The organism is Rhizobium sp. 10PS4 (assembly GCF_032464805.1).
Lineage (GTDB): Bacteria > Pseudomonadota > Alphaproteobacteria > Rhizobiales > Rhizobiaceae > Rhizobium > Rhizobium laguerreae.
Genome location: NZ_JAWDIW010000011.1, coordinates 225,662 through 282,194, shown reverse-complemented (window position 1 = coordinate 282,194; position 56,533 = coordinate 225,662). Strand labels below are relative to the sequence as shown.

The window sequence follows — 56,533 nt, the reverse complement described above, 5'->3', positions numbered from 1 at the left end:
ATGCCTCAAGATACCGGTTGGAGTTCTCGATGAACAGCGCTTTCACCAAGGCGCTGACGATGCGCGGCACGCCGTATTTGAGACCGGTGACGCCATTGCTGATCGGGCCAAGGCTCGCTAGCGCTCCGGCATTGAACATATGGATGCGCGAGACCCAGCCGGCTTCGGCATATCTGGGCGTGAGTTCGAAACCGGGCCCGAGATAGGGATAGTCGGCAAGCATGGCGTTCTCCTCCCCCTGCGGCGGCTCGAAACGGTCCTTCCAAAACGCTGCGGCGTCGACGAGGCCGGCAAGCTCGGGCCTGAGCGCGAAATTAATCTCGTAACCGGTGCCGAGCAGGAGATGATCGGCATAGTGGTTACCATTTGCGGTCGCCAGCCTGATCCTGCCGCCGTCCATCGAGAGTTGGCGGACGCCACAGCCGAGCTGCATGGTGAAACCGGGGTGGCGGCGAGCCCGGTCATATTGCTCCTGGGTCGGCGGCACCTTGAAATTGAAGTAGAGGTGGGCGAACCGCCAGCGCTCCAGATCCGGCAGGTCGGCGAAATGGCCGAGAAAGCCGGGGAAATTTGTCCAGGCGAGAACCTCGGTGCGCGGCATATCGGTGCTTCGCGCAAACATCGTCACCTCTCGGGCGCCGGTTTCGAGCGCTGCCACCGCCCAGTCGAAGCTCGACGTGCCGCCGCCAAGGATCGCGACATCCCTGCCCTTGAGGAAATCGATCGGTATCGGCTCATTGCTGTGCGTCCAGGTGGATTTCGGCAGCGCCTTGACCATTGTAGGTATGCGCGGGCCGCCGCAGCCGTCGATGCCGGTCGCCATCACCAGCTGGCGGCAGGTGACCGTGCGGCTGGTGCCGTCACCCTTTGACAGCGTGAGAGCAAGTCCGCCTTCCGCCTGATTGATCGAGGAAAGCGTCGTGTCGTTTTCGACGTCGATGCCGACGGTCCTTCGAAACCAGATGAGATAGGCCATCCAGTCCTCGCGGCCGATCTTGTCGAGCGCTTCCCAGGCGTCGGCGCCATTCAGCGCCTCGTACCAGGAACGCAGCGTCAAGCTAGGGATGCCGAGATCCGGGCCTGAGAGATATTTCGGCGAACGCAGGGTCTGCATGCGGGCGCAGGTGATCCAGGGGCCTTCGCGGCCCTCCTCGCTCTGATCGATCACATGAACGGACCTGATACCGCGCCGCTTCAAGGCGAAGGCGATCGACAGGCCGGAGAGGCCAGCGCCGCAGATCATAACGGAATGCAGGTCGTTGCGGTCTTCATCGCCAAGCGTCGGCCAGCCGGCACAGAGCGCCTCAATGCGCGCCATTTCATCATGGGCGCGGCGTTCCAACTCTCTCAGGCGCTCATCCGGTGTGGTCTTCATGAATGTGCAGCTCGCCGCGTTGGACAGGACAGTATAGACGCGCAGGGAATGATCAACTTCCTGCTATTTTTTATGCAACGCGCACAAAATATGGACATTTATGCGCGAATATGTTCTAATTTGTGATTTTTAATGTTTGTGCTTTTTTGTCAAGTGCGCTTGAGTGCGATTTTGTTTGATGTATAGTGCCTCGAGCCAATCAAAAAGGGGAGCAAACATGAAATCGCTCAACAGTCTCACACGGAAATTGGCGATCGCGGGCCTCGTCTCGGTCGCATTTGTGGGCTCCGCCATCGGCGCCGACAAGAAATATGAGGGCATCACGCTCACGCTTGCCTCGCAGAATGACCAGTTCGCCGCTGTTCTGGCTGCCATCGCCCCTAAGTTCACCGAGGAGACGGGCGCCAACGTCAAGGTCGACATTCTCGATTACGGCTCGCTACTGACCAAGACCACGACCGATTTCGTCGGCGGCACCGGCGGCTACGACCTGGTGACGATGGATATCGTCTGGGCCGGCCAATATGCCGAAAATAAATACACCGTCGATCTCACCGAGTGGATGCAGCGCGACGCCGCCGAACTGAAGCTCGACGACATCTATCCGACGCTTCTCAACGCGCTTGGCCACTGGGGAGACAAGCAGGTCGCCTTTCCCTTTGCGGGTTATGCAAACGTGCTTGCCTATCGCAAGGATCTCTTCGACGCCGCCGGCCTGAAGGCGCCGACGACGATGGAGGAAATGGTCGAGGCCGCCTACAAACTGACCGACCCCAGCAAGAAGATCTACGGCTTCGTCGCCAACGGCCAGAAGGGCCCTGCGGTCGCCCAGGATTGGATGCAGTACAATACCGAGATGGGCGGTTCGATCCTCGGCTCCGACGGCAAGCCGGCGCTGAATTCCGAAGCCAATATCAAGAGCCTGATCGTCTATAAGGACCTCTTCATGAAAGCGGCACCTCCCGGCGCCGTCAATTATGACTGGGGCGGACGCGAGGAAAGCTTCCGCCAGGGCATTGCCGCGACCATGCAAACATGGTCGGTCGGCGCGCCCGGCTATTATGATCCGTCGATTTCCAAGATCGTCGACAAGGTGGCGATCACGACGGCGCCCCGCGGCGCCGGTCTGCCGAAGGTCTATGGGATTGGCGGCTGGGGCATGGCGATCAACGCCGGCATCAAGGACACGCAGAAGGAAGCCGCCTGGGCCTTCATCAAGTGGCTGGTCAGTCCGCCGGTGCACAAGGAATTCAACATGATGGGCGCCGGCAGCTTCTTGCGCAAGAGCGAGATGAGCGATCCCGATCTGCTGAAGAAGTTCCCCTTCCTGCCCGTCATCGCCGAAACCTTCGAGCATGGCGATGGCGAATATCGTCCGCGCATCCCGCAATATCCAGAGATTCAAGACCTGCTCGGCACCGCCGTCAACGACGTGCTGGTCGGCAATGCCGATCCTAAGGAGGCGCTCGACGCCGCTCAGGAAGCCGCTGCAAAGCTCTTCTAGGAACAAAACGGTTCTCCCCGGGGCCGCGGCCTATGTCGCGGCCCTGTCATTTCGAGACCATTGATCCGATGCGCCTCGGGCTTCATGATCGAGTGAGCCCCGGGCTCGATCCCCGGGACGCGCATCGAACCAGGAACCCGATGGACATGACGTGACCCTATCCCTCACTTCCGCGCTGAAGCCCTCCCCGGCCTTGAGCGTTTCCTATCTGGAGCGCAGGCGGCTGTTCTTCATCCTGATGACACTGCCGGCCGTCATCTACGTACTCGTCATCGGCGTCTGGCCGCTGGCGCAGGGCATCTGGTTCAGCCTTTACGAATATAATTTGCTGAAGCCTGCACGCACGCATTTCGTCGGCCTCGGCAACTATATCGACCTTCTCTCCGACCCGGTGACGCGCGGGGCCTTCGTCAATACCGTCATCTTCACGGTCGGCGCTGTGACTGTCGAACTGCTGCTCGGCTTTGCCATTGCGCTGGCGCTCTGGCGCGATGACCGCTTTAACCGGATCTGCCTGGCGCTGATCCTGATACCGGTGACGATCACACCGCTGGTGGTCGGACTGATCTTCCGGGCGCTGCTGCTCGCCGATTACGGGCTCATCGGCTATTACCTCGCCGAGTTCGGGCTTTCCGATCCGCGTGGGCTTTTTGCCAATCCGAGTTCGGCTCTGGCGACCCTTATTTTCGTGGACATATGGGAATGGACGCCGCTGGTGGCGCTAATCCTGCTTGCCGGCCTGAAAGCGCTGCCGGGTGATATTCTCGAGGCATCGGAAGTGGATGGGGCAACGGCGCTGCAGCGGCTGAGAATCATCGTCATTCCGCTGATGTTGCCTTCGATCCTGCTGGCGCTGACGCTGCGCACCATCGATGCTTTCCGCATCTTCGACAGCGTTTATGTGACGACGGGCGGCGGGCCGGGCAACGCGACCAACACGCTGATGCTGCATGCGGTGAAGCAGGGTCTGGAATTCTTCAATATCGGCCGCGCCTCGGCGATCTCCAACCTGACACTGATCTGCATCGCCGTAATCGCGGCAGGCTTCATCCTGTTGATCCGCAAGGCGGACAGAAAGGCGAACGGGCGATGAGCACACGCACCTTGAGCCGCATCGGCGAGCGCGCCTTCATCCTTGTCATGCTCGGCTTTTTCCTGCTGCCCTTCCTGTGGCTGGCATCGACCGCCTACAAGCCGTCGCGCGACATCTTCTCGATCCCACCAAAACTGACTTTTACACCGACCCTCGAGCAGTTCGCGACGGTCTTCCGCCTGTTCGACGTCTGGAGCCTCGTATCGTCAAGCCTGCTGATCGCCGGCGGTTCGGTGATCCTGTCGCTGCTTCTCGGCGTGCCGGCAGGCTATGCGCTGGCACGCTCGACCAGCCGCTATGCCATTGCCGTTGCCTATTTCTTCATGGCGATCCGCATGGTGCCGGCGGTGGCGGCGCTGATCCCCTTCTATCTGATGATGCGCGATATCGGGCTGCTTGGCAGTTGGGTCTCCGTCGTGCTCATCAACGCGATGCTGAATTCGGCCTTCGTCACCTGGATGATGTTTTCCTATTTCCGCAGCCTGCCGAAGGAGCTGGAAGAGGCGGCACTAACGGATGGCTGCACGCTGTTCGGCTCCTTCTGGCGCGTGGCGCTGCCGGCGGTGCGCTCAGGGGTCGTCGCCTCCACACTGTTCTGCCTTATGTTTTCCTGGAACGACTTCCTTTATCCGATGTTCCTCACCCGGCTCGATTCCAAGCCGATCTCAGTGGCGCTGCTTTCAGCTTATGGCACGAAGGACATCACCTGGGGCACGCTCGGCGCACTGGCGCATTTTTCGACGATCCCGATCGTGTTGATCGTGCTTTTCCTCAACCGTTATTTCGTGCAGGGCCTGACAAAAGGCATTCACTAAAGAGACGATGCGCTCAAGCGCCGATCGCCGCTTCGGTCGCGGCATCGAAGACGTGGACGCGGGCGGGGTCGGCGGCAAGCGACAGGCGCTCGCCGATCTTGACGCGGCGGGTAGCGTCAATGATGACGCGCAGGCGCGGGGCGGACAGCGTCACATCGTCCTCTTCGGCCGAGAGCGACTTCAACCGGTCGGCAGCTTCGACATCGACGTGGACGAGCAGGTTGGCGCCGAGATCCTCGACGAAGGCAACGGTTCCAGTGAGACCGCCTGCATCGACCGGCTGGAATGCTTCCGGTCGGATGCCGAGCACAACGGCACGCCCGGCGGCGGCGGCGATGCGCGGCCGCTCGGCGAGCACCTCGCCCGAGAAAAGGATGGAGGCCTGGCCGAAGCGGGCCTCTGGGCCGTTCTCCGTCGCGAAGAGATCGGCCGCCAGCAGGTTCATCGCCGGCGAGCCCATGAAGCTCGCGACGAACAGATTGGCCGGCTGATCATAGAGGCTGCGCGGCGTGCCGAGCTGCTGCAGGACGCCGCTTTTCATGACGGCGACGCGATCGCCCATGGTCATGGCTTCGACCTGATCGTGGGTGACATAGACCGTGGTAATGCCCGACATCTTCTGCATGCGGGCGATTTCGGCACGCATCTGGCCGCGCAGGCGAGCATCGAGGTTGGAAAGCGGCTCGTCCATCAGGAAGGCCTGAGGGCTGCGGGCGAGCGCCCGGCCCATGGCGACGCGCTGGCGCTGGCCGCCGGAGAGTTGGGCGGGCTTGCGGGCGAGATAGTCCTCGAGCTCCAGGAGCTTTGCCGTCTCCTGCACCTTGCGGGCGATGTCGGCCTTGTCGAGGCCGCGGACGCGAAGGCCGAAGCCGATATTCTCGGCCACCGTCAGATGCGGGTAAAGCGCGTAGGACTGGAAGACCATGGCAATATCGCGATCGCGCGGGGCAAGGTCGTTGACGATGGCGCCGTTGATCGTCAGGCGGCCATCGGTGATCTCCTCGAGGCCGGCGATCATACGCAACGCCGTCGACTTGCCGCAGCCGGAGGGGCCGACGAGAACCAGGAATTCGCCGTCGCGGATGGTCATGTCGAGGTTGCGGATCGCCGCATAGCCATCGCCATAGCTCTTGCTGATCTGGTCGAAGACGATTTCAGCCATGCTCTTTCCTTGCTGAACGGGAGACCTGTTGCAGGTCCTGGACGGGTCAGGTCGTGTAGACGCCGCCGGTGACGTTGACGCCCTGCCCGGTCATGAAGCGGGCCGAATTCGAGCAGAGGAAAACGACGACATCGGCCACGTCTTCAGGCGTTTCCAGCCGGCCGAGCGGCGTCTGGGCGATATAATCCGCAACGACGCGTTCGGGCGTGACGCCGCGCAGGCTCGCCTCCCAGGCGATCTCGCGCTCCTGCATGCCGGTCTTGACGAAACCGGGGCAGACGGCGTTGACGCGAATGCCTGAAGCAGCGAGCTCGCGGGCGAGCGCCTGCGTCCAGCCGAGCACGGCAAACTTGCTGGCGGAATAATGAGCCAGCAACGGTGCGCCGATCTTTGCGGCAAGCGAGGCGGTGTTGACGATGACGCCGGTACCGGTGCTCGTGAAATGGCGAGCAGCAATCTGGTTGCTCAGGAAGATGCCGCGAATGTTGACGTCGAAATTATAGTCCCACTCCTCGTCGGTCAGTTCCAGCGCATGCTGCATCGTGGAGACACCAGCATTGGCGCAGAGGATCTCGTAACCGCCCGTCCTCTCGACCACCTCGGAAAAGGTCGCCTCGACGGAGGTGCGCTTGCGAACGTCGATCGCATAGGCAGTGGCGCCGTTGCCGATCTCGGCCGCCGTCTGTTCGGCGGCCGCCAGGTTGATGTCGCAGATCGCCACCTGCATCGACTGGCGGGAGAGCGCGGTCGCGATCGCACGCCCTATCCCAGTCGCTCCGCCCGTTACGATCGCACGCTTGCCGGATAGTTCTGGAAAGCTCGGAGACTGCATGTTCGCCCTCATCGACTGGAAACATCACCGATCATATAACAACAAAATCATACACAACAAGAAAAATTTATGTTTGAATTTGTTCGAGTCATTCGATACATAGGGAGCAACAATCAGACAATCGTAGCCACGAGTTGCGACGGCGGGAGGATGAGAACGGTATCATGGACGCGGAACAGCAGATGGTCGCCGCAGCGGAAAAACCGAAGGTTCTGGCGCAGGTGCGGCATGCGCGCATCCTGGAGACGCTGGCCCGCAAAGGCGCGGTCTCCGTCAGCGATGTCGCCTCCCAGCTTGCCGTTTCCGAAATGACCGTCCGCCGCGACCTGATCGAACTCGAAAAGGATGGCAGGCTGGTGCGCACCCATGGCGGCGCGGTGCGCAGCGGCAAGGCCTTCGAGCCGATCGCCAACGAGGCTGTCGAGCGCGAGGAGCCGACTTTCGAATCCCGGCTGACGCGCAATGCCGCCGCCAAGCGGACCATCGCGATGGCGGCGGCAGGCGTTGCCGCCGGAGCACGCACCCTGGCACTCGACGTCGGCACCACGACCTATCTGCTGTCCGGCCTGCTGCTCAACCAGCCGCATACGAAGATCTTCACCAACGGCGTGCGCAACGCCATGCAACTCGGCACCGGCTTTGGCGAGGTCTACCTGCCTGGCGGGCGCATGCGTGGCGAGGAAATGGCGATTAGCAGCCAATCGGCCGTTTCGCAATTCGAGGAACTCTGGTTCGACATCGCCTTCGTCGGCGTGTCCGGGATTACGGCGCAGGGAATTTACGACTATTCCTTCGAGGACACCGACATGAAGCGGGTCTATCTGCGCCGCGCCACGCAGAAGGTGGTGCTTTGCGATTCCACCAAGTTCAAGCGTATGTCGCTGGTGCATATCGCGCCGCTGCAGCAATTCGACATGCTGATCACCGATGCCATGCCGCCGGCCGATCTTGCCGATGCGCTCGCCGCCGCTGGGGTCGATGTGCGCATCGCGCCCGAGGAGCAGCCGCTGCTTTGATTTGCCCGTTCCCGCATCCGTCCCCCGGCGGATGACTGTTCCACTCGATTTCGCTTCAGGGAGTTCCCGCATGGTCTTCGACTTTTTTGGCGTCAAGAAGAAGGCGGTCATCGCGATGGCGCATATCGGAGCCCTGCCCGGCTCGCCCGCCTATGACGCCGCCACCGGTGTGAACAAGCTCGTCGACGACGTGCTTTCCGACATCGAGAAGCTGCAGGCGGGCGGCGTCGACGCCATCATGTTCGGCAATGAGAACGACCGGCCTTACGTCTTCCAGGCGCCGCCGGAAGGGCTGGCGGCGATGACCGCGATCGTCGAGCGGGTGAAACCGCAATTGACCGTGCCGTTCGGCGTCAACTATCTCTGGGATCCCTCGGCAAGCGTTGCGATCGGCGCAGTGACGGGCGCGAGCTTCGTTCGCGAGATCTTCACCGGCGTCTTCGCTTCCGACATGGGCATCTGGCAGCCGGATTGCGCCAAGGCGGCACGGCTGCGACATAGCCTCGGCCGCGACGAGATGAAGATGCTCTTCAACATCAACGCGGAATTTGCCCATTCGCTGGACCAGCGATCGATTGAACTCAGGGCGAAAAGCGCCGTGTTCTCGTCGCTCGCCGATGCCATCCTGGTGTCGGGACCGCTGACCGGACAGGCGGTCGATCAATCGGACCTCAGGCGTGTCTGCGAGACGGTCAGGGATGTCCCTGTCTTTGCCAATACCGGCGTCAACAAGGACAATGTGCGCGACATATTGAGCGTTGCCAGCGGCGTCATCATCGGTACGCATTTCAAGGTGGACGGTAATACCTGGAACCCGGTCGACGGCGACCGGGTAAAGCGCTTCATGGAGATCGTCGAGGCGCTGCGCTGAACGAGAGGAATTGCCATGTCCATCACGCTCGGCCTCGATATCGGCACCACCTCCACCATCGGCATCTTGATCGAGCTGCCGAACCGCGTGCTCGGCCTCACTTCACGACCATCGACGCTTCATTCGCCGCAGCATAGCTGGGCCGAGGAAGACCCGGCGGAATGGTGGGCGAATGTCTGTGAGATCACCAGGGAACTGATTGCAACGACCGGGATCGAGCCCGGGCAAATCTCGGCCGTCGGTGTAACCGGCATGCTGCCGACCGTCGTGTTGCTCGATGACGCCGGCTACGTGCTGAGGCCGAGCATCCAGCAGAGCGACGGGCGTTGTGGTGAGGAGGTCGAGGAACTTAGGGCCGAGTGGAATGAGGCGGATTTTCTCACGAAGGCGGGAAACGGCATCAACCAGCAGCTGGTGACGGCGAAGCTGCGCTGGATCGCCCGGCATGAGCCTACTGTTTTCGAGCGCATTGCCACGGTCATGGGGTCCTATGATTTCATAAACTGGAAGCTGACCGGCGAAAAGGCCATCGAGCAGAACTGGGCGCTGGAAGCTGGCTTCGTCGATATCAATACCGACAGGCTCGACGACGAACTGATCGGGCTTGCCAGAGTGCGCCGGGACGCCATTCCGAGGAAGGCCGCTTCGCATGAGGTGCTTGGCCATCTGACCAACGAGGCGGCCAAGACGACGGGGCTCGCACCCGGAACGCCTGTTATCGGCGGGGCGGCCGACATGATCGCCTCGGCCTTCGGTGCAGGGATCAACAAGGCGGGCGACGTGCTGCTGAAATTCGGGGGTGCCGTCGACATCCTGACGGCAACAGATGTCGTGCGGCCCGATCCGCGCATGTTTCTCGATTATCATCTGGTTCCGGGGCTTTACATGCCGAACGGCTGCATGTCGACCGGCGGCTCGGGGCTCAACTGGTTCATCAGTACCTTCGCCGGACGCGAGCAGATCGCGGCAAAGGCGGAGGGAATATCCGTGCACCACTATCTCGATCGGCTGGCGGCGGCATGCGCGCCCGGCGCGGACGGGCTGACGATCCTGCCTTACTTCCTCGGCGAGAAGACGCCGATCCATGATGCCGGTGCGCGCGGCCTGATTGACGGGCTGACTCTGTCGCATCATATCGGCCATCTCTGGCGGGCGATGCTGGAAGCCTACGCCTATGCGCTGCGCCATCATATCGACGTGCTGAACGACATCGGCCATCCGACGACGCGTTTCATCGTTTCCGACGGGGGTTCGCAGAGCCGTATCTGGATGCAGATCGTTTCCGACGTGCTGCAGCAGCCACTGCAGGGTCTCACCGGCCATCCCGGCTCCTGCCTCGGTGTCGCCTGGGCCGCGGCGATCGGTGCGGGCTTGACCAAGGATTGGTCCGGTGTGACCGCCTTTGTCGGCCAAGGTGACAGAATCGCCCCCGATCCCGACAATGCAGCGGTTTATGATCGGGGTTATCGGACCTATCGCGCGCTTTACAGACCATAGATCCAGCGAGATTTGAGCGTGACGACACCGACAGAACGGGATTCCACGAGACAGGCAGCCGGGCGCGGCGGCATGATAACAAGCCCGCATGCGCTGGCGAGCGAGGCAGGCGCGGCGATCCTGCGAGCCGGCGGCAATGCGCTGGAAGCTGCGATCGCCATCGGCAGCACCATTGCCGTCGTCTACCCGCATTTCTGCGGTCTTGGCGGCGATTCCGTCTGGATCGTTGCTGATCGCAGCGGGCGGAAAACATGTTTTCTTGGCATCGGCCAGGCGGCGCGGAAATTGCCGGATTTCGGCGGCAGCATTCCGTTGCGCGGGCCGCTTTCGGCGCTGACCTCGGCCTGCGCCGTCGATGCGTGGCGGCACGCGCATGACTATTCCGCGCGGCACTGGGGCGGAAAGATCGATTTTTCCGTCTTGCTGGCCAATGCGATCCGCCATGCCGAAGAGGGCTTTCCTGTTACACGCTCGCAGAGCTTCTGGCTTGCCTTCCGGCAGGCGGAGGCAGCCGGCTGGCCGGGTTTTGCCGCACTCTTCATGCGGGATGGCGCGGCGCCGGAAACGGGCAGTCTGTTTCGACAGGAGAATTTGGCGCTGTCGCTTTCGCTGATTGCCCGTGATGGGCCGCGTTCATTCTACGAGGGCGCGCTCGGCACGAGGATTGCGGCGGGCCTGCAGGCGGCGGGTTCTCCGCTGACTGCCGACGATCTCAAGGCAACCCGGACGCGCGAAGTGGCACCCGTCAGTCTCTCGTATCGCGGCTTCGAGCTGCTTGCGCCGCCGCCGCCGACACAGGGTCTGTCGACGCTGGCGATCATGGGCATTCTCGCCCATTTCAATCTTGCCGCCCAAAAGGCCGGCAGCGCCGATCATCTCCATCTCTGCGTCGAAGCCGTCAAACGCGCTTTCCTAGACCGCGGCGACATTGCCGATCCTGATGTCGTGCCGCAGCCGGTGGAGGAATGGCTGAGCGCGCAGCATCTTGCACAGGCGGCAGCCTCCATCGATCCCGCGCGGGCACTCGAATGGCCGGCGCCCTTTCGCAGCGGCGACACCGTGTTCTTTGCCGCAACCGACGCAGAGGGCGGCAGCGTCAGCGTCTTGCAGAGCACGTATTTCGACTGGGGCAGCGGCGTGGTGATCGGCGATACGGGTATTCTCTGGCAGAACCGTGGGGCGGCCTTTTCGTCCGATCCCAAGCATGTCAATGCCATCGCACCCGGCAAACGGCCTTTCTATACTCTGAATCCCGGCCTCGGCCTGCGCAACGGCAAGCCCGCCCTGCTCTACGGCACGCAGGGCGCCGACGGCCAGCCGCAGACGCTGGCAATGCTGCTGACCCGATTGATCGACTTCGACGAGGAACCGGCAGCCGCGCTGGCCGGTCCACGCTTTCTTCTCGGCAAGACCTTTTCCGACAGCCGTGACAGCCTCAAGCTGGAAAGCGATGCCGGCGAAGCGGTGTTTGCCGAACTGGCCGCACGAGGCCACGCACTGTCACCGATCGAGGCGCAGAGCCCGCTTGCAGGGCAGGCAGGTGTGATCGTTATCGACGAGGACGGCATGGCGACCGGCGCGCATGATCCACGTGGCGACGGATTGGCGATCGGGTCTCCTCCGGCGGCATGAGTTATGGGGTTATGCGTCGGCGAGACGCGTTCAAACGCAAGGAAGCGGGAAAAAGCTAATAATTGATCAGACGGACCGCTGATGACAGTTCCCGAGCATCGTGCTCCCAGCAGATCGGCGACGTTCTCCGCACTGGGTATCATTCCGCTATGGATTCGAAAGTCGCCGAGGATTCCAGTGGGAGGCCTTAGCGCTTCAGGGGGAATGGACCGGGGGATATCCGGGTACTTGCGGGCGATCTTCGCGAGAGACGCCGGTGGTCACTGGATATAGACAGTCCGAACTGTCGGCCACCGCCGTTGTGATCTCGGCACTATCGACCTCGCTCATCCCCGAAGCAAGCCCCAACCGCGGGCCTGTGCTACTACAACTGCAAACGTTCCAGGCACGTAAGGGCGGCCGTGAGCCCGGCTCTGCGAACGAGCATGAAGTGGCGCGAACGTTTCAGTGTGCGACGCCTGGTTCCTCGTGTGCCCTCACGATGGCGTCCGCTTCCTTGCCGTATAGCTCCTCGAAGTGATCGAAAGTCTTGGAAAAGTAACCAATGCCCTGCGTCGCCGAGCGCAGCGCCCGCGCCAGATCGTCAAGTGCGCCGCCCGGAATAAGTGCGCGGAAGATGTCCCATCCCTTAGCGGTTTCATCCCGGTCGAAGCCGAGAACCTGACCCTTGAGAACGGAGACGATCTGGACGAGGCTGCCGGAATAGATCGACGGAATGTGAATTTCGCTGCGGAAGACCGGTTGCATTAAAACGGCCGACCCTTCGGAAAGCGCCTGTCGCACTCCCATTTTCGACGCAGTCCTGAAGGCGTGTTCCGAACTGTCGACGGCATGGTACTGACCATCGAACAGCGTTACGCCGACATCGATGACCTGGAAGCCGAGCGGCCCTTTCTCCATCGCTTCGCGCGCGCCTGCTTCGACGGCAGGGATGTAGTTGCGCGGAACGACGCCACCCTTGACGGTTTCGCTAAAGGTGAAGCCCCGGCCGCGCTCGTTGGGGCGAATGCTCAGCTTCACATCCGCGAATTGCCCGGCACCGCCGGTCTGTTTGCGATGCCGGTAGTGAACCTCGGACGGCTTCGCGATTGTCTCGCGGTAGATCGGGCTGGGCATTCGATCGGTTACGTCGATGTGGAAGACGTCGGACAGGGTTCGGCAGAGATCGCGCAGATGTACCGGGCCCTGGGCGCGGATGAGCTGGGCGCCCGTGCCTTCCTCCTGCAAAACGACAAGACCGCGATCCGCCTCGGAAAGTTTTGCCAGCGTTTCGGAGAGCTTGTTTTCATCGCGTTCGCTGCCCGGGACCAGGATCCTTTCAAGCATCGGCGTAGGTGGCTCGGTCCATTCGGGCGAGGCGACCGGCGCGTGTGATGTCAACAGCGACGGGACGGGCAAGTGGTCGGACTTGACTGTCGCGAAGACATCCCCCGGTGCAGGCACGATCGCCGAGCTGGACCGTCCGTTTGCGGGATCCTGCACGGCGCCGAGGCTGGAGCCGCCCAGTAATGCGCCTTGCCGCAGTCCCTCACCAAACGCACGCACCAGCACCGTCTTGCCGATATTCTGACGATGATAGGCATGGAAGCTCACGGCGGTCAGCTTGTTTTCATCGACATTGCCCGCACGAGCCAGGCGCTGTCGAAGAACCCCTACCGGCGGCGCCTCGTGGCGCAGCGCCTTCATCAGCCTCATCATGCCGTTGCCGTGACTTGCGGCACCGATCAGGACCGGAATAATCCTGTTTTCCCTGAGAACCCGCGATGAAATGGCATAGAGGGCGTCGCTGGGCGGCTCGCGATCTTCGACCAGTTCCTCGAGAAGCCAGTCATCGAATTCGGACAGGTGTTCCAGGAGCTCGCTGCGCGCTTCGTGCTCGCGCTCGGCGGCGCTTTCGGGGATTGCGATCAGCGCCGAAGTCTGGCCTTCCCGGTAGCGCCACGCCCGTTCCGAAATCAGATCGCAACTGCCTATGATCCGGTCTCCCTCGCGGATCGGGATCTGGCGAAGCAAAAGCGTGTGGTTGGCGTAGTCTTGAAGCGCGGCGATCACGTCCCTCAGCCGCCCTCTCGGTTCGTCCATTCGGTTGACGAAGAGGATGCACGGCGTCCCCGAGGCTTCGACTATCCGCAGATAGGGCGCGGCGAGCACAGCCTCCTCGGGTGCCGATGAAACGCACAGTATGCAGGCGTCGCTGGCAAGAAGCGCGTGCTGTGCATGCACCAACGCTTCGTTGGGTCCTGGCGCATCCAGCGCACACCACGCCTCGTTTCCAAAGGTGAATTCTGTGAGGTTCAATCCATAAGGTGACCTGGATTTTCTCGGCGCTCCCTCCAGGGAGCCGAGCTTTTCCACGACGGTTGATTTTCCGGTCTGCGAGGGTCCAAGCACGGTAAAGCAGCGCATCGGCATTCCTCCAACTGCCATAAACATAATTTTCAGCCATCATAAGATGCCCTGAACCGCTGCAAGGCGCCAGAGGTGTTCCGTGTCACAGCGCTTGACCTGGACTTGCATTTGAGGCTGATCCATTCAGGGGCTGAGAACGCATTGCGATATCGACGTCAATGCGCGACGAACCACTGCCATTGTTTTGCAGCCGCGGCCGAACGGGCGATCGCCAAGCAGCAGGAGCCGGAGGTCGCACTTCGGCAGATGACGGACGGGCATAACCTCATCGAGGACTATAGCCATACCGGGCTGACATTGCGGCAGCATCCGATCGCCTTCCTGGGCAAGGATTTGTCAGTGCGCAACATCACCACCTGCGCCGAGGCCATGAATTCGAGGGACGGGCGATGGTGAACCGCCCCCAAACGTTGGACCAGCGGAGCAAGAGTTTTCCGGCTTTTCTAAGTGACAGGTCATTAAAAGTTGATCCGAATCGTGCGACTTGAGCGCCTTGATGGGACTCGAACCGCAGACCGGTGAATTAGTTGGTTTTCAAACTGCTGCGGGAAGAGGATCGGTGCCTTCACTAAGGATCGCGAGATACCGTCTATAGCTGAAAACGCGACCACGCTTGCGGCCGGTCACCTCCTCAACTATGCCGAACCGCTCCAGGTCGGTGAGTGCCGCATTGACGGTAGGGGCCGATAGGCCCGTCTTTTGAACAAGCTGATTTGCCGTCAGGAACGGATTTTGCTGAAAAAGATCATGGATGCGAAGCGCTGAACCGGCTCGGTCGCTTTCAGTTGTGATGCGCTCGCGGTCTTCCTTGAACACCTCGACGATCCGAGTGGCGGCGTCAAACGCCTGGTTAGCGGTGTCGGCGACGCCAGTGAGGAAGAAGTCGAGCCAACCTTCCCAACTGCCGTGTTCGCGGACCTCCTGGAGCAGTCGATAGTATTCCGTCCGATGGGTCTTCAGGTAAAGACTTAGATACAGTAGCGGCTTACGCAGAACCCCATTCATGCAAAGGTAGAGCGTGACTAGCAGGCGGCCGATACGACCGTTGCCATCCAGGAATGGATGGATCGTTTCGAACTGAACGTGCAGAAGGCCGGCCTTGATGAGTGCAGGCAGCCGCGACTGATCTTCATGCATGAAACGTTCGAGCGCATCCAAGCAGGTGCCCATCTCCGTGACAGGCGGCGGCACGAAGAGTGCATTGCCAGGTCGCGTCCCCCCGATCCAATTCTGCGAGCGCCGGAATTCGCCGGGGTTGTTAGTACCGCCGCGCCCACTTTGCAGCAATCGTGAATGCATTTCACGGATCAGGCGCAGGGACATTGGCAGAGCTTCCAGTCGCTCCAGACCATACATCATAGCGTCGACGTAGTTCGAAACTTCGCGGATATCATCGATAGGTTGCCCCGCCTGCGCTTCCGTCTCAAAACGCAGAAGATCGGAGAGCGTCGACTGTGTTCCTTCAATCTGTGAAGAAAGAACAGCTTCCTTCCTTACGTACATGTAAAGAAAGAGCTCCTGACGAGGGAGAAGCACGTGATACCATCTAGCCGTCCGAGAGCTCGCTCCGCCAAGCTAAGACGCTCCAGAAGTGAAAGCACATCAATGGCAGGCATGGCGGCAATGGCGGAGGTACGAATGCCCGCACGGTTTCGGCAGCAACTGCTGTTTCGACAAAGCGGCCGAACCGCTGATTTAGTTCGGAACCAGACATGGGCTGATTATGATTTTCAGCGGCTATTTAAGCAAGCGGGCCTTCGCTTAAATAACGAAGCAGCTAAGGTAAGCGCTCTTAAACAAGCGTAGGTACGCCCCAGTCGAGCGCCTTGAAAGAAAACGACCCGCAGACCTGATCCTCGGCTTCCAGTTGGATAACCGTTATTTATGGAACTTTCCGGCAGAGCGGGCCGCACCAACGGCCGTCCTGGCTGACAAGCGCAGGTCAGTTTTAAATTCAGGCAGTCTTTGCCAAAGAATACGACCGGCGAAACATCTCGCCGATATGCTGTGCCGCTGTGCAGGTCTCAAACTGGCGCGGAGTTTCCGGAGTGACGCATGTTGAAATTCGGTGATATGGTGATCAATGCCGACATCATCGAGTTGACCCAGACCCCGTACTCACTTCTTCCTGGCCGGCAGCGTTTCGATTGTTCCGGTAAACAGATCGTCTGCCCGAAATGCGCCGCCGTCTTGGCAGACATGGCCCGCAGCCTCTGGCCCTCATCCTGCCGTGTCCATGGCATCGAACAAGGGTTGGTTGCGGCGCACGCCTGACAAGCCCCGCGGAGGCGCTGGCCTTTCGCTCGATGGGCGCAGATGTGATCAACCATTCGATAGCGCCCGAAGCGACGATTTCGCGCGAGATCGGCGCGTGCTTCGTGCCGTGCGCATTCGTCACAGCCGGATTTAATGACTATATGGATCGGCGCCGCGGCACCTTGCTCCAGGAAGGCGTGCTGCCTAGCTTGTCCATGCTAGCCTCGCGGGTCGCCCTGGAAACGGCAGCACGGCTGCCTCAGACTCGTCCTGCGGCTGCCAAGCGCTGAATCGCCCCAGCCTGAAGAACGTTACGTTCGCTTCTGAACGATGCCTACAGCGGGACTGTCACGATGGGTAGCAACACTTTTCAAGCGTCGTCCTCCATGGGGACAGCACGCCGCTAGGCTGTCCCGTCTCAAGCCCGTTAGTGAACGTGCATCATTCCGCAGCAGCCGCAAGCTTGCACGGACAACCTATGACCGGGGCTGAGCTTGTGGGCAAGCCTGCTCAACGTCCGGTTTTGCTCAAGCGGTAGCTGCTCGGGGGGACGCCAAATCTCTCTTTGAAGCGGCTGCTGAAGTGCGACAGGTCTTGGAAACCGAGCCTGAAGGCGATGTCCGATACGGAATTGTGCGACCAGGCGGGCGAGCCTAGCGCTTCCGCGGCGCGATCGAGCCGCTCGGCGATTATGAAGGTGCGAAACGTGGTTCCGGCCCGAGCAAGAACGTAGTGCAGGGACCGTTCCGAGATGCCGATCTGGTTGGCTACCATGCCTGGAGCAAGTTCGGTATCCTCGATATGGGCAGTCAGAAAGCCGAACACCCGGGACCGCAGCTGTTGGTCCCGAACCGAGCCGGGGTCCTGACTGGGCCGGACTCCGACCAACTCTGAGATGATGTGACCCAGAGCGAGCTCTTCGTTGGTGCCGATCTCCGTTTCGGTCGTGGAGAGCTCCATCAGCAGATGCGACAGTATGCGGGTGGCGATTTTTTCGCCCGGCAAATGAAGTGCCACCCCTGGGGATAGCCACGGGCATGACTTTTCCAGGGCGCTGCGGGGAACCAGCGCGATGATCCGTTCCACAGGGTCAGAGAATTGAAGGCTCATCGGTCGGGCGGCGCTGACTATGCCCACGTCCCCCGGCCGTAGCTGGAACCTATGATCGCCCTGGGTCACGCTCGCCACGCCCGAGACCTGATAGCTGACGAGATATCGTTCATCCGGCTTGGCATGCAGAAGCTTGTGGGACCGCTCGATGGTATGTCCCTGCGACTTGAACCTGACAAAGTTACCCGCGAGGTGGCTCTTCAGGCTCAACTCGGCTGAAAAGCGCGACACGTCGGCCGCCGCATGTGCATCGACATGCAGCAATGTATCGCAAACGATGTCTTTCCAGTAGTCGAACCGTTCTGCGGATCCGGCCGACATGGTCGACCATGTGCCCAGGTGCACCTAAGAAATTCCTTTCCAAAAAGCTGCTCAATCAGGGGCTTCAAACGGACTTGCGCTTCCAGAAAGGGATCGTGCGGGCGCAGCCAAGCTTTGTCAACCGCGCTTAGGCGCAATACTTCAGGTTTAAAGTAGTTCGCACTATTCGCTCGGTTCGGCGCGATCGCGATCCGGAGGGTGGTTGGGACCAAGAGAACGGGGACGATTGTGGCTCTCGTTGCCGAGACTCCTTCGGCGATAGCTTCCAGGCTGCGTTCCCTGTCCGGCCGTTACGACCAAGCTGCCCGCGCAGCCGCACCCTTTGAAATCATCAATAAAGCTGATTTTGCAAAATTATTACAAACTTCAAATTTCTCTCTTGCAAGCTGAACTTTGCGGTGCAATTCTGGATGAAAGGCACAAAGCCACGAGATAAAAAATGGGAACCGAGAATGCTGGGACCGACAGGCCATCAAGATACGTTTGCGCGCGACAATCTACCGCCGGCTGACCAATGGCCGGAATTTAAGCTCGAAGGCTTCGATTATCCGGAGTGGTTGAACGCTGGCGTTGAATTGACCGACCGTATGGTCGAGCGTGGCTTTGGAGACAATACCGCCTTGATCGGCAATGGCCGGCGCCGGACCTATAAGGAATTGACCGACTGGACCAACCGGATCGCCCTGGCACTGACCGAGGATTACGGTCTGAAGCCAGGCAATCGCGTGCTGATCCGCTCGGCCAACAATCCGGCCATGGTCGCCTGCTGGCTCGCGGCGACGAAAGCCGGGCTGATCGTCGTCAACACCATGCCGATGCTGCGCGCCGGAGAGCTGATCAAGACCATAGAAAAGGCCGAGATCCAGCTGTGCCTCTGCGACACCCGCCTGATGGACGAGATGGTCGCGGCCGCCAAGGACAGCAAATATCCGACGCTCGTCGTCGGCTTCGATGGCACCGCCAACCATGATGCCGAACTCGATCGCGCCGCCCTCAGCAAGCCGGTACGCTATGAAGCGGTCAAGACCGGTCGCGACGACGTGGCGCTGCTGGGATTCACGTCGGGCTCTACTGGCGTGCCGAAGGCTACGATGCATTTCCATCGCGATCTGCTGATCATTGCCGATGCATTCGCCAAGGAAGTGCTGGATGTCACGCCGGACGACGTGTTCGTCGGCTCTCCGCCGCTCGCTTTCACCTTCGGCCTTGGCGGCCTTGCTATTTTCCCGCTGCGTTTCGGCGCGGCTGCGACGCTTCTTGAGGCGGCGACCCCGCCGAAGATGATCGAGATCATCGAGACCTACAAGGCGACGATCAGCTTCACCGCGCCCACGGCTTACCGGGCCATGCTGGCGGCGATGGATGCCGGCGCCGACCTGTCGTCATTACGCGTTGCGGTTTCCGCCGGCGAGACACTGCCCGGCCCTGTGTTCGAGGAATGGGTCCGCAAGACCGGCAAGCCGATCATCGACGGCATCGGCGCCACCGAAATGCTACATATCTTCATCTCTAACCGCATCGGCGACAGCAAGCCTGCCTGCACCGGAAAGCCGCTAACCGGCTACGAGGCGATTGTCGTCGATCAGGACATGAACGAAGTGCCGCGAGGCACGGCGGGTCGATTGGCTGTCAGGGGCCCGATCGGCTGCCGCTACCTCGCCGACGATCGCCAGAAGGAATATGTCCGCAACGGCTGGAACCTGACAGGCGACAGCTTTACCCAGGATGAAGACGGCTATTTCCACTTTGCCGCGCGTTCTGACGACATGATCGTCTCGGCTGGTTACAATATAGCAGGCCCGGAGGTGGAAGCAGCGCTGCTCAAGCACGACGCCGTGCTCGAATGCGCCGTGATCGGCGTATCCGATGAAGCACGCGGAACGATCGTCGAGGCGCATGTGGTGCTTACCAAAGGTTCGGAGCCTAGCGAACTGATGGTCAAGATCCTGCAGGATCACGTCAAGACAGTGATCGCCCCTTACAAATATCCGCGCTCGATCGTCTTCACGGAGGGCCTTCCGAAGACGGAATCCGGCAAGATCCAGCGCTTCAGGCTGAAGCAGAATTTGCCAGCGTAACCATACTGCACAACGGGCGGAATTAGGCGTGCCTGTGCGATGGAAACTTCCACGCAAATGTGGAAGGCAATAAATCCTCCGGTGGAAATCTCGTCCGCCGCCGGAATCTGGGAACGACACAACAACAAACGGGAGTCCGTCACATGAAGAAAATGCTTGCTGCAGCCACCATGGCGCTGAGCATCGGCACATCCGGCCTGGCTTTTGCCGAGCCGCTCAAGATCGGCCTGATCACCACGCTTTCGGGTGGCGGCGCCGGTCTCGGCATCGATACCCGCGACGGCTTCATGCTGGCGATCAAGAATTCCGGCAAGAAGGACATCACCGTCGTCACCGAGGACGATGCGCAGAAACCTGAACTGGCTGTCCAGATTGCCGACAAGATGATCCAGAGCGACAATGTCGACGTGCTGACCGGAATCGTCTGGTCGAACCTTCTGATGGCCGTCGTTCCGGGCGCAGTCGCGCAAGGCAAGTTCTACGTTTCGACCAACGCGGCCCCGGCCGCACTTGCCGGCAAGAACTGCAATGCGCTCTATTTCAACGCTGCCTACCAGAATGACAACCTTCATGAAGCCATGGGCGAATACGCCAACAAGGGCTACAAGAAGATGTTCATCCTGGCGCCGAACTATCCGGCCGGCAAGGATTCACTGACCGGCTTCAAGCGTTATTACAAGGGCGAACTGGCAGCCGAAGTCTACACTCAGATCGGCCAGACTGACTATGCGGCTGAAATCGCCCAGATGCGCGCATCCGGCGCCGATGGCATCTTCACCTTCCTGCCGGGCGGCATGGGCATCGCGTTCATGAAGCAGTTCGCCCAGTCGGGCGTCAAGATACCGGTCATGGGCCCGGGCTTCTCCTTCAGTCAGGACGTCCTGCCGGCAATCGGCGATGCCGCTCTCGGCGCAAGGGCGTCCGGCCAATGGGTCCAGGATCTGGACAACCCGGCCAACAGGAAGTTCGTGGCCGACTTCAAGAAGGAATATAACCGCCTTCCGTCGCTCTATGCCGTCGGGGGCTATGATGCGGCCCAGCTCATCCTGTCGGCTGCCTCCAAGGCAAGCGTCAAGGATGCCAAGGCATTCGGTGCCGAACTCAAGAAGGCCGACATCCAGTCGCCGCGCGGAAAGTTCAAGTTCAACACCAATCAGCATCCGATCCAGGACATCTACCTGACGGAAGTGGTCAAGCTTGATGGCGTTCTGACCAACGAGACGGTCGAGAAGATCTTCACCGATCATGGCGATGCCTACGCCAAAGACTGCAAGATCTAAGGGCAGCGCATGACCCTCGCACTTGCTCTCGAGCAGTTGCTCAATGGCCTCCAGCTCGGCGTCATGTTGTTTCTCATGGCTGCCGGGCTGACGCTGATCTTCGGCGTCATGGGGTTGATCAACCTTGCTCACGGCTCGCTCTACATGGTTGGCGCATTCGCATGCGCCACCGTTGCGGCGTGGACCGGTTCATTCTGGATCGGCCTGGTCGCCAGCCTTATCTGCGCCGCTGCTGCGGGCGCAATCGTCGAGCTAGTGGTGATCCGCAGGCTGTATGACAGCGATCATCTCGATCAGGTGCTGGCCACATTCGCGCTGATCCTGATATTTTCCGAAGGCACGCGCTGGCTGTTCGGCTCCTTCCCGCTCTATCTCGATATCCCGCCGCTTCTGCAGGGCGCCGTCAGCCTGCCGGGGGGTGCGCAATATCCGCTCTATCGCCTTGCGATCGTCGCAGCCGGTGCGGCTGTCGCCTTCGGTCTCTATATGCTGATCTCAAAGACCCGTCTTGGCATGCGCATCCGCGCCGGAGAGAGCGATCGTGAGATGATCGGCGCGCTCGGCGTCGATATCCGCACGCTCTACACGGTCGTCTTCGCTCTTGGTGCAGCGCTTGCGGGCCTGGCCGGTGCCATGGTTGGCGCTCTACAATCGGTGCAGGTCGGAATGGGCGAACCGGTCCTGATCCTCGCCTTCGTTGTCATCGTCATCGGCGGTATCGGTTCGATCAAAGGTGCGCTCTTGGGTGCTCTATTGGTCGGCGTGGTCGATACAATGGGCCGTTTCCTGCTGCCCAAGCTGATGGCGTTGTTCGTAGCACCTGCCCAGGCAGGCATGATCGGCGCCGCAGCCGCCTCGATGCTGATCTACGTGGTGATGGCGATCATCCTTGCCGTGAAGCCGCGCGGCCTCTTTCCGGCGGCGCATGCGTGATATGATGATCTTGAACCGCGAAAACCTAATAAACCTCATTCTGACCGCCATATTGCTCGCCGTTCCGATTGCGGCAAATGCCTTTGGTCAACCCTTTTTCATCACGCTCGCCACCCGCATCGCAATCCTCGCGCTGGCAGCGACGGGCCTTAATCTGGCGCTCGGCGTCGGGGGCTTGATCTCCTTCGGTCACGCCGCTTTCTTCGGCATCGGCGGTTATGCCGCCGGCATCTTGGCGAGCCACAACTTCTCCGGCGATCCGCTGCTGTTCGGCCTTTCCGGTACCAACCAGATGTGGATCATCTGGATTGTCGCAGTAGCCGTTGCCGGTCTGGTTGGCCTTGCGATCGGTGCTATCAGCCTGCGCACGTCCGGCGTCTATTTCATCATGATCACGCTCGCGTTTGCGCAAATGGTCTACTACTTTGCTATATCCTGGCCTGCCTATGGCGGCGAGGATGGGCTTTCGATCGTTGTACGCAATCAATTTCCCGGCATCATGACGATGCGGCCGCTGAATTATTTCCTGATCTGCTACGTGATACTGCTGGTCGTGATCGGGCTGTTCGCGCTGATCCGCGCCTCGCGCTTCGGCGCAGCCCTGCAATCGGCGCGGCAGAACGAAGTGCGTGTCGCAACGGTCGGCATCAATCCCTACCGTATCCGTCTGACGGGTTTTGCAATCTCCGCAATGATCACCGGGCTGGCCGGCGCGTTGTTTGCCGATCTCAACCGCTTCGTCAGCCCGTCCATGTTGTCCTGGCATATGTCCGGGGAACTGATCGTGCTGATCATTCTCGGCGGTACGGGGCGGTTGTTCGGTCCGCTTGCGGGTGCCGCACTTTACGTCATCTTCGAATATGCGCTGGGCGGCCTCACAGAACGCTGGCAGTTCTTCCTCGGGCTGATCCTGCTCGGCGTCGTGCTGTTTGCCCGTGGGGGCCTGCTCGGGCTTCTTGCCGGAAAGGCCAGACATGGTTGAGCCGGTCCTCGAAATTTCGAACCTCGTCAAGAATTTCGGCGCGCTGAAAGCGACTGATGGTGTCACGATAGATCTCCGCCCCGGCGAGATTCACGCGCTGATCGGCCCGAATGGAGCGGGGAAATCGACACTGATTCACCAGATCTGCGGCACGCTCAGGCAGGACAGCGGCTCTATCCGCTTCGCCGGTCATGATATCAGCGGCCTCGGCGTGGCAGAACGTGCCCGCATTGGGCTCGGGCGTACCTTTCAGGTCTCGTCGCTTGCTCCAGAGTTTTCGGCCCTGCGCAATGTCATGCTGGCGGTCCAGGCCAGGCAGGGTTCCAGCTTCCGCTTCTTCAAGCCGGTAATGGCGGACAAGGCGTTGATAGATGCGGCCATGGCCATGCTGGAGCGTGTCGGACTGACAGCACGTGCGCGCATTCCGTCCGCGGAACTCTCACATGGCGAACGTCGACAGCTGGAAATCGCCATGGCGCTTGCGCTGGGCTCGAAGGCTTTCCTACTGGACGAGCCGATGGCGGGCATGGGGCCTGAAGGCTCGAAATCGCTGACCAGTTTCCTCGATACGCTGCGCCAGGAAGCCCCGATCCTGCTCGTCGAGCATGACATGGATGCTGTCTTCGCGCTCGCTGACCGTATCTCGGTGCTGGTCTATGGCCGGGTCATCGCTACCGGCACGGTGGAAGAGATCCGGCGCGATCCGACCGTGCGCACCGCCTATCTTGGAGATCACGCCTGATGCTGCTGGATGTTCAGGATATCACCACCTACTACGGTAGCAGTCAGGCGCTGTTCGGCGTCGAGTTCCGGATGGTCGAGGGTGAGGTCGTCGCTCTGATGGGCCGGAATGGAATGGGAAAATCGACGACGATCAAGTCGATCTGCAACCTCATGCCGCCTAAGACCGGCCGTGTCTTTTTCGATAATAAATCGACCGACCGTCTGCCATCGCATCGTGTGGCCAAGCTCGGCATTGGCCTCGTGCCGGAAGGCCGCCGCTGTTTTCCGAACCTGACGGTCTACGAAAATCTTGTCGCTGCTGCCCGTCCCGGCAAATGGACACTGGAACGTGTCAACGGGCTCTTCCCTCGGCTGCAGGAACGCCACGCCCAGATGGCCAAATCATTGTCCGGCGGAGAGCAGCAGATGCTGGCAATCGGTCGCGCGCTAATGACCAACCCGCGCCTGCTTATTCTCGACGAGGCGACCGAAGGACTGGCACCTGTCATCCGCCAGGACATCTGGAAGGCGATCAAGCTGCTGAAAGCTGATGGATTGTCTATCCTAGTGGTGGACAAGACGTTATCGGAGCTTTTGCCGGTTGCGGATCGCTGCGTCATTCTGGAAAATGGCCGCAGTGCATGGTCTGGGGTGCCGGGCGAACTGACGCCGGACCTGCAGGATCGATATCTCGGGGTATAGGCAATGGAAGCAGAAGCGGTAGCAAGCGCCGATCTGGAAATGATCGTCCACGACCCGCATGGTCGCAACAAGCCGGAAACCCGTCTATGGCTGCGCATGCTTTCCACCACCAAGCTGATTACCACCGAAATCCGCCGCCGCCTTCGCTCGGAGTTCGGCGCCACGCTGCCGCAATTCGACGTGATGGCACAGCTGTATCGGGAGAAGGATGGCTTGCGGTTGGGTGAGCTCTCCAAACGCACCATGGTCACCAATGGCAATGTCACCGGTCTGGTGGAGCGGCTCGAGACTGATGGTTTCGTGCAGCGGGTTACGCCGGATGGCGATCGGCGCGTGACTGTCGCCAAGCTGACACCGGCCGGAACTGATCTTTTTATTGCCATGGCCGCTGCCCACGAAGGCTGGCTGCGCGATATTATGGCCGATGTCGATGAAGCGATGATCTCTTCCTTATGGTTGGAGATCGGCGCCGTGAAGGCGTCCGCCAGTAATCATCTTTCCGGCAGCGCCTTCGAGTAGTAAGGCACGACTCCGTTCTGAAGAACTCGGGGGAACAGATGGCAGATCTGCAGGCGATCCATTGCGTTCTCCAGCTTGCCGTCTGTTTCGTGCTGGGAATTGATCTGGATCTCGAGCCGAAGGATTAAACTCCATAATATTCCTGCGTGGTCGGCTCACGCAAATTCAGCCCTGACGTTTTACCGGTTGACAAATCCATCGACCTAAATATTTTAATCTTAAAATAAATTCGTTGTGGCGGCTATGCCCCTAGCGAGAAGGGAACGACAATGCGTATCGTTTGTGTTGGCGGAGGTCCTGCGGGGCTGTATTTTGCCCTGTTGATGAAGAAACTGCATCCTGAGCATCACGTCACGGTGGTCGAGCGCAACCGCCCTTATGATACCTTCGGTTGGGGCGTTGTCTTTTCAGACCAGACGATGGCGTCCATGCAGGTCTGGGACAAGGAAAGTGCGGACGAGATTCAGCAGGCGTTCAACCATTGGGACGATATCGAGGTCCTGTTCAAAAGCACACGCCAGCGCACGACAGGCCACGGCTTCGTCGGCATCGGTCGCAAGAAACTGCTCAATATTTTGCAGGCGCGTTGCGAAGCGCTGGGCGTTGAACTGGCTTTTGAAACCGAGGTTCAAAGCGATCTGGAATACCCTGACGCTGATCTGTTGATCGTATCTGACGGTTTGAACTCAAAAATCCGCAACAAATATGCGGAGATTTTCGAGCCTGATCTGGTGGTTCGGCCAAACCGTTATATCTGGCTTGGCACCAATAAGCTCTTCGACGCCTTTACCTTCGATTTCCGCAAGACCGACCACGGCTGGTTTCAGGCGCATATTTATAAATTCGACGAGAATACCTCGACCTTCATCATCGAGACGACCGAAGCCGCCTATCAGGCGCACGGGCTTGGCCAGATGGACCAGCAGCAATCCATCGATTTCTGCCAGGACGTGTTTGCCGAGACGTTGGAGGGCGCGAAACTGATGACCAATGCCCGCCACATGCGTGGCAGTGCATGGCTCAACTTTACCCGGCTGATCTGCGGCAAATGGAGCCATTTCAATGGCAGTTCCCATGTCGTGCTGATGGGCGACGCCGCTCACACCGCCCATTTTGCCATCGGCTCCGGCACCAAGCTTGCCATTGACGATGCAATCGAGCTTGCCAACCAGTTCAACATGGCCGGTCACGGCAAGGAGAGCGTTCCGGACGTTCTCAAGACCTATGAGGACATCCGCCGCGTCGATGTCGCCCGCATCCAGAATGCTGCGCGCAACGCCATGGAATGGTTCGAGGTCGTCGGTGAGCGCTATGCGGACACGCTGCCGCCGAAACAGTTCATGTATTCCATGCTGACCCGCTCGCAGCGCATCAGCCACGAAAATCTGCGTCTGCGCGACAAGGACTGGCTTGAAGGTTACGAGCACTGGTTTGCCCGACAATCCGGCCTTCAGGTCACGGAAAACGAGCGCTGCCTGCCGCCGATGTTCACGCCCTATTCTTTGCGCGGCACAACGCTCGCCAACCGCATCGTCGTGTCGCCAATGGCGATGTATTCGGCAACCGGCGGGTTGTTGGATGATTTCCACATGGTGCATCTTGGCGCACGCGCCATGGGTGGCGCTGGTCTGGTCTTTGGCGAAATGACCTGCGTATCACCTGACGCCCGCATCACACCCGGCTGCCTTGGGCTGTGGAACGACGAGCAGATTGCCGGCTGGAAACGGTTCGTGGATTTCGCCCATGCCAACAGCGCCGCCAAAGTCGGCATCCAGCTTGGCCATGCGGGGCGCAAGGGGGCAACGAAGTTAGCCTGGGAAGGTATCGACCAGCCGCTTGAAGAAGGAGCATGGCCGCTGCTTTCAGCGTCTACCCTGCCATATCTCAAGCACAGCGTCGTACCCAAGGCGATGGACCGTGCCGATATGGATCGAGTCAAGGCCGATTTCGCAGCGGCCACGAAGCGTGCGGCTGAAACCGGTGCCGATTGGCTGGAACTCCACTGCGCTCACGGCTATCTGCTCTCAAGCTTCCTGTCGCCACTCACCAACCTGCGTGAAGACGAATATGGTGGCAGTCATGAGAATATGGCGCGCTATCCGCTGGAGGTGTTTGCTGCCGTTCGTGAGGTCTGGCCTGAGGACAAGCCGATCTCAGTTCGTCTTTCCTGCCACGACTGGACGGAAGGCGGCAATACGCCGGAAGACGCAGCCATTTTCGCCCGAATGTTCAAGGACGCTGGCGCCGACCTCATAGACTGCTCATCGGGCCAGGTATCCAAGGCAGAAAAGCCGGTTTACGGTCGCCTGTTCCAGACCCCCTTCTCGGACAAAATCCGCAACGAAGTCGGCATCCCGACCATTGCAGTCGGCGCAATTTCGGAGGCAGATCACGCCAACTCCATCATCTCGGCGGGGCGTGCTGACCTGTGCGCGGTTGCTCGACCGCATCTCGCCGATCCTTCCTGGGCTTTGCATGAAGCCGCCAAGATCGGCCTGAAATTCATGGCCTGGCCAAAGCAATATATGTCTGCGAAAGCGCAGTACGAAGCCAATCTAGACCGCGCAGCGGCGGCAAAGTGAGGCTGGTGTGGTAATGCAGATCCTCAAAGGCCACCATGCGCTGGTAACCGGTGCCGGAAGCGGCATCGGTGCGGCGATTGCCATGACGCTGGGCAAGGCCGGTGCAAAGGTCACGCTGGCCGGTCGTCGTCGCCAGCCGTTGGAGGATGTCGCCGCTGCCATTGGTGGCAACTGCTATGTGCGTGACGGTTTCGATGTTACTCAGCCCGAAGCGATAGCAAAGGGCCTGGAAATAGCGAGAGAAACGTTCGGGCCGATCTCCATTCTGGTAAACAATGCTGGGGAGGCACCAAGTGCTTCTTTCGAGAAGACGTCGCTAGACATGTGGAGTCACGTGCTTTCCATCGATCTCACCGGCGTCTTCAACGTGACGCAGGCAGCTCTTGCCGATCTGAAGGCGCATGGTGCAGGTGCTCGTATCATAAACATCGCCTCCACAGCAGGTCTGACGGGTTACGCCTATGTGTCCGCCTACTGCGCTGCCAAGCATGGCGTCATCGGCATGACGCGGGCATTGGCCCTGGAACTGGCCAAGAAGGGTGTAACGGTCAACGCCGTCTGTCCTGGTTTCACCGACACTCCGATTATCCAGCACTCGCTGGAAACGATCATGGAAAAAACGGGGCGCAGCCGCGATGAGGCTTTGGCAGAATTTACCAAGTCCAACCCGCAAGCCCGGCTGATCCAGCCGCAGGAAGTGGCCGATACCGTGCTGTGGCTCGCCTCGCCCGGCGCAGGCTCGATTACCGGGCAGGCCATCGCGGTTGCCGGCGGCGAAATCATGGTTGGTTGAGCGAGAAAAAAGCGATAAGACACATGCCCTTCACCCTATCAAAGCCGATGCGTTTTGGCGATTGCGACCTGACCGGGATCGCCTACCATCCGGCCTATCTGTCTATGCTGGTCGATGTCAACGAGGCGATGTTCGCGTCCTTTGACGTGACGTGGAAAGAAATCATGTTCGAGCGCAAGCTGGGCTTGCCGACCGTGACCATGAACCTGGAATTCAAGAAGCCTGCCGTCTATGGCGATGTGCTGGATTTTGCCGTGCATGTGCGCTCCATCGGTCGCGCCTCGCTCGATTTGGAAACCATCGTCACGGTGCGCGGCGATATCATCTGGACGGTGCGCCAGCGCATCGTGATGACCTCACTGACAGACCATAAATCTCATCCCTGGCCAGACGACATTCGCGCGGGCCTGACACGTTATCTGGAGTCAAGACATGATGCATGAAATCATCCAACCGAACGGATGGGCAAAGCCCATCGGCTATTCGAACGGTATCAGCGCCCGTGGACGAATCGTTCAGGTCGGTGGCCAGATCGGCTGGGATGCACATTGCCAGTTCCATTCCGATGACTTTGTGGATCAGGTGCGTCAAACGCTGCTCAACATCGTCAGCGTGCTGGAAGCTGCCAATGCCAAGCCTGAGCATCTCATCCAGATGACATGGTACTTCACCGATCGTGAAGCCTACAAATCCCGCATGCGGGAAATCGGCGCGGTCTATCGCGAGATCATCGGCCGCCATTTCCCGCCCATGGCGGCCGTTCAGGTCGTGGCGCTGATGGAAGACCGGGCCAAGATCGAGATCCAGTCGCTCGCCGTCGTGCCGGACTGATTTTAGGTTCAAAGAGGAGGAGAAATCGATGACCAGCAAAGTCATGCCCGTGATTACCCGTAGGGGAGAGGAAGACACAGGAACCGGCCAATCCGGCGGTTGCGTGCGCATATCCGGCGTCAGCCCACAGCATACGCCCGCCACCAAAATCTGGTTCGGGAAGGTCTCCAACGACCCCGGCTACCGTTCCTATCCGCACCACCATGGAGAGGCCGAAACCGGCGGTTACGTGCTGAAGGGCAAAGCCCGCATCTATTTTGGCGAGAACTGGCAGGAATTTCTCGACATGGAAGAAGGCGATTTCATCTTTGTGCCGCCCAACTGGCCGCATATCGAAGTCAACATGTCCACCACTGAAGAACTGATCTGGCTGACGACCCGCACTCCCGACAACATCGTGGTCAATCTGCCGGATGTTGACGATTCCGTTCTCGTTGGCTTCAGGAGAGCAAAATGAAACTCTTGAGACACGGCCCGATCGGCGTTGAAAAGCCAGCACTTCTAACTGACGATGGCACGCTGCGCGATCTCTCCGGTATCGTCCCTGACATTGCAGGCGAAACGCTGGGCGATGAGGTGCTGAACCGCGTCCGCAGCGTTGATCCGGCAAGTCTGCCAGTGGTTTCGGCTGACCGCGTGGGTGCCTGCGTTGGCAATGTCGGTAAGTTCATCTGCGTCGGTTTGAACTATGCTGACCATGCCAAGGAAACAGGCAAAGCGCCTCCCGAGGAGCCGATCTTGTTCATGAAAGCAACGACAGCCATCGTCGGCCCGAACGATGATGTTGAAATTCCTCGCACCTCTGGCAAGACCGACTGGGAGGTCGAGCTTGGTGTTGTGATTGGCAAACGCGCTAAATACGTGACCGAGACAGACGCACTTTCCTATGTCGCCGGTTATTGCGTGGTCAACGATGTGTCCGAGCGCGCTTTTCAGTCGGAGCGCGGCGGGCAATGGACCAAAGGAAAGAGCCACGACACCTTCGGACCGATCGGCCCATGGCTTGTCACCCGTGACGAGATCGCGGATCCGCAGAACCTATCGCTTTGGCTGGATGTCGATGGTCGGCGCCGCCAGACCGGCAGCACGTCCACGATGATCTTTGGCGTGGCGCATCTCGTCAGTTACATCAGCCAGTTCATGACGCTGATGCCAGGCGACGTCATCGCCACCGGGACACCGCCCGGCGTCGGCATGGGTATCAAGCCAACGCCCGTCTTCCTTCAGCCCGGCCAGGTCATGACGCTTGGCATCGAAGGTCTGGGCGAGCAGCGTCAAACAACCATAGCCGCGCGGAATTGATCATGAGCGATCTGAAAGGCCGACTGGCCATCGTCACAGGCGGCGCACGCGGACAGGGCGAAGCCGAAGCGCGGCTGTTCGCCTCCAGCGGCGCTGCCGTCATCATCGCTGATGTTCTGGCCGAGGAAGGCCGCGCCTTGGCGCGGGCCCTGCAGGATGACGGTTTCGAAGCACGCTTTGTCCATTTGGACGTAACCGATCCCGCAAGCTGGGCTGGCGTGGTGTCACTTGCCACCGAGTGGAAAGGCCGAATTGATATTCTCGTCAACAATGCGGGGATCATCAATCGCTCAACAGTTGCCACGACAGGTCTAGAAGCGTGGGAACGCGTGCTGAAGGTCAATCTTACGGGCGCATTCCTGGGCATACAGGCCGTGACTGACCGCATGGCGGAAAGCGGTGGCGGCTCCATCATCAACATCTCTTCCAATAGCGGCTTTTGCGGCCATTATGATCCGGCCTACACTGCCAGCAAGTGGGGCCTGCGCGGCTTGACCCGCAGTGCAGCCATGGAGCTTGTTGCCAAAAACATCCGCGTCAATGCAGTCTGCCCGGGCCTCGTCGTCACCGGTCTCAATGCCAGCAGCCCGCATCTCAAGCCCATGATCGAGATGACACCGATGAAGCGCAGCGGAAAACCCGAGGAGATTGCCGAACTGGTACTATTCCTTGCCTCCGACGCATCAAGTTTCATCACCGGCGAAGATTTCGTCATCGATGGCGGGTTTACCGCAGGCGCCGCCTATCGCCGGGTAGCGACCGAGACCGGAATTTTTGAAACCTGATGGGGACAATGCAATGCGATACAAAGTGACGGATTGGACCTGGGTTTACGACAACGGGGCCAACATACCGAAGTCAGAGAACTGGCCAGGCGTGTGGGTCGAGCCGGCGCGGCAGGCACGTGATCAGTTGGCGACAGCAGGCCGAGCCCATTTCGATCTCGCCTATGGTGAAGCCGAGCGAGAGCGCTTCGATCTGTTTCTCCCCAACGCAAAACCGCAGGGGCTCGTCGTTTTCGTGCACGGAGGTTTCTGGATGAGCCTTGATAAGAGTTTCTGGTCTCATCTGTCGGCCGGTCCTCTCGCATATAACTACGCTTTTGCCGTGCCGAGCTATACGTTAGCGCCCCAGGTACGGATTGCCGACATCACCCGAGCCATCGGCAAAGCCGTTTCAGCCGCAGCCGAGCGCGTTGAGGGACCGATCCGTCTTATCGGCCACTCGGCCGGCGGACATCTGGTCACAAGGATGATTAGCGCCACGACCCCTTTGTCGCCTGTCGTTTCTGACCGCATAGAAAAGACCGTGTCGATCTCTGGTATCCATGACCTGAGACCCATGATCTGGACGAAGCGCAACACGACGCTTGCCGTCGATGCGGCAGAGGCTGCCAGCGAGAGTCCTGCGCTTCTCGAGCCTTTGGCCGATACACGCCTTGTTTGCTGGGCAGGGGAGCGGGAAACGTCCGAATTCCTGCGGCAAAACGCGCTTCTGGCCAATATTTGGCTCGGACTTGGGGCGGAAACTGAAGTGGTGGTGGAGCCGGATCGGCATCATTTTAACATCATTAATGGACTCACCAATCCCGACCATCCGCTGACTCACGCGCTCGTTGGTTGAATCGAGCCTGGTTCAGCAGCAATGAGCGGTGCTCCGCAGTATAACACAGTGTCCATTGGGACAAAGCGAACATGGCCCGCCTGCAGGGTTATGTTTCAGTTCCTGCTGAATCAGCTGGCGGGTATACTTAGCCAGCACTTTCCGCGCGGGTACTGAGACAGTATCCATCTCGCCCTCACCCCTGCGCCCTGCGTGCAGCGGATGAAGGCGTAGCTTCAGCACGTAAATAATACCGCTGACAACACGCCGGTCATCAACGCGAGGGATGCCGTGCGCCAGCGGGAAGTACGGCCTGTTCCGACCAAGCTGCGATGGCGTCAACCAAAACAAATCACTCATGGCAAACCCTCCTGCCATGAGTGAATCAAGACCATCGTGATTCGGAAAGCCCGTTAATCAATAGGGCGGCATGACCTTAAGGAGTGAGGCGCCCACCGTTCAGGTGCAGCACCTGGCCGGTCATGTAGCGGCTGCCCTGCCCGGCCAGAAAAAGCATCGGGCCGACCACATCCTGCTCGTTGGCCACCCGACCGAGCGGGATGCTGGCGACGTACTTCGCGCTGATGTCGTCGAACCAGGAGCGGGCGCCCTTGTCCTCGACGCGCCCCGTACCACCGGACAGGAAGTCGGTATCGACCGCTCCCGGCGCTACGGAATTGGCGCGGACGGTGGGTGCCAGTTCTGCCGCGAATGCCTTCGTCAGGGAGATAAGCCCGCCCTTGGAGGCAGCGTAGGCCGACATGCCGGGCATTACCTGGTAGGCGAGGCTCGAGGCCACTGTGACGATCGCAGGGTCACGCCCCCGCTTTAGAAGCGGTGATAGCCCGTTCACAAGCAGGTATGCCGAGGTCAAATTTACCGACATCAGCTCGTTCCACTTGTCTATCGGCACTTCGCTCAGCGGACGTCGCGGGATAATGGGAAACCCACTCAGGAAAAAGAGGCATTCCAGGCCGTCGTGCCGAGCGGCCACGGCATTGACGGCCCGCTCTATGCTCTCCGGGTCACGACCGTCGAACGCGACATAGGAAACGCCTTCGATCGCTTCGGCACTCTCGATCGCCGACGGTGTGTCGAGCACCGTAACGTCCATGCGATGATCGACGCATACCTTCACCAGAATCTTGCCAATGCCGCCGCAGCCCCCAGCGACCACCACGCGCGATCCTGCCTCAGGCAGCATGGTCAAATTCAAACCGCTCATTGCCGTCTCCGTTCTTACTCGCCGATGCCGTAGCGACCGGGGGCTATGATGCCCTTGGGATCGAATACGTTCTTGATCCCGGAGCATGCGTCCCGGAAGCTGTCGGTGGTTTGGTCCATGTGGAACTTTTGGTAGTCGATCGGCGCGCGACCGACGAAGACGCCGCGCCGCACCAACTCTTCCGACAATTCGCGGTAGCACGCGTCGGCGCGCCGGCACTCGTCCTCGTCTTCGCGGTTGAAGGTGATCACGTGCAGGCCGCGCATGAAGCGAGCCGCACAAACATTCATCACCATGTAGTCCATGCCGTGCTTCTCGTAGATTGCGCGACCGACCTTTTGGAACTCGTTGGCAACTTGACCGTCGGTCGGAGTGCCTGGAAGGAACCAGGTATTGCCGCCGCCCGGGCGCCACCGGAGCAGACCCAGTTCGCTGGCGCTCGGGACGCCCGAGAACGCGTTGATCGCCACCTTGAGCGGATTGATGTACTCGGCATCTTCGTGGGAGATGTACCGGGCCTTCCCCGACCTGCCGAACAGGTCACCCACACGCTGGATCTGCGGTTCCATCGCCTCCATGCTTGGGCCGTAGAATGCTCCAGACACGGTCCATGAGCCGAGACCAAACTGCTGCCGCAACCTCTTGCGGCCAGCATCGGAAATCGACTTCTGACCGCCGCTTTGGGTGAATTCCTCGCTGACCACTTCGGCGCCACAGGTATAGAGGTCATTGGCCACACGGAAGAGCGTCGGGACGTAATTAGACATCTTCAGCATGCGGCAGATGTCGGTGATTTCCTCGAGAGCGTCGTCATCCTCATAGGTAAAATGAAACGACCGGATAGCGGGCGGGCGCGGCATCAGCCACATTCCCATGCGAGCGACGATGCCGTAATTCGACTGTGCAAAAAGACCGTCGATGATCGGGCCGTAGGAATACTTCGACGTGTGCCAATTCAGCAGGTTACCCGTCGCGAGTGCCCCGTCGCCGGTGCGAAGGATCTCGCCGTTGCCGAGCACCACCTCCATGCCGCACGACATACCGAAATGGTCGAAATAGGGAGCGTAGCCTGCACCCTTGTCCAAGGCGTTGCCCATGACGCCGCCCTGGGGCGGGCCGGAGGTCACGTCGATCATGTACTTGTCGCCCTGGCGAACCAACTCGTCATACATTGCCTGGTAGCTGACGCCTGGCTCGACGACCGCATAGCCCAGCTTGTCGTTGACCTCGATGATCCGGTTCATATGCCGGCCGAGATCGACGACTACCTGACCCGCATGGACAGGGGATCGGCTGCCCAAGCCGATATTGTTACCCGTCGAGACGGGATAGAGCGCTACGTCGAATTCGTTGGCGGCGCGGACGATGATCTGAACTTCATCGGTCGATCGCGGGTAGACGACGCCGAGTGGCGGGCGGGAGCCGCCCGGCATGGTGTTCTCGCTGTAACGGTTGATGGTCTCCTCGGTGCGGTTTACCGCGTCCCCTCCGAGCTTCGCCGCGATATTGCCGAAGAATTCCTCGACCTTCCTCATGTCTCCTGCCATCTTTTTTCCTTGCAACATTGTTGATCACCAGAATCCGTCTGAGATGGGCGCGGGGGTTGCCGCTTGCTGCGGAACGTCCTTGGGGATTTTGACAAGCGATGCCGGATCGGGCAGATCGACGCCGACCACAGCGGGCGGCATGGGACCGCCGGTCGCCCAGTCCAACAATTCCACAGAGTGAACCACCGGCTTGCCCAGGTACTTCTGGATTTGCGTCATGCACCCGATGTTTCCTGTAGCGACCAAATGGTGCGTGGTACTCGCGATGTGGTCGGCTTTGCGCTGGCCTAATTTGGCCGCCATCTCGGGCTGCAGCATGTTGTAGGTGCCGGCGGAACCGCAACAGAAATGGCCCTCGGGCACGTCCTGAACCGTGAAGCCGGCCTTCCGCAGCATTTGACGAGGCTGCGACTTCACCTTTTGCCCGTGCTGCATGGAACAAGGGTCGTGGTAGGCCACGACATAGGGCAACGGACTCTCGGGTACGTTGAGGCCGATCTTGCAAAGGAATTCGGTGATGTCGCACGCCTTGGCTGCGACCTCCCTCGCCTCGGAGGCATTGCTGTCGCGCTGGAACAGGTGCCCGTAATCCTTGATCGTGGTACCGCAGCCGGAACTGTTCACGATGATGGCATCGAGACCGCCCACTGCCAGTTCCTGCTGCCATGCCGTGACGTTGCGCGTGGCGCTCGCCTTGGCCTGTTCGTCCCGGCCCATATGGAGTGCGAGCGAACCGCAGCAACCCGCGCCTTTGGCGACGACCACGTCGCAACCGTGGCGCTGCAGGATGCGGATTGTCGCAGCATTGATGTTTCCGTTGAGGACCTGCTGAGCGCACCCGGCAAGAATTGCCACCCGGTAGCGCCGTTCCCCTTCCGCCTTGAACAGTTGGGGCGCGAGTATGTCTTCGGCTAGTGCGTCGGGAACGAGGTCCAGCAATGGCCTGAGCTGCTTGGGCGCCAGTTTCCCGAACCGGCGACCGATCCTGCCCAGCTTCAAGGCGGCCGAGAAGCGCTTCGGGTACGGGATCGTCGCGGCCAGCGCGGAACGCAGCAGGCGATCGATGATCGGACGGTCGTAGTGTTCCTCGACGTGAACGCGTGCCTTGTGGATAAGGTGCACATAGTCGACGTCTGCCGCGCAGGTGGTCATGCAGGACAGGCATGAGAGGCAGCTGTCGATGTGCTGGACGGTGCTGGATTTGGGGGCGCCGCCGTCTTCCAGCATTTCGCGGATGAGGTCGATGCGGCCGCGCGGGGACTCATTCTCATCGCGGGTGAACACGTATGTCGGGCAAGTGTTGGTGCAAAAGCCGTAATGCACGCAAGTCTTGAGGATTTCGTTGGCCTCGGCGAGCTCCGGATCCTTGAGCTGCTCGGCAGTGAAGTTCGTTTTCATGCTGAGGGTCCGCCAGCGCGGGCCAGCACGGTTTTGAATTCCTCCGCATCGAACGCGCGCATGGTCTGGATGCGGCCAAAACCTTTCTCATTGAACCATAGAGAAAAGGCGCTGACGGTTTCCGGATCGAGGGCGTCGATCACGGTGACGAAGTCGTATTGCCCTTGCGTAAAAGCGTTGAACTCTACCTTCAGGCCAAGCTCGCTGCACTTTTCCATGGAGCTCAGACGCCGCTCTTCCGCCTTGGAAAGCACCCACTCGGAGCCGTGATTGCCGATAAGCACGAAACGCATGTCTTCCTCCTTAGGACAGTCCCATCTGATTGCGGACCATCCTGCTGAATGGGTGCTCGGGATTGGCCATCGAATGGAGGACCGAATAATAATGGTGCCCCTGAACCTCGACGATGCTGCATGAGTGGTCGCCGACGTGACCGGCGAAAAGCCGGTTCTGCCGCTTGAAACTCGTCGCTCTCCAGGCCACCGACAGCGGCGCTAATGAGAGGCAGCCGCGCGGGCAGTGGCAAATTGACGGGACTATTGAGCGTTGCGGACTCCGCGGTTAGGCGCAGGTCTTGATTCAGGCTGGTCAGTCGGATCGGCTCCAGATCGAACAGGCCACTGATCGCCGTTACGCCCTTGATCGGGAAACCTGAACTGGATCGGAGAGAGGACCAGTCATGCGCCAGGAGCATCCCCGAAATATGACCAGCGGCCGAATGACCGGAAACGAACACCCTGGACTCATCGCCGCCGAATGAAGCCACGTTCCGCCATAGCCACTCGAAGGATCGAGTGCACTGCTCAACCAAGGCGTCCATACCGACGCTCGGACACAGGCTGTAGTTCGGCAAAACCACGACCGCCCCGCGCTTGACGAACGGACGGGCGATGAAGCGGAACCAGGCCTTGTCGGCGGAGCGCCAGTAACCACCGTGATAGAAAACCAGCACTGGTGCCGGCGTTCCGTGGGCGGCATGGAAGATGTCCAGCGTTTCGTCTTTCCCTTCGCCGAACGGCACGTCCAGCGCACGGGAACAGGCGTCGACCAAAGCAGCGCTGTCGCTCTGCCATCGCTTTACGAATTCCACGAAAGCCGGAACCCCGAACCGGGCTAGATACTGTCCGTCCAGTTGAGCCGCATCGTAGACCCTGTGCGCATCACGGCCAAAAGCTGCACCATGAGGCGCAGATTTTGACGAGGGCGTCGGTGTGTCGGGAGAAAGGCTCATTTCAGGCAACTTCTGTCGTAAACAACTCTATGTTTGAGATATCCTAGCAGCGAGATGAACCTTGGGGTTAGGCTGAGGCTGCACGTTCTCTTTGTCGCCAGCGCAAATCGGCGCCGACCAAACGGAGCGTTGCGTCGAACGCTTGCTGGATGAGTTACCGGCCCCTGATCGTCGCTTGGTGGAGGGGTTGGATGCTCAGAGAACACACGGTAATAGGCGGCGATCGGCGTTGGTGCATCGGTCGCTATAAGTCGATCATCGGGCACCGACTGAGGGCACGCTCATTCGCCTGCGCAACACCAGTCTATTGCTTGGGACGAACGGAGACCGCCGAGAAGTTCGATAATCATCGCGCGACGATTTCCCCGCTCAATCCTTTCGAAGATTGTCACCATTCATACCGGACTTCGGCTCAGATATGCAGAGCGCTTCCCAAAGCCTTCAGCGCCGCCTCCATGACCGCTTCGCTGCGGGTCGGATGCGCGTGGATGGTGCCGGCGATATCTTCCAGACGTGCGCCCATCTCGATGGCGAGCGCAAAGGCCGCCGAGAGCTCGGAGACCCCGGCCCCCACCGCCTGCAGGCCGAGCACGAGATTGGTGTCGGCGCGCGCCACGACGCGCACGAAGCCTTCTTCGGACAGCATCGTCATCGCCCGTCCGTTGGCGCTGAACGGAAACTGGCCGGTGCGGATTTCATAGCCTTGCGCCTTCGCCTCCGCCGGCGAGAGGCCGGCGCTGACGATTTCCGGATCGGTAAAGCAGATGGCGGGAATGCATCGCTTGTCCCAGGCGCGTTTCTTCCCGGCGATGATTTCCGCCACCATCTCGCCTTGCGCCATGGCCCGATGGGCAAGCATCGGCTCGCCGGTTACGTCGCCGATCGCATAGATGCCGCGCATGGAGGTGCGGCAACGATCATCGATCCTGAGATATGGGCCGGCACGATCGAGATCGAGCTCTTCGAGACCGGATCCTGCGGTTCTTGGGCGGCGGCCGACGGTGACGAGGATGCGGTCCGCCGGCAGGGTCTCACGCCGGCCATCCGGCGTTTCGACGATCAATGCCTCGCCATTGTCGGCAAGGCCGATCGCCTTCGCACCCGTCAACACCCGGATACCGCCTTCGGTCAGCTTGCGCATGACGGGCCGCACCAGTTCGGCATCATATTGCGGCAGCACCTGCGGCGTCGCCTCGACGACCGTCACATCAGACCCCATCTTGGCAAAGGCGGTGCCGAGCTCCAGCCCGATATAACCGCCACCGACCACGACGAGCTTTTTTGGCAGATCCATCAGCGACAGCGCCTCTGTCGAGGAAATGACGCGGCCGCAGAAAGGCAGGTTCGCAAGCTCCACCGGATCCGAACCGGTGGCGATCACCACCGTCTCGGCGCGGATGATCTGCTGGCCAATTTCCGTCTCCACCTCCACCGTCTTGCCGTCGCGGAAGTGGGCGCGGCCGTGGACGATCTTGACCCGCGCCTTCTGCAGCAGCCCCGAAACACCGCTGGTCAAGCGGCCGACGATCCCGTCCTTCCAAGCAATCGTCCTCATGAGGTCGATCGAGGCGCCTTCGACGCGGATGCCCATCGGGTTTTTTCCGGCAAGCATCTTTTGCGTCGCATCGAATTCCTCCGCCGCATGGATCAGCGCCTTGGAGGGAATGCAGCCGACCGTCAGGCAGGTGCCGCCCGGCTTGCCGGCCTCGACGATAACAGTATCGATGCCGAGCTGCCCGGCGCGGATGGCGCAGACATAACCGCCCGGACCGGCGCCGATGACGAGGAGCTTGCAGACGATCTCTTTCATGGATCTCAGCTTTCGATAAAAATGAGCGCCGGCGTTTCGAGCAGCGTTCGGATGCGCTGCACGAAGTTTGCCGCATCCCAGCCGTCGATGATGCGATGATCGAAGCTGGAGGAGAGGTTCATCATCTTGCGCGGCACGAACTGCGCGCCGTCCCAGACCGGTCGCGTGGCGATCTTGTTGACGCCGATGATCGCCACTTCGGGACGATTGATGATGGGTGTCGAGACGATGCCGCCAAGCGCACCGAGCGAACTGATGGTGATGGTGGAGCCGGAAAGCTCATCGCGTGTCGCAGTACCCGATCGCGCCGCTTCCGCCAGCCGGTTCATCTCGGCGGCGCAATCCCAGATGCCGCGGGCTTCGGCATGCCGCACCACCGGCACGGTCAGACCGGCCGGCGTCTGCGTGGCGATGCCGATATGCACGGCACTATAGCGCGTGATGATGCCGGCATCGTCGTCGAAAGTGGCGTTGACGTCAGGCTGCTCGGAAATGGCCTTGACCAGCGCCCGCATCAGGAAGGGCAGAACCGTCAGCTTCGGATGATCAGGCCTGCGATCGCCGATCATCGTGGCGCGCAACTCCTCGAGCGCGGTCATATCAACTTCCTCCACATAGGTGATGTGGGGGATGCGCGAGGCGGAGAGCGCCATCTTCTCGGCAATGCGGCGGCGCAGGCCGGTCAGCTTGATCTCCTCGGTCGCCGTCCTCCTGGCAAAGCCGTTCTTTGCCGTTGCAGGCGCGGTCCCATGGGCCAGGAATTGCTCGATATCCTCGCGCAGGATGCGCCCGGCCGATCCGGTCGCCTGCACCTGCCTGAGATCGACACCGCTCTCCCTGGCGAAGAGCCGCACGGAGGGAGCGGCAAGCGGCTTTTCCGCTGGTGTTGCCGCTGGCACTGGCGCCGCAGGCGCTGCCGCAGCAGGTTTTACAATCTCGGCCTTGGGCGTTTCGGCAATCGGCGTCTGCGAAATCCCTACGGGCTGAGCCTCTCCGACAACTCCCGCCGTCTCGATCCGCACCAGCGGGGCCTTGACCGCGATACGGTCTCCGACCTCGCCGGCAAGCCAGATGACGGTGCCACTGACGGGAGACGGAATTTCCACGGTGGCCTTGTCGGTCATGACGGCGGCGATCACCATGTCCTCGCGGACGGGATCTCCCGTCTTCACATGCCATTCTACGATCTCGGCCTCGGCGACCCCTTCCCCGACATCGGGCATGTTGATGATGAATTCGCCCATGGCTCAGGCCTCCATGACTTCGGCAAGCGCCCGCCCAACACGGCCGGGACCGGGGAAATAGTCCCACTCCTGCGCATGCGGATACGGCGTATCCCAGCCGGCAACACGCACGACCGGTGCTTCGAGATGATAGAAGCAATGTTCCTGCACCAGCGACACAACCTCGGCGCCGAAGCCCGACGTTAAAGTGGCCTCATGAACCACAACGCAACGCCCGGTCTTGGTGACCGACTTGACGATTGTATCCAGATCGAGCGGCAGCAGGCTTCTGAGATCGATCACCTCGGCATCGATGCCGGCATCCTCGGCCGCAGCAAGCGCCACATGTACCATAGTGCCGTAGGCGACCACCGTCACCGCCGATCCTGCGCGCCGCACTTCGGCCTTGCCGATCGGGATGGTGTAATGGCCATCGGGCACCTCTCCGAGGTCGTGTTTTGACCAGGGCGTCACCGGCCGCTCGTGATGGCCGTCGAAGGGGCCGTTATAGAGGCGCTTCGGCTCCAGGAACATCACGGGGTCTGGATCCTCGATCCCCGCGATCAGCAAGCCTTTGGCGTCATAGGGATTGGACGGCACGATCACTTTCAGCCCGCAGACATGGGTAAAAAGCGCCTCCGGGCTCTGGCTGTGTGTCTGGCCGCCGAAGATACCGCCGCCGGTCGGCATACGCACGACGATCGGGCAGGTGAAATCGCCGTTGGAACGATAGCGGATACGCGCCGCCTCCTGCGTCAGCTGGTCATAGGCCGGATACATGTAATCGGCGAACTGGATTTCGACACAGGGCTTCAGCCCATAGGCCGCCATGCCGATCGCCGTGCCGACGATGCCGGATTCGCTGATCGGCGTATCGAAGCAGCGCGTTCTGCCGTATTTTGCCTGCAGGCCGTGTGTCGAGCGAAAGACGCCACCGAAATAACCGACATCCTCGCCGAAAACGACGACATTGTCGTCGCGTGCCATCGAGACGTCCATGGCGCTGCGCACGGCCTCGATCATCGTCATTCTTGACATGTCAGTACCCCGCCTTCTGTCGCTGGCGGCGGATATGCGGCGGCATCTCGGCATATACGCCCTCGAAAATGTCGCGCACCGAGGGCCTGCCGCCGGCATGCAGCGTGCCATGCGCCTCTGCCTGACGCTGCGCCTCGATCACCTCGTCCATGATTTCGGCTTCGGCCTGCACATGCCGTTCCTCCGACCATGCGCCCTTGACGATCAGGTGTTTCTTCAGCCGCAGCACGGGATCGCCGAGCGGCCAGGCCTCCGATTCCGTCTTGGGCCGATAGGCGCTCGGATCGTCGGAGGTCGAATGCGCGCCGACGCGATAGGTCACATATTCGATCAGCGTCGGGCCGAGATTGCGCCGCGCGCGCTCGGCCGCCCAGTAGGCGACGGCATGGACGGCGAGATAGTCGTTTCCGTCGACACGCAGCGCCGGAATGCCGAAGCCGAGGCCGCGCGCCGCGAAGGTGCCGGAGCCGCCGCGGGCAATACCCTGAAAAGTGGAGATCGCCCATTGATTGTTGACGATGTTGAGAATGACCGGCGCCTTATAGGTCGAGGCAAAAACGAGCGCCGAGTGGAAATCCGATTCCGCCGTCGATCCGTCGCCGATCCAGGCCGCGGCAATGCGGCTGTCATTCTTGATCGCCGAAGCCATCGCCCAGCCGACAGCCTGCACATATTGGGTGGCGAGATTGCCCGAGATGGTGAAGAAGCCGTGTTCCTTGGAGGAATACATGATCGGCAGTTGCCGGCCGCGCAGGGGATCGCTCTCGTTCGAGTAGATCTGGTTCATCATCTCGACCATCGGATAGTCGTCGGCAATCAGCAGGCCTGCCTGGCGATAGGTCGGGAAATTCATGTCGCCCTTCTCGAGCGCCTTGCGGAAGGCACAGCTGACGGCCTCCTCGCCGAGATGCTGCATGTAGAAGGAGGTCTTGCCCTGCCGCTGCGCCATCAGCATGCGGGCGTCAAAGGCGCGCAGCTTCATCATGTTGCGAAGCCCGGTCAGCAACGCCTCATCGGAGAGCGACGCAGCCCAAGGACCGACCGCCTCGCCCTCGCGGTTCAAAACGCGAATGATGGAATAGGCGAGGTCACGAATATCTTCGGATGCGACATCCACCTCCGGCCGCGGCACGGAACCGGCCTTGGCAATCTTGACATTGGAAAAATCGGGCTGACCGCCCGGGCGAACGGCGGGTTCGGGGACGTGCAGGCTCAAACGAGCGGAATCCACCATGTTTTTTCTTTCCTCCCTTTGCCGGCCTTGCTCCCCTCCTCCGGAAGCAGGGCCGGATGTGGTTCTATAGATTGCGGGCAATCACCATGCGCTGCACGTCACTTGTTCCTTCATAGATCTGGCAGATGCGCACATCGCGATAGATGCGCTCGACCGGATAATCGGCCATGTAGCCATAGCCGCCATGGATCTGGATCGCATCGGAGCAGACGCGCTCGGCCATTTCGGAGGCAAAGAGCTTCGCCATCGAGGCTTCCGACAGGCAGGGCAGTCCGGCTTCCCTGAGGGAGGCAGCATGAAAAACGAGCTGCCGCGCCGCCTCGATCCGCACCGCCATATCGGCAAGGCGGAACGCAACGGCCTGATGCTCGACGATCGGCTTGCCGAAGGCCGTACGCTCTTTGGCGTAGTCGCGCGCCGCCTCGAAGGCCGCCCGCGCCATGCCCACCGCCTGCGCTGCAATGCCGATCCGCCCACCCTCGAGATTGGCGAGCGCGATGCGATAACCTTCACCTTCCGCACCGAGCCTGAGTTCTGCCGGGATGCGCATGCTGTTGAAGGCGATCTGGCAGGTATCGGAGGAATGCAGCCCAAGTTTTTCCTCGACGCGGATCACCTCGTAGCCCGGCGTATCGGTCGGCACGATGAAGGCGGTGATACCCTTCTTGCCGACATCGGGATCGGTGACGGCAAAGACGATGATGACATGACCGTTCTTTCCCGAGGTGATGAATTGCTTGGAGCCGTCGAGCACGTAGTGATCGCCGTCACGCCGCGCCCGGGTCTTCAGGTTGGAGGCATCGGAACCGGCCTGCGGCTCGGTCAGCGCAAAGCCGCCAATCCATTCGCCGCTGGCCAGTTTCGGCAGGAAGCGCTGCCGCTGCTCCTCGGTACCGAATTTCAGGATCGGCACACAACCGACGGAGCTATGCACGCTCATGATCGTCGAACAGGGTCCGTCGCCGGCGGCAATCTCCTCGAGTGCCGCGGCATAGGCGACCACACCGGTATCCGACCCGCCATAGGCTTCCGGCACCAGCATGCCGAGCAGCCCGAGTTCACCCATTTCCTTCAATTCCTCGCGCGGGAAGAGATGCTCCCGGTCGCGTTTGGCCGCCCCCGGCGCCAACCGGTCGCGGGCAAAGTCGCGGGCGAGATCTGAGATTTGCTGCTGGAGGTCGGAAAGGATCATCTGTTCTGCCCTCCCCGCTCGTGCCGCTCGATGGCGACAGCCGTCGCCTCGCCGCCGCCGATGCAGAGCGCGGCCATGCCGCGCTTCAGGTCGTATCGCTCCAGTGCGGCAAGCAGCGTCACCAGAATCCGGGCTCCCGAAGCGCCGATCGGATGGCCGAGCGCACAAGCGCCGCCATGCACATTCACCTTTTCATGCGGCAGATCGAGATCGCGCATCGCCGCCATGGCGACGACGGCGAAAGCCTCGTTGATTTCGAACAGATCGACCTCCGACAGCGGCAAGCCGGTGCGATCGGACAGCTTCTGCAGCGCGCCGATCGGCGCCGTGGCGAAAAGATTGGGCGCCTGCGAATGCGTGGCATGGCCGATGATCGTCGCAAGCGGCTTGAGGCCGCGGCGCTCCGCCTCGGAGCGGCGCATCAGCACCAGGGCGGCAGCGCCATCGGAAATCGAGCTGGAATTGGCGGCGGTCACCGTGCCGCCGTCGCGGAAGGCGGCCTTAAGCGTCGGAATCTTATCTAGCTTCGCCTTGCCGGGTTGTTCATCGCGGCTCGCCACCTGCTCGACTCTGCCCGACTTCACCGTAACCGGCGCGATCTCGCTTTCGAAACAGCCTTCGGCAATCGCCTTCTGCGCCCGCGTCAGCGAGGTGATGGCGTAGCTATCCTGCGCCTCGCGCGTGAACTGATAGGCCTCGGCGCAATCCTCCGCGAAGCTGCCCATCAAGCGCCCCCTGTCATAAGCATCCTCCAGCCCGTCGAGGAACATGTGATCCACGACGCGCCCATGGCCGAGCCTGTAGCCGCCACGGGCCTTGTCAAGAAGATAGGGCGCATTCGTCATGCTTTCCATGCCGCCCGCGACCGCCAGCGAAGCGCTGCCGGCGGCGATCAGGTCATGTGCCATCATGACCGCCTTCATGCCCGAGCCGCACATCTTGTTGACGGTGCTGGCCGCGGTCGCGAAGGGCAGGCCGGCATGGATCGCCGCCTGGCGCGCCGGCGCCTGCCCCTGTCCCGCCGGCAGCACGCAGCCGAAGACGACCTCCTCGATCGCCTCGGCCTCGACGCGACTCCGCTCAAGCGCCGCTCGGATCGCGGTTGCTCCCAGTTCCGGTGCAGTTGCATCCTTCAGCTCTCCTTGAAAGCTGCCGATCGGGGTGCGCGCCGCACCGACGATAACGATGGGGTCTTGCAAAACCATCTTTCCTCCTTCGGGCAACCCGCTCAGCGCGCGCCCATCCGCAATGCGCCGTCGAGGCGGATGACCTCGCCGTTCAGCATGTTGTTTTCAAAGATATGACGGACCAGCCCGGCGAATTCCGCCGGACGGCCGAGCCGCGGCGGAAAGGGCATGCTCTTGCCGAGCGCTGCCTGAACTTCGGCCGGCATATCAGCCATCATCGGCGTCTCGAAAATGCCGGGCGCGATCGCGACGACGCGAATGCCGTGACGTGCAAGCTCGCGGGCGATCGGCAAGGTCATCGCCGCCACCCCGCCCTTGGAGGCGGCATAGGCTGCTTGGCCGATCTGGCCGTCGAAGGCTGCAACCGAGGCCGTATTGACGATGACGCCGCGTTCGCCTTCCGCATCCGGCTCGGTCGTCTGGATCGCTGCGGCGGCAAGCCGGATCATGTTGAACGTACCGATGAGATTGATGCGGACCGTGCGCGCAAAACTCTCCAGCCGGTGCGGTCCGTCGCGGCCGATCACCTTTTCGGCCGGCGCCACACCTGCGCAATTCACCAATCCGCGCAAGCCGCCAAAGGCTTCGACGGCAGCGGCAACCACCGCCGCCCCCTCCTCGCCATCGGTCACGTCGGCCCTGACGAAACGGGCATCGCTTCCGAATACCCGGACGATATCTTGACCGGCTTCCGCGTTGAGATCGGCGATTGTCACCCGTCCGCCCGCCTCCACAAGCATGCGCGCCGTCGCCGCGCCGAGGCCAGAGCCGCCGCCGGTCACGATGAAACTCGCACCTCGGATCAGCATGAATCTGTTCCTCCCTACCGGCCGCGCCTCCTCCAGGCTCAGCCGAATGAGAGGATTCTATTCCGTCGGCCTATTGCAAGCGATGACAGAACTGCTCCATTATTTCGGACAGTTTTGCCATAGAGAGGGCGCGATGGCCGAAGTCGAGCGACGCATGATTGCACCGGCCTTTGTCGAGGAGGCACTCGACAGTCTGCGGCGGCTGGATAAGCCGATAGAGCCTATTCTTGCCCACGTCGGCCTGGCATCCCCGGTCGATCAGCCGGTTTCGGCAGAGACCTATGGCGCGCTCTGGCTGGCGATCGCCGCCGAACTCGACGATGAATTCTTCGGCATGGGGGGCCGACCGATGCGCAGCGGCAGCTTCACGCTGCTCTGCCACTCCGTGCTGCATGCGCCGACGCTGGGTCATGCGCTACGCCGGGCGCTACGCTTCCTCGATGTCGTGCTCGACGACCCCCGAGGACGGCTCGTCATCCGCGACGGTCTGGCCGAGATCGAGCTCAGCGATGCCGGCGGCCCGCGTTCGGCCTTCGCCTACCGCACCTACTGGATCATCCTGCACGGCATCATCTGTTGGCTGGTCGGCCGGCGCATTCCGATCCGCCTCGTCGATTTCCGCTGCGCCGAGCCCAAACAAGGCGCCGACTACCGGCTGTTCTTCGGTGCACCAGTGCGTTTCTCGCAACCGGTCAGCCGTCTCGGATTCGACAGCGCCTTGCTGGATCTGCCGGTGGCGCGCAGCGAACAGGCGCTCAAACAGTTCCTCCGCGGCGCGCCCGCCAATATTCTTGTGCGCTACCGCTATGATGCCGGCATCGCCGCCGCCATCCGCCGGCGCTTGAACCAGGCAACGCCTGCCATGTGGCGGAGTTTTGCCGAGCTTGCCGCCGATATGCGCATGCCGCCCTCCACTCTCCGTCACCGCCTGCGCGACGAGGGACAAAGCTATGCCGCCATCAAGGACGACATCCGCCGGGATCTCGCCGTCGAACTGCTGCTGAACACGCCGAAGACCATCGGCGAGATTGCCGTGCAACTCGGCTATTCCGAGCCGAGCGCCTTCTTCCGAGCCTTCCGCAAATGGATGGGCAAGAGCCCCGAAGCCTTTCGCCGGGAGGAAGCTCTCTCGCAATTGGATGAGCCATCGCATTCAAGAGCACTTTGAACCCGCCGCAACCCGCGCTACATATTTCAGCGGGAGGAGTGCCATGTTTGATTTTTCGCTCGGCGAAACCGCGGACGCGATCCGTGAAACGACGGCGCGGTTTGCCGCCGATCATATTGCTCCGCTGGCTGCGGAGATCGACGAAAGCAACACGTTTCCACGCCAGCTCTGGCCTGAGATGGGCGCGCTCGGCCTGCACGGAATCACCGTCGAGGAAGAATTCGGCGGCGCCGGTCTCGGTTACCTCGATCATGTCGTCGCCATGGAGGAAATTTCTCGCGCCTCGGCCTCCGTCGGCCTGAGCTACGGCGCCCATTCCAATCTCTGCGTCAACCAGATCCGCCGCTGGGCCTCGCCGGAGCAAAAGCGCAGCCACCTGCCGAAGCTGATCTCCGGCGAACATGTCGGTTCGCTCGCCATGTCGGAGGTCGGCGCCGGTTCCGATGTCGTCTCCATGCGGTTGCGTGCCGAGAAAAAAGGCGATCGCTATATTCTGAACGGCACCAAGTTCTGGATCACCAACGCGCCGCATGCCGACGTGCTTGTTGTCTATGCCAAGACCGATCCCGCAGCCGGCCCGAAAGGCATTTCCGCCTTGATTATCGAGAAGGGCCTGCCCGGTTTCAGCGTCTCCAAGAAACTCTCCAAACTCGGCATGCGCGGCAGCGACACGGCCGAACTGGTCTTCGAGGATTGCGCGGTGCCGGCCGAGGCGCTGATGGGCCGGGAGGGAGAAGGCGTGAAGATCCTCATGTCCGGCCTCGACTATGAGCGCGCCGTGCTTGCCGCCGGGCCGCTCGGCATCATGCAGGCCTGCCTCGATGTCGTGCTGCCCTATGTGCGCGATCGCAAACAGTTCGGCAAAGCGATCGGCGATTTCCAGCTGATGCAGGGCAAGATCGCCGACATGTATGTCGCGCTGAATTCGGCGCGCGCTTATGTCTATTCCGTCGCCCGCGCCTGCGATGCCGGCCGCGCGACGCGCACGGATGCAGCTGCTGCAATCCTCTTTGCCAGCGAAAATGCCGTGAAGGTCTCGCTGGAGGCGATCCAGGCGCTCGGCGGCGCCGGCTATACCAAGGAATGGCCGGTCGAGCGCTTTTTGCGCGACGCCAAGCTTTACGATATCGGCGCCGGCACCAATGAGATCCGCCGCTACCTGATCGGCCGGGAGCTCATTGCGTCATGACGGTTATTTCGACTGCGATCGACCGCGACAGCGACAGCTTCAAGGCCAATGCCAGCAAAAACAAAGCCCTGATCGACGAACTCCACAATCGTTCGGCGAAAGCGCGCGAGGGCGGATCGCAGACAGCGCGCGAGCGCCATACCGGCAAAGGTAAGCTGCTGCCGCGCGACCGCATCCAGCTTTTGCTCGATGCCGGCAGCCCGTTCCTGGAGATCGGCACGCTGGCAGCCAACGGCATGTATGATGACGAGGCGCCCGGCGCCGGCATCATATCAGGCATCGGCCGCGTTGCCGGCCGCGAGGTGATGATCGTCGCCAATGACGCGACGGTGAAGGGCGGTGCCTATTTCCCGATGACGGTGAAGAAACATCTCCGGGCGCAGGAGATCGCCATGCAGAACCGGTTGCCCTGTCTCTATCTGGTCGATAGCGGCGGCGCCAATCTTCCGCATCAGGCCGAAGTCTTTCCCGACCGCGACCATTTCGGCGCGATCTTCTACAACCAGGCCCAGATGTCGGCCGAAGGCATTCCGCAGATCGCCTGCGTTATGGGAAGCTGTACCGCCGGCGGCGCCTATGTGCCCGCCATGTCCGACGAAACGGTCATTGTGCGCAACCACGGCACGATCTTCCTCGCCGGCCCGCCGCTGGTGAAGGCCGCAACCGGCGAGATCATCTCGGCCGAAGAGCTCGGCGGCGCCGAAACCCATGGCCGCCGCTCCGGCGTCGTCGATCATGTGGCCGAAAACGACGAACATGCGCTGCTGCTCGTTCGCGATATCGCAGCCACCCTCAACAGCGTGAAATCAGTCGACATCGACCTGCAGCGGCCACGACCGCCGAAGCTCGATCCAGAGGATCTCTGCGGCCTCATCCCGGAGGATGTTCGCTCGCCCTATGATGTGCGCGAGGTCATCGGCCGGATCGTCGATGGCTCGGAACTGCATGAGTTCAAGCCGCTCTACGGCGCCACACTGGTCTGCGGCTTCGCCCGCATCTGGGGCATGCCTGTCGCCGTCATCGCCAATAACGGCGTTCTCTTCTCCGAAAGCGCGCTGAAAGGCGCGCATTTCATCGAGCTTGCCTGCCAGCGCCGCGTGCCTTTGCTCTTTCTGCAAAACATCTCCGGCTTCATGGTCGGCGGTCGCTATGAGGCCGGCGGCATCGCCAAGGATGGGGCAAAGCTGGTGATGGCGGTTGCGACCGCGAGCGTGCCGAAGGTCACGGTCATCATCGGCGGCAGCTTCGGCGCCGGCAATTACGGCATGTGCGGCCGCGCCTATCGCCCGCGCTTTCTCTTCACCTGGCCGAACAGCCGCATCAGCGTGATGGGCGGCGAACAGGCGGCCTCGGTGCTCGCCACGATCCGCCGAGACTCCATGGAGGCGCGCGGTGAGAATTGGCCTATTGACGAGGAGGAAGCCTTCAAGGCGCCGATCCGCGCCGGCTACGAGGCCGAGGGAAATCCCTATTATGCCACGGCTCGCCTCTGGGACGACGGCATCATCGATCCGCGCCAGACCCGGGATGTGCTGGGCCTTGCCTTTTCCGCCTGTCTGAATGCGCCGATCCCGAAAGGGCCGCGCTTCGGCCTGTTCAGGATGTGAGGCGCCGATGATGGAAAGTCTTCTCATTGCCAACAGGGGCGAAATCGCCCGCCGCATCATCCGCTCGGCCAAGATGCTCGGCATCCGCACCATCGCCGTCTATTCCGAAGCCGATGCCGGCCTGCCCTACGTCAGGGAGGCGGACGAGGCGATTGCCATCGGCCCGGCGCCGGCACGCGAGAGCTATCTCTCTCAGACCCGCATCCTCGATGCCGCCCGGAAAACCGGCGCTGCTGCGATCCATCCCGGCTACGGTTTTCTTTCGGAAAATGCCGAATTTGCCGAAGCGGTGGAAAAGGCCGGCATCCTCTGGGTCGGCGCGCCGCCGGCGGCCATCCGTGCCATGGGCCTTAAGGATGCCGCCAAGGAATTGATGCAGGCAGCCGGCGTGCCCGTGACCCCCGGCTATATGGGCGCGGACCAGAGCGAAGAGAGACTGACGGCCGAGGCGGAAAACATCGGTTATCCCGTGCTCATCAAGGCGGTCGCCGGTGGCGGCGGCAAGGGCATGCGCCGCGTCGATCGCCCGCAGGATTTCGCCGAACGTCTCGCCTCCTGCCGCCGTGAGGCGGCCGCCGCCTTCGGCGACGACCGCGTTCTGATCGAACGCTATATCGCCAATCCGCGCCATATCGAGGTGCAGGTTTTCGCCGATACGCTCGGCAACTACGTTCATCTCTTCGAACGCGATTGTTCGCTGCAGCGCCGTCACCAGAAGGTCATCGAGGAGGCCCCTGCCCCCGGCCTCGATGCCGCTACCCGGGCATTGATCTGCGATGCGGCAGTGAAGGCCGCAAGAGCGGTCAACTATGTCGGCGCCGGCACCATCGAATTCATCGCCGATGCCTCGGAAGGCCTTCGCGAAGATCGCATCTGGTTCATGGAGATGAACACCCGCCTGCAGGTGGAACACCCGGTCACCGAGGCAATTACTGGCGAGGATCTGGTGCTCTGGCAGTTGAAGGTCGCTAGCGGCGAGCCGCTGCCGAAAATGCAGGACGAGATTGCCATGAACGGCTGGGCCTTCGAAGCCCGGCTCTATGCCGAAAATCCTGCCGCCGGCTATCTGCCCTCGACAGGCCGGCTCGAACATCTCAGCCTGCCAGAAACAATCCGCGTCGATAGCGGCGTCGAGCAAGGGGATGACATCACCGCCTTCTATGACCCGATGATTGCCAAGATTGTCGCCCATGGGCCGAACCGCGAGGCCGCACTTTCGAAGCTCGCAGCCGCCTGCGCAGAGATCGAGGTCTGGCCGGTCAGATCCAATGCCGGCCTTCTCACCCGCATCGCCGTCGATCCGGATTTTCGCGCAGCTCGGATCGATACCGGCTTTCTCGACCGCCATGGCGACAGGCTTGTGGCGACGGAGCCGAGCGAAACCGCAATCGACACCGCGGCCACCGTGCTTTCAAAAAATACGGATGGTGATCCCTGGTCTGCGCTGACCGGGTTCCGCATCGCCGGCGCGGATGACAAAAGGGTGCGCATCCGTATCGGCGATCACCTCCATTGGGGGCAATCACGTCCGGAGCTTGAGGCAAATACAGTCACGATCGGTGAAACCACGGTGCTTTTCGACGCCGGCAACGCCTGGCCGATCAGCCTGCCGGTCGCCAGCGAAGTCGAAGCAAGTCAGGGTGCCGGCGACGGCGCGATCCTTTCGCCCATGCCCGGCCTCGTCATTTCGGTGGATGTCGCCGAAGGCGATCGGGTCGCCAAGGGGGACCGCCTGCTGACGGTCGAAGCGATGAAAATGGAACATTCTCTGCGTGCGCCCTTCGACGGCATCGTCGAAAAACTGCAGGTTGCCTCGGGGATCAGGGTCTCGGAAAACCAGCTGGTCGTCAGCATTGTGAAGGAGCAGGATTGATGGCCGGCCGTTATTTCGACGAGTGGACGGTCGGCGACCGCATCGCCCACGACATCCGTCGCACGGTCACCGAGACCGACAATCTGCTCTTCACGACGCTTTCCCACAATCCGCAGCCTCTGCATCTCGATGCCGACTATGCGGCCGGCACCGAATTCGGCCGGATCGTCGTCAACGGCACCTTCACCTTCGCGCTCACCGTCGGCCTTTCGGTCGGCGACACCACGCTCGGCACGCTCGTCGCCAATCTCGGCTATGACAAGGTGACGATGCCGAAGCCGGTCTTCATCGGCGATACGCTGCGGGTGGAAACGGAGGTGATGGAGCTGCGTCGCTCGAACTCCCGCCCCGATGCCGGCATCGTCACCTTCCGGCATATCACCCTGAACCAGCGCGGCGAGATCGTCTGCCAGTGCCTGCGCACGGCAATGCTGAAGGTGAAACCGTCATGAGGCTGCGCTCGCTGCTCTTTGCACCCGGTGACCGGCCGGAGCGTTTCGAAAAAGCGCTTGCCTCGGGCGCCGATGCCGTCATTCTCGACCTGGAAGATTCGGTTGCGCCCCTAAACAAGCCGAAAGCGCGAGAGAGCGTGCACGAATTCGTCTTGCATCATGCCGGCGAGACCCCTCTTCTTATCCGCATCAACCCCCTCGCCTCGCAAGAATTCGAAGACGACCTTGCCGCTTTGAGCGGCCTTCATCCTTTCGCGATCGTGCTGCCGAAGGCCGAGGGTGCCGCCTCGGTGCTGAAGCTCGCAGGCTCTCTTGCATCTGCAATTCCCATCTTGCCGATCGCAACCGAAACGCCATCTGCGATCTTCGAGATCGGCAGCTACCGGGATGTCTCAACCAGCCTCTGCGGCCTGACCTGGGGGGCTGAGGATCTGCCGGCCGCGATGGGGGCTGCGACCGCGCGGAGGACGGATGGCCGCTATACGCCACCTTACGAGCTTGCCCGTTCGCTCACGCTATTCGGAGCCCATGCCGCCGCCGTTCCGGCGATCGACACCGTCTATCCAGATTTCCGCGATCTGGGCGGTCTCAGGGCCTATGTCGGCCGCGCCCGGCGCGATGGCTTTTCCGGTATGATGGCCATCCATCCGAGCCAGGTCGAGGTGATCAATCACGCCTTCACGCCGGATCCGTCCGAGGTCGCCTGGGCCGAGAAAGTCGCCGCCGCCTTCGCCGCCAGGCCCGACGCGGGCGTCGTTCAGCTTGATGGGCGCATGTTGGATTTGCCGCATCTCAAGCTTGCGATGCGCATCCTGGATGTGGCCGGGCGATAGTCAAGAAGCCGCCTTCAGCCTGACTTCCCCGCTCGTTCGGAGGCCACAGGCCCTTGTCCTGTGAGGTAGCCGGCACCGACCGGGACATAAAGGTCCACATAGCCTTTGGCGACCTGCTGCACGTTGGGTCGGGCGTCATAACATTGGCTTCATGGCTGCGAAATCGGGCAAGGCGCCGCTCGCGTAGCCGACCGCCCCGAGCGAGCCGATGGCGATCCGGCCGTCGCGGATCGACAGGAGCGGTCCATCGGCACCCTGCTCGTAGAGATCGGGATGGGCCGCGGCAAAGCGCGCCTTCTCGGCCTGCGGCGCACCCTGCATGCCGGCGACATAGTGATGGCCGTTGCGCTCGACATGAGAGAGGCCGAGCAGCGAGACCAGCGCCAGATCCTGCTGCACGGCAAGCCCCGCCTGGCAGGTCAGATCCTCGCCCGAAAGGAACAGTCCCGGCACGGTTCCGGTTCTGATGCGGATCGCCTTCATGAGCGAACGGTAGATGCCCTTGCAGGTCTTCGAGGAGACGCCGGTATATCCCAGCCGCCTGGCACCGGCGAAGGCGCCGTCGCCGTCGTCGCTCTCATCGATCAGGAAGAGCAATTGCGCCGCCAGGTCCCCCAGCGACGTTTCCATGGTGATCGCGCGCGAGAATGGCTGTTCGACAAAGGCAATGGCCGCACGCAACCTCGCCAGCCGCGGCGTCGCCTCGATTTGTGCCAGCAAGGCGGCAAGCTGTTCGGCGGCGCCAAACTGTTCGTTGCCGTCGACCGTCACCCGATAGTCGGGCAGGCGGTCCAGCACGGCGGCGATCCTGGTCAGGCGGTCGATATCGGCATCGATCGTGCCCGAAAGCTTGATCTTGAACCAGCGGTTGCCATAGCGTGTTATCACCGCCTCGAGGCTTTCCGGCAGGCCGTCGTCGACGGGATGGACGATATCGCCCTCGGTGATCGGATCGACAAGCCCGATCGTATGCCGGGCCGAGATCGCGCCGGCAGGACGAAGATCGGAAAGCACCGCCAACGCTGCATCCACGTCGATATCGTCGGGCAGCATGGGGCCGCCGATGCCGACGAGGTTGCTCCGCACCGCCTCGAAGAAGGAAATGCCGGCAAGGCGGCAATAGGCATCGAGCGCGGCGCGGGCGATCAGCGAAGGGCCGAAACAGGCGGCCAATGGATTTCCAGGCAGGCGCCGCACGGTCTCCATCTCGTTCAGGCGGGCGGCGGCAAACAGTGTCGCCGGCGCAGACGGTTCGAGCGAAGCAGCCGCAGCGGTACGGATCGAGGTGCGCAACTGATCGACATTTTGCGCCGGCGTGAAGGCCGGATTCTTGTCGAACCATTTCGGCACCATCATCTCGGCGGCCGCACCAAGGGCGGTTCGCCCCTCTTCATCCTCGACGCGGACCCTGAGGAAGGCTTGCGGCGCCTTTTCGAGGGTTGCCGCACCAAAGCGGAACGGCAGGCGCAGCCTGATATCGCGCTCGAAGGCGTCGATCTCGATGATTCTGATACGCGGCGCCGTCACGGAACCTCCAATGTTTCTGTCCACGGTCATGCCATCCGGTCGAGCATGGCGCGCGACACTTCGTGATGGAGCGGCTCCCCGCGAAGCAGCCGGCCGATCTCGTCCACCATGGCCTGGCCTTGGGCGAAGTGCGCCTCTTCGGTGTGACCGGCGGCATGCGGCGAAATGGTGACATTGGCCAGTGCGGGATCGCGGAAGGGACTGTCCGGAGGCAGCGGCTCGTTGTCGAAGACATCAAGAGCCGCTTCGATACGGCCGGAGTGGATCTCGGCGAGCAGCGCCGCCTCGTCGACCAGCTCCGCGCGCGCCGTGTTGATGAACAGCGTGCCGGGGCGCAGTAGCGCCAGTTCGCGGGCACCGATCATGCGGCGCGTTTCGGGCAGGACAGGCGCATGCAGAGAGACCACATCTGCCTGGGCCAGCATATCGTTCAGCCCGGCTCTGAAAACGCCGAGCGCAGCAGCCTCGGTATCATGGAGAAACGGATCGACGACCAGTACGCGGCAGCCGAATGGGACGAGCAGCCGCATGACCGCCCGCCCGACATATCCGGCACCGACGATGCCGACCGTTCTGGCGCCAAGCAATCTCTGCGGCACGGCCGCGCGGACGTCGAGCCATTCGCCACCGTTGCGCAATTGATGATGCAGCCGATGAATGCCGCGCATGGCGAGCAGCGCTTCGGCGACGACGAACTCGGCAACCGAGGCGGCAATTTTCGAGGCGGCATGGGTGACGCGAAGGCCATCGTCGAACAGACGGGCGGGAACGAGTGTTCGGACGCTGCCTGCCGAATGGGCGACGAGGGCGAGTTGCGGATGGCGTTGGCGCGCGGTGGGATCGAAGGGCGGCGTGCCCCATCCGGTGAGGCACGCGACAGCGCCCTGCAGCAGCTGGTCGACATCGGCAGCGTCGATTGCGGCACCGGTCGGCCAACGCACCTCGCCAAGAGCGTTCAACTGGGCAATCGCCACATCGTCCAGCATCATCCGGCGGGTCTTTTCGGTCAGCAGTACGGCGATAACGGGAGCCTGTTCAATCATGGTTCTACTCTTTCGCTGCGGCGACCAGGCGCCGGAGATGGGCAAGATCGGCGCGGACCTTGTCGAGCGCCTGCTCTCTAGAGACGCGGTATTGGGAATGCATCGAGAGCACGCCGGCAAATTCTGTGGCCACCAGATGCGGGACAATTTCGTTCCAGGGCACCATGCCTTCGTCGAGCCCGTACCAGTCGGAATGCCAGGCGCGCTGGCCGTTGGATCCGTAAGCGCCGGGCGACCAACCGCTGTTCTTGACGCCCATGCAGCAGAACCACGGATCGAGAATATCAAGGGTCAGACGCCAATCCTCGCTCCCCTCGCGAATGATCTGATTGGCCGGATCGGGATAGGCGCCTATCCTGATGGGATCACGCCCGGCCAGCAATCGCACGGCGAGCGCGCCCGAGCTGTGCAGGGTGCCGCCGTGAAGCTGGATCGTCAGCTTGATGCCGAAGCGTTCGGCCAGGCGCTCGAAGCCGTCGAGATCGCGCCGCGCGTCATCGACCTGGACCTGCCAGCGCCGCGACGGGTCGTAGCGCCAGAAGCCAAGCCGGACCTGCCCGATGCCGGCCTCGCCGCAACAACCGAGCAGCCGGGATGTGGCGTCGTCGGGCTGCGTGGAATCGATTGTCGCCATCGGCGTGCGCAGGCCCTCCGCGGCAAAGAACTTTACCGCATTGACGATCTCCTCCGGCCTGTCAGGGGAAACGGCGTGGCCATCGCGAATAAG

The 56,533-nt window shown here is 61.4% G+C and carries 51 protein-coding genes and 4 pseudogenes (2 of these 55 cut by a window edge); 32 read left to right on the top strand and 23 right to left on the bottom strand.

Annotated features, from left to right (window positions below):
* Positions 1-1,375, bottom strand: the 5' portion of a protein-coding gene (locus RWJ89_RS22190) for an NAD(P)/FAD-dependent oxidoreductase (RefSeq protein ID WP_316031444.1). It extends 77 nt beyond the left edge of the window; only the first 1,375 of its 1,452 coding nucleotides appear in the window; its start codon is at positions 1,373-1,375; the stop codon falls past the left edge of the window.
* A 217-nt stretch (positions 1,376-1,592) separates the two neighbouring features.
* Here RWJ89_RS22190 and RWJ89_RS22185 point away from each other — a divergent pair, with 217 nt between their 5' ends.
* The 3 genes from RWJ89_RS22185 to RWJ89_RS22175 all read left to right on the top strand — a co-directional run bounded on the left by RWJ89_RS22185 (position 1,593) and on the right by RWJ89_RS22175 (position 4,787).
* A complete protein-coding gene (locus RWJ89_RS22185; protein WP_316031443.1) occupies positions 1,593-2,879 on the top strand; it encodes an ABC transporter substrate-binding protein in 1,287 nt (428 codons plus the stop codon).
* Between the two features lie 151 nt (positions 2,880-3,030).
* The gene (locus RWJ89_RS22180) at positions 3,031-3,972 is read left to right on the top strand and encodes a carbohydrate ABC transporter permease (protein ID WP_026264731.1); all 942 of its coding nucleotides are present in this window, start codon (positions 3,031-3,033) and stop codon (positions 3,970-3,972) included.
* On the top strand, positions 3,969-4,787 hold the full coding sequence (locus RWJ89_RS22175) for a carbohydrate ABC transporter permease (protein WP_316031442.1): 819 nt from the start codon (positions 3,969-3,971) through the stop codon (positions 4,785-4,787). Before RWJ89_RS22180 ends, RWJ89_RS22175 begins: the two co-directional genes overlap by 4 nt.
* 13 nt (positions 4,788-4,800) lie before the next feature.
* Here RWJ89_RS22175 and RWJ89_RS22170 read toward each other — a convergent pair whose 3' ends face one another.
* Both RWJ89_RS22170 and RWJ89_RS22165 read right to left on the bottom strand, forming a co-directional pair.
* A complete protein-coding gene (locus tag RWJ89_RS22170; RefSeq protein WP_131665750.1) occupies positions 4,801-5,949 on the bottom strand; it encodes an ABC transporter ATP-binding protein in 1,149 nt (382 codons plus the stop codon).
* A gap of 46 nt (positions 5,950-5,995) precedes the next feature.
* The gene (locus RWJ89_RS22165) at positions 5,996-6,781 is read right to left on the bottom strand and encodes an SDR family NAD(P)-dependent oxidoreductase (protein ID WP_316031441.1); all 786 of its coding nucleotides are present in this window, start codon (positions 6,779-6,781) and stop codon (positions 5,996-5,998) included.
* A 164-nt stretch (positions 6,782-6,945) separates the two neighbouring features.
* Between RWJ89_RS22165 and RWJ89_RS22160 the strand changes: the two genes are divergently transcribed.
* The 4 genes from RWJ89_RS22160 to RWJ89_RS22145 all read left to right on the top strand — a co-directional run bounded on the left by RWJ89_RS22160 (position 6,946) and on the right by RWJ89_RS22145 (position 11,797).
* Positions 6,946-7,797: a DeoR/GlpR family DNA-binding transcription regulator gene (locus RWJ89_RS22160; protein WP_316031440.1), complete on the top strand. Its 852-nt coding sequence runs from the start codon at positions 6,946-6,948 to the stop codon at positions 7,795-7,797.
* A 70-nt stretch (positions 7,798-7,867) separates the two neighbouring features.
* Entirely contained in the window at positions 7,868-8,668 is an 801-nt protein-coding gene (locus RWJ89_RS22155; protein WP_316031439.1) for a BtpA/SgcQ family protein, read from the top strand.
* Between the two features lie 15 nt (positions 8,669-8,683).
* Complete coding sequence (locus tag RWJ89_RS22150; RefSeq protein WP_316031438.1) at positions 8,684-10,165, top strand: FGGY-family carbohydrate kinase; 1,482 nt, start codon at positions 8,684-8,686, stop codon at positions 10,163-10,165.
* 72 nt (positions 10,166-10,237) lie between these two features.
* Entirely contained in the window at positions 10,238-11,797 is a 1,560-nt protein-coding gene (locus tag RWJ89_RS22145; RefSeq protein ID WP_316031450.1) for a gamma-glutamyltransferase family protein, read from the top strand.
* Between the two features lie 444 nt (positions 11,798-12,241).
* On the opposite strand, the gene RWJ89_RS22140 is transcribed toward RWJ89_RS22145, so the two are convergent.
* A complete protein-coding gene (locus tag RWJ89_RS22140) occupies positions 12,242-14,203 on the bottom strand; it encodes an elongation factor G (RefSeq protein WP_168282530.1) in 1,962 nt (653 codons plus the stop codon).
* A gap of 158 nt (positions 14,204-14,361) precedes the next feature.
* Here RWJ89_RS22140 and RWJ89_RS22135 point away from each other — a divergent pair.
* Positions 14,362-14,599: pseudogene (locus RWJ89_RS22135) on the top strand (hypothetical protein); the annotation flags it as partial.
* A gap of 141 nt (positions 14,600-14,740) precedes the next feature.
* On the opposite strand, the pseudogene RWJ89_RS22130 reads toward RWJ89_RS22135, so the two are convergent.
* Positions 14,741-15,920, bottom strand: a pseudogene (locus RWJ89_RS22130) (Fic family protein).
* Between the two features lie 341 nt (positions 15,921-16,261).
* Between RWJ89_RS22130 and RWJ89_RS22125 the strand changes: the two are divergent.
* Positions 16,262-16,480, top strand: coding sequence for a hypothetical protein (locus RWJ89_RS22125; protein ID WP_316031437.1), 219 nt, complete (start codon positions 16,262-16,264; stop codon positions 16,478-16,480).
* 492 nt (positions 16,481-16,972) lie between these two features.
* Here the strand turns inward: RWJ89_RS22125 and RWJ89_RS22120 are convergent, their stop codons facing one another.
* Positions 16,973-17,917 carry a helix-turn-helix domain-containing protein gene (locus tag RWJ89_RS22120; protein WP_316031436.1) on the bottom strand — a complete coding sequence of 315 codons (945 nt, stop codon included), beginning with the start codon at positions 17,915-17,917 and terminating at the stop codon, positions 16,973-16,975.
* A 204-nt stretch (positions 17,918-18,121) separates the two neighbouring features.
* Between RWJ89_RS22120 and RWJ89_RS22115 the strand changes: the two genes are divergently transcribed.
* The 8 genes from RWJ89_RS22115 to RWJ89_RS22080 all read left to right on the top strand — a co-directional run bounded on the left by RWJ89_RS22115 (position 18,122) and on the right by RWJ89_RS22080 (position 25,110).
* The gene (locus tag RWJ89_RS22115) at positions 18,122-18,283 is read left to right on the top strand and encodes a hypothetical protein (protein WP_222009416.1); all 162 of its coding nucleotides are present in this window, start codon (positions 18,122-18,124) and stop codon (positions 18,281-18,283) included.
* A gap of 62 nt (positions 18,284-18,345) precedes the next feature.
* A complete protein-coding gene (locus RWJ89_RS22110) occupies positions 18,346-19,971 on the top strand; it encodes an AMP-binding protein (RefSeq protein WP_316031435.1) in 1,626 nt (541 codons plus the stop codon).
* A 143-nt stretch (positions 19,972-20,114) separates the two neighbouring features.
* A complete protein-coding gene (locus tag RWJ89_RS22105; protein ID WP_316031434.1) occupies positions 20,115-21,251 on the top strand; it encodes an ABC transporter substrate-binding protein in 1,137 nt (378 codons plus the stop codon).
* 9 nt (positions 21,252-21,260) lie between these two features.
* Positions 21,261-22,184, top strand: coding sequence for a branched-chain amino acid ABC transporter permease (locus RWJ89_RS22100; RefSeq protein ID WP_316031433.1), 924 nt, complete (start codon positions 21,261-21,263; stop codon positions 22,182-22,184).
* Positions 22,177-23,166: a branched-chain amino acid ABC transporter permease gene (locus RWJ89_RS22095; RefSeq protein WP_316031432.1), complete on the top strand. Its 990-nt coding sequence runs from the start codon at positions 22,177-22,179 to the stop codon at positions 23,164-23,166. Before RWJ89_RS22100 ends, RWJ89_RS22095 begins: the two co-directional genes overlap by 8 nt.
* Positions 23,159-23,908, top strand: coding sequence for an ABC transporter ATP-binding protein (locus tag RWJ89_RS22090; RefSeq protein WP_316031431.1), 750 nt, complete (start codon positions 23,159-23,161; stop codon positions 23,906-23,908). Before RWJ89_RS22095 ends, RWJ89_RS22090 begins: the two co-directional genes overlap by 8 nt.
* Entirely contained in the window at positions 23,908-24,591 is a 684-nt protein-coding gene (locus RWJ89_RS22085) for an ABC transporter ATP-binding protein (protein ID WP_207597941.1), read from the top strand. Before RWJ89_RS22090 ends, RWJ89_RS22085 begins: the two co-directional genes overlap by 1 nt.
* A gap of 3 nt (positions 24,592-24,594) precedes the next feature.
* Positions 24,595-25,110 (top strand): MarR family winged helix-turn-helix transcriptional regulator, encoded by a 516-nt coding sequence (locus RWJ89_RS22080; protein WP_132613467.1) that lies wholly within the window; start codon positions 24,595-24,597, stop codon positions 25,108-25,110.
* Between the two features lie 218 nt (positions 25,111-25,328).
* Here RWJ89_RS22080 and RWJ89_RS33245 read toward each other — a convergent pair.
* Positions 25,329-25,433 (bottom strand): annotated as a pseudogene (locus tag RWJ89_RS33245) (hypothetical protein); the annotation flags it as partial.
* Here RWJ89_RS33245 and RWJ89_RS22075 point away from each other — a divergent pair.
* From RWJ89_RS22075 to RWJ89_RS22040, 8 genes are read left to right on the top strand one after another with little or no spacing between them, the layout of a single operon-like run.
* Entirely contained in the window at positions 25,386-27,692 is a 2,307-nt protein-coding gene (locus tag RWJ89_RS22075; RefSeq protein ID WP_376775294.1) for a bifunctional salicylyl-CoA 5-hydroxylase/oxidoreductase, read from the top strand. The pseudogene RWJ89_RS33245 and the gene RWJ89_RS22075 overlap by 48 nt on opposite strands.
* Positions 27,693-27,705: 13 nt before the next feature.
* Positions 27,706-28,485, top strand: a complete 780-nt coding sequence (locus tag RWJ89_RS22070; RefSeq protein WP_113543438.1) for an SDR family NAD(P)-dependent oxidoreductase — start codon at positions 27,706-27,708, stop codon at positions 28,483-28,485.
* Between the two features lie 23 nt (positions 28,486-28,508).
* Complete coding sequence (locus RWJ89_RS22065; RefSeq protein WP_113543437.1) at positions 28,509-28,928, top strand: acyl-CoA thioesterase; 420 nt, start codon at positions 28,509-28,511, stop codon at positions 28,926-28,928.
* Positions 28,921-29,316 carry a RidA family protein gene (locus tag RWJ89_RS22060; protein WP_045024556.1) on the top strand — a complete coding sequence of 132 codons (396 nt, stop codon included), beginning with the start codon at positions 28,921-28,923 and terminating at the stop codon, positions 29,314-29,316. Before RWJ89_RS22065 ends, RWJ89_RS22060 begins: the two co-directional genes overlap by 8 nt.
* 28 nt (positions 29,317-29,344) lie before the next feature.
* Positions 29,345-29,773: a cupin domain-containing protein gene (locus RWJ89_RS22055; RefSeq protein WP_113543435.1), complete on the top strand. Its 429-nt coding sequence runs from the start codon at positions 29,345-29,347 to the stop codon at positions 29,771-29,773.
* Positions 29,770-30,618, top strand: coding sequence for a fumarylacetoacetate hydrolase family protein (locus RWJ89_RS22050; protein WP_221983444.1), 849 nt, complete (start codon positions 29,770-29,772; stop codon positions 30,616-30,618). Before RWJ89_RS22055 ends, RWJ89_RS22050 begins: the two co-directional genes overlap by 4 nt.
* A gap of 2 nt (positions 30,619-30,620) precedes the next feature.
* Positions 30,621-31,403: an SDR family NAD(P)-dependent oxidoreductase gene (locus RWJ89_RS22045; protein WP_316031430.1), complete on the top strand. Its 783-nt coding sequence runs from the start codon at positions 30,621-30,623 to the stop codon at positions 31,401-31,403.
* A gap of 13 nt (positions 31,404-31,416) precedes the next feature.
* Positions 31,417-32,241, top strand: a complete 825-nt coding sequence (locus RWJ89_RS22040) for an alpha/beta hydrolase (protein WP_221983442.1) — start codon at positions 31,417-31,419, stop codon at positions 32,239-32,241.
* 219 nt (positions 32,242-32,460) lie between these two features.
* Here RWJ89_RS22040 and RWJ89_RS22035 read toward each other — a convergent pair.
* The 6 genes and pseudogenes from RWJ89_RS22035 to RWJ89_RS33240 all read right to left on the bottom strand — a co-directional run.
* Positions 32,461-32,580: pseudogene (locus tag RWJ89_RS22035) on the bottom strand (IS5/IS1182 family transposase); the annotation flags it as partial.
* 76 nt (positions 32,581-32,656) lie between these two features.
* Positions 32,657-33,445, bottom strand: coding sequence for an SDR family NAD(P)-dependent oxidoreductase (locus RWJ89_RS22030; RefSeq protein ID WP_221983440.1), 789 nt, complete (start codon positions 33,443-33,445; stop codon positions 32,657-32,659).
* A gap of 14 nt (positions 33,446-33,459) precedes the next feature.
* Complete coding sequence (locus tag RWJ89_RS22025) at positions 33,460-34,992, bottom strand: FAD-binding oxidoreductase (RefSeq protein ID WP_316031429.1); 1,533 nt, start codon at positions 34,990-34,992, stop codon at positions 33,460-33,462.
* 24 nt (positions 34,993-35,016) lie between these two features.
* The gene (gene glcF / locus RWJ89_RS22020; protein ID WP_316031428.1) at positions 35,017-36,390 is read right to left on the bottom strand and encodes a glycolate oxidase subunit GlcF; all 1,374 of its coding nucleotides are present in this window, start codon (positions 36,388-36,390) and stop codon (positions 35,017-35,019) included.
* The gene (locus RWJ89_RS22015; protein WP_113543429.1) at positions 36,387-36,683 is read right to left on the bottom strand and encodes a GYD domain-containing protein; all 297 of its coding nucleotides are present in this window, start codon (positions 36,681-36,683) and stop codon (positions 36,387-36,389) included. Before RWJ89_RS22015 ends, glcF begins: the two co-directional genes overlap by 4 nt.
* Complete coding sequence (locus RWJ89_RS33240) at positions 36,614-37,342, bottom strand: alpha/beta hydrolase (RefSeq protein WP_410056113.1); 729 nt, start codon at positions 37,340-37,342, stop codon at positions 36,614-36,616. The genes RWJ89_RS22015 and RWJ89_RS33240 overlap by 70 nt, the downstream gene beginning before the upstream one ends.
* A gap of 24 nt (positions 37,343-37,366) precedes the next feature.
* Here RWJ89_RS33240 and RWJ89_RS22010 point away from each other — a divergent pair, with 24 nt between their 5' ends.
* Complete coding sequence (locus RWJ89_RS22010; RefSeq protein WP_316031427.1) at positions 37,367-37,507, top strand: hypothetical protein; 141 nt, start codon at positions 37,367-37,369, stop codon at positions 37,505-37,507.
* A 526-nt stretch (positions 37,508-38,033) separates the two neighbouring features.
* Here the strand turns inward: RWJ89_RS22010 and lpdA are convergent.
* From lpdA to RWJ89_RS21975, 7 genes are all read right to left on the bottom strand, one after another.
* The gene (gene lpdA / locus RWJ89_RS22005) at positions 38,034-39,431 is read right to left on the bottom strand and encodes a dihydrolipoyl dehydrogenase (protein WP_316031426.1); all 1,398 of its coding nucleotides are present in this window, start codon (positions 39,429-39,431) and stop codon (positions 38,034-38,036) included.
* Between the two features lie 5 nt (positions 39,432-39,436).
* Positions 39,437-40,675 carry a dihydrolipoamide acetyltransferase family protein gene (locus RWJ89_RS22000; RefSeq protein ID WP_221946652.1) on the bottom strand — a complete coding sequence of 413 codons (1,239 nt, stop codon included), beginning with the start codon at positions 40,673-40,675 and terminating at the stop codon, positions 39,437-39,439.
* Positions 40,676-40,678: 3 nt separating this feature from the next.
* Complete coding sequence (locus RWJ89_RS21995; RefSeq protein WP_168282523.1) at positions 40,679-41,692, bottom strand: alpha-ketoacid dehydrogenase subunit beta; 1,014 nt, start codon at positions 41,690-41,692, stop codon at positions 40,679-40,681.
* Between the two features lies 1 nt (position 41,693).
* Positions 41,694-42,926 (bottom strand): thiamine pyrophosphate-dependent enzyme, encoded by a 1,233-nt coding sequence (locus RWJ89_RS21990; RefSeq protein WP_168282521.1) that lies wholly within the window; start codon positions 42,924-42,926, stop codon positions 41,694-41,696.
* 64 nt (positions 42,927-42,990) lie between these two features.
* Positions 42,991-44,118: an acyl-CoA dehydrogenase family protein gene (locus tag RWJ89_RS21985; RefSeq protein WP_168282519.1), complete on the bottom strand. Its 1,128-nt coding sequence runs from the start codon at positions 44,116-44,118 to the stop codon at positions 42,991-42,993.
* Entirely contained in the window at positions 44,115-45,323 is a 1,209-nt protein-coding gene (locus RWJ89_RS21980; protein WP_222011507.1) for an acetyl-CoA C-acyltransferase, read from the bottom strand. The genes RWJ89_RS21985 and RWJ89_RS21980 overlap by 4 nt, the downstream gene beginning before the upstream one ends.
* A gap of 23 nt (positions 45,324-45,346) precedes the next feature.
* Positions 45,347-46,114: an SDR family NAD(P)-dependent oxidoreductase gene (locus tag RWJ89_RS21975; RefSeq protein WP_222011506.1), complete on the bottom strand. Its 768-nt coding sequence runs from the start codon at positions 46,112-46,114 to the stop codon at positions 45,347-45,349.
* Positions 46,115-46,196: 82 nt separating this feature from the next.
* Here RWJ89_RS21975 and RWJ89_RS21970 point away from each other — a divergent pair, with 82 nt between their 5' ends.
* Genes RWJ89_RS21970 through RWJ89_RS21945 form a run of 6 tightly spaced genes read left to right on the top strand, consistent with a single transcriptional unit; the run spans position 46,197 to position 53,236 of the window.
* Positions 46,197-47,282, top strand: coding sequence for an AraC family transcriptional regulator (locus tag RWJ89_RS21970; RefSeq protein ID WP_222011505.1), 1,086 nt, complete (start codon positions 46,197-46,199; stop codon positions 47,280-47,282).
* A gap of 43 nt (positions 47,283-47,325) precedes the next feature.
* A complete protein-coding gene (locus RWJ89_RS21965) occupies positions 47,326-48,471 on the top strand; it encodes an isovaleryl-CoA dehydrogenase (protein ID WP_222011504.1) in 1,146 nt (381 codons plus the stop codon).
* Positions 48,468-50,078, top strand: a complete 1,611-nt coding sequence (locus RWJ89_RS21960; protein ID WP_221999877.1) for a carboxyl transferase domain-containing protein — start codon at positions 48,468-48,470, stop codon at positions 50,076-50,078. Before RWJ89_RS21965 ends, RWJ89_RS21960 begins: the two co-directional genes overlap by 4 nt.
* A gap of 7 nt (positions 50,079-50,085) precedes the next feature.
* Entirely contained in the window at positions 50,086-51,951 is a 1,866-nt protein-coding gene (locus RWJ89_RS21955; protein ID WP_222062065.1) for an acetyl/propionyl/methylcrotonyl-CoA carboxylase subunit alpha, read from the top strand.
* The gene (locus tag RWJ89_RS21950) at positions 51,951-52,403 is read left to right on the top strand and encodes a MaoC family dehydratase (RefSeq protein ID WP_011654322.1); all 453 of its coding nucleotides are present in this window, start codon (positions 51,951-51,953) and stop codon (positions 52,401-52,403) included. The genes RWJ89_RS21955 and RWJ89_RS21950 overlap by 1 nt, the downstream gene beginning before the upstream one ends.
* Entirely contained in the window at positions 52,400-53,236 is an 837-nt protein-coding gene (locus RWJ89_RS21945; RefSeq protein ID WP_221980377.1) for an HpcH/HpaI aldolase/citrate lyase family protein, read from the top strand. Before RWJ89_RS21950 ends, RWJ89_RS21945 begins: the two co-directional genes overlap by 4 nt.
* A 135-nt stretch (positions 53,237-53,371) precedes the next feature.
* Here RWJ89_RS21945 and RWJ89_RS21940 read toward each other — a convergent pair whose 3' ends face one another.
* The 3 genes in view from RWJ89_RS21940 to RWJ89_RS21930 are tightly spaced (at most 4 nt apart) and all read right to left on the bottom strand, a layout consistent with a single transcriptional unit that may run on beyond the window.
* Positions 53,372-54,793, bottom strand: a complete 1,422-nt coding sequence (locus RWJ89_RS21940; RefSeq protein ID WP_221980379.1) for a mandelate racemase — start codon at positions 54,791-54,793, stop codon at positions 53,372-53,374.
* On the bottom strand, positions 54,790-55,806 hold the full coding sequence (locus RWJ89_RS21935; RefSeq protein ID WP_316031425.1) for a hydroxyacid dehydrogenase: 1,017 nt from the start codon (positions 55,804-55,806) through the stop codon (positions 54,790-54,792). Before RWJ89_RS21935 ends, RWJ89_RS21940 begins: the two co-directional genes overlap by 4 nt.
* A 4-nt stretch (positions 55,807-55,810) precedes the next feature.
* Positions 55,811-56,533, bottom strand: partial view of a sugar phosphate isomerase/epimerase family protein gene (locus RWJ89_RS21930; protein ID WP_221985415.1) — the 3' portion only. Its footprint extends 96 nt past the window's final position; the window shows 723 of its 819 coding nt (coding positions 97-819); its start codon lies off the right edge, out of view; the stop codon is at positions 55,811-55,813.

Coding starts and splice junctions, on each gene's coding strand:
- RWJ89_RS22185 (WP_316031443.1), top strand. CDS start 1,593: ATGAAATCGCTCAACAGTCTCACACGGAAATTGGCGATCGCGGGCCTC.
- RWJ89_RS22175 (WP_316031442.1), top strand. CDS start 3,969: ATGAGCACACGCACCTTGAGCCGCATCGGCGAGCGCGCCTTCATCCTT.
- RWJ89_RS22170 (WP_131665750.1), bottom strand. CDS start 5,949: ATGGCTGAAATCGTCTTCGACCAGATCAGCAAGAGCTATGGCGATGGC.
- RWJ89_RS22165 (WP_316031441.1), bottom strand. CDS start 6,781: ATGCAGTCTCCGAGCTTTCCAGAACTATCCGGCAAGCGTGCGATCGTA.
- RWJ89_RS22160 (WP_316031440.1), top strand. CDS start 6,946: ATGGACGCGGAACAGCAGATGGTCGCCGCAGCGGAAAAACCGAAGGTT.
- RWJ89_RS22155 (WP_316031439.1), top strand. CDS start 7,868: ATGGTCTTCGACTTTTTTGGCGTCAAGAAGAAGGCGGTCATCGCGATG.
- RWJ89_RS22150 (WP_316031438.1), top strand. CDS start 8,684: ATGTCCATCACGCTCGGCCTCGATATCGGCACCACCTCCACCATCGGC.
- RWJ89_RS22145 (WP_316031450.1), top strand. CDS start 10,238: ATGATAACAAGCCCGCATGCGCTGGCGAGCGAGGCAGGCGCGGCGATC.
- RWJ89_RS22140 (WP_168282530.1), bottom strand. CDS start 14,203: ATGCGCTGCTTTACCGTGCTTGGACCCTCGCAGACCGGAAAATCAACC.
- RWJ89_RS22125 (WP_316031437.1), top strand. CDS start 16,262: ATGTTGAAATTCGGTGATATGGTGATCAATGCCGACATCATCGAGTTG.
- RWJ89_RS22110 (WP_316031435.1), top strand. CDS start 18,346: ATGCTGGGACCGACAGGCCATCAAGATACGTTTGCGCGCGACAATCTA.
- RWJ89_RS22105 (WP_316031434.1), top strand. CDS start 20,115: ATGAAGAAAATGCTTGCTGCAGCCACCATGGCGCTGAGCATCGGCACA.
- RWJ89_RS22100 (WP_316031433.1), top strand. CDS start 21,261: ATGACCCTCGCACTTGCTCTCGAGCAGTTGCTCAATGGCCTCCAGCTC.
- RWJ89_RS22095 (WP_316031432.1), top strand. CDS start 22,177: ATGCGTGATATGATGATCTTGAACCGCGAAAACCTAATAAACCTCATT.
- RWJ89_RS22090 (WP_316031431.1), top strand. CDS start 23,159: ATGGTTGAGCCGGTCCTCGAAATTTCGAACCTCGTCAAGAATTTCGGC.
- RWJ89_RS22085 (WP_207597941.1), top strand. CDS start 23,908: ATGCTGCTGGATGTTCAGGATATCACCACCTACTACGGTAGCAGTCAG.
- RWJ89_RS22080 (WP_132613467.1), top strand. CDS start 24,595: ATGGAAGCAGAAGCGGTAGCAAGCGCCGATCTGGAAATGATCGTCCAC.
- RWJ89_RS22070 (WP_113543438.1), top strand. CDS start 27,706: ATGCAGATCCTCAAAGGCCACCATGCGCTGGTAACCGGTGCCGGAAGC.
- RWJ89_RS22065 (WP_113543437.1), top strand. CDS start 28,509: ATGCCCTTCACCCTATCAAAGCCGATGCGTTTTGGCGATTGCGACCTG.
- RWJ89_RS22060 (WP_045024556.1), top strand. CDS start 28,921: ATGCATGAAATCATCCAACCGAACGGATGGGCAAAGCCCATCGGCTAT.
- RWJ89_RS22055 (WP_113543435.1), top strand. CDS start 29,345: ATGACCAGCAAAGTCATGCCCGTGATTACCCGTAGGGGAGAGGAAGAC.
- RWJ89_RS22050 (WP_221983444.1), top strand. CDS start 29,770: ATGAAACTCTTGAGACACGGCCCGATCGGCGTTGAAAAGCCAGCACTT.
- RWJ89_RS22045 (WP_316031430.1), top strand. CDS start 30,621: ATGAGCGATCTGAAAGGCCGACTGGCCATCGTCACAGGCGGCGCACGC.
- RWJ89_RS22040 (WP_221983442.1), top strand. CDS start 31,417: ATGCGATACAAAGTGACGGATTGGACCTGGGTTTACGACAACGGGGCC.
- RWJ89_RS22030 (WP_221983440.1), bottom strand. CDS start 33,445: ATGAGCGGTTTGAATTTGACCATGCTGCCTGAGGCAGGATCGCGCGTG.
- RWJ89_RS22025 (WP_316031429.1), bottom strand. CDS start 34,992: ATGGCAGGAGACATGAGGAAGGTCGAGGAATTCTTCGGCAATATCGCG.
- glcF (WP_316031428.1), bottom strand. CDS start 36,390: ATGAAAACGAACTTCACTGCCGAGCAGCTCAAGGATCCGGAGCTCGCC.
- RWJ89_RS22015 (WP_113543429.1), bottom strand. CDS start 36,683: ATGCGTTTCGTGCTTATCGGCAATCACGGCTCCGAGTGGGTGCTTTCC.
- RWJ89_RS22010 (WP_316031427.1), top strand. CDS start 37,367: ATGGAAGATGTCCAGCGTTTCGTCTTTCCCTTCGCCGAACGGCACGTC.
- lpdA (WP_316031426.1), bottom strand. CDS start 39,431: ATGAAAGAGATCGTCTGCAAGCTCCTCGTCATCGGCGCCGGTCCGGGC.
- RWJ89_RS22000 (WP_221946652.1), bottom strand. CDS start 40,675: ATGGGCGAATTCATCATCAACATGCCCGATGTCGGGGAAGGGGTCGCC.
- RWJ89_RS21995 (WP_168282523.1), bottom strand. CDS start 41,692: ATGTCAAGAATGACGATGATCGAGGCCGTGCGCAGCGCCATGGACGTC.
- RWJ89_RS21990 (WP_168282521.1), bottom strand. CDS start 42,926: ATGGTGGATTCCGCTCGTTTGAGCCTGCACGTCCCCGAACCCGCCGTT.
- RWJ89_RS21985 (WP_168282519.1), bottom strand. CDS start 44,118: ATGATCCTTTCCGACCTCCAGCAGCAAATCTCAGATCTCGCCCGCGAC.
- RWJ89_RS21980 (WP_222011507.1), bottom strand. CDS start 45,323: ATGGTTTTGCAAGACCCCATCGTTATCGTCGGTGCGGCGCGCACCCCG.
- RWJ89_RS21975 (WP_222011506.1), bottom strand. CDS start 46,114: ATGCTGATCCGAGGTGCGAGTTTCATCGTGACCGGCGGCGGCTCTGGC.
- RWJ89_RS21970 (WP_222011505.1), top strand. CDS start 46,197: ATGACAGAACTGCTCCATTATTTCGGACAGTTTTGCCATAGAGAGGGC.
- RWJ89_RS21965 (WP_222011504.1), top strand. CDS start 47,326: ATGTTTGATTTTTCGCTCGGCGAAACCGCGGACGCGATCCGTGAAACG.
- RWJ89_RS21960 (WP_221999877.1), top strand. CDS start 48,468: ATGACGGTTATTTCGACTGCGATCGACCGCGACAGCGACAGCTTCAAG.
- RWJ89_RS21955 (WP_222062065.1), top strand. CDS start 50,086: ATGATGGAAAGTCTTCTCATTGCCAACAGGGGCGAAATCGCCCGCCGC.
- RWJ89_RS21950 (WP_011654322.1), top strand. CDS start 51,951: ATGGCCGGCCGTTATTTCGACGAGTGGACGGTCGGCGACCGCATCGCC.
- RWJ89_RS21945 (WP_221980377.1), top strand. CDS start 52,400: ATGAGGCTGCGCTCGCTGCTCTTTGCACCCGGTGACCGGCCGGAGCGT.
- RWJ89_RS21940 (WP_221980379.1), bottom strand. CDS start 54,793: ATGACCGTGGACAGAAACATTGGAGGTTCCGTGACGGCGCCGCGTATC.
- RWJ89_RS21935 (WP_316031425.1), bottom strand. CDS start 55,806: ATGATTGAACAGGCTCCCGTTATCGCCGTACTGCTGACCGAAAAGACC.